We start from the raw sequence: 56,035 nt of genomic DNA on the forward strand, positions 1-56,035 counted from the left end.
AGGCACGCAAGCGGCCTTCATCTGCCAGAAATACGGCATCCCCCAAATCTCGACCGGCGACATGCTGCGCGCCGCCGTCAAGGCCGGCACGCCGCTCGGATTGCAGGCCAAGGCCGTCATGGATGCAGGCGCACTGGTGAGCGACGACCTGATCATCAACCTCGTGAAAGAGCGCATCGCCCAGCCCGACTGCGCCGACGGTTTTCTGTTCGACGGTTTCCCGCGCACCATTCCACAGGCCGATGCCATGAAGGCCGCGGGCGTCAAGCTCGACTACGTGCTCGAGATCGACGTGCCCTTCAGCGACATCATCGAACGCATGAGTGGCCGCCGTTCGCACCCGGCATCGGGCCGCACCTACCACGTCAAGTTCAACCCGCCCAAGATCGAAGGCAAGGACGACGTGACCGGCGAAGACCTGATCCAGCGCGAGGACGACAAGGAAGAAACCGTGGGCAAGCGGCTCGACGTGTACAGCCAGCAGACGCGTCCTCTGGTCGACTACTACTCCGCCTGGGCCAAGGCCGATCCGGCCGCTGCGCCGAAGTACCGCGCGATCAAGGGCGTCGGCACAGTCGACGAAATCACGCAACGTGCCCTGGCGGCATTGAGCAGCTGATCCCTGCCGCCCTTCGACAGGGCGGCTATCTAATCCCCCAGTAGTTCCAGCATCAGCGCGATGCGCGCCTTCACGGGTGTGAGCGCGCCTGCGTCACGCAGCCGGTCATCGGTCTTCGGCAGGATGCGGCCATTGGTACAGCGCGTCGCGCGCAGCACCGCAACGCCCGCGTCCTGCGCCTTGAACGCCGCAGCTTCCAACGCGTGATGCACGGTGCCATTGCCGGTGGTGGCTAGGACCAGACCGCGGACAGGTTCGTCCGCGCCCTCCCGAAGAAGCGCATCGATGATTGCGCCGCTCGCACCAGCGTGGCTCATGACGATCTCGACCCGCGGCCAAGGTCCTGATGCGCTCAGTGCCTTCGACGCTTGGGATGACGACGACGTCGGCCACTCCCTCACGCGCCGCACTGCGCCCTCTTCCACGTAGCCAATCGGCCCTGCATCGCCGGATGCGAAGGCATCGAGGCGGTACGTGTGCACCTTCTGCACTTCCACCCCGCTGTGGACCGTGCCGGCGCATACCGCCGTCACGCCCTGGGCGCCCGCCGTCGCCGCGACGGCGATGGCATCCCGCACGTTCTGCGGACCATCCGGCGAAAGCGCAGTGGCCGGGCGCATCGCGCAAGTCAGCACCACGGGCTTCGCCGGTGCCAGCACCGAATGAAGGAAGAAAGCCGTCTCCTCGAGCGTGTCGGTACCGTGGGTGATCACCACACCGGCCACGTCAGGTTGCGCCAGCCAATGCACGCACCGTTGCGCGAGCTTCTGCCAGATGTCGAAGGCCATGTCCTTGCTGTCGACCTGCGCCACCTGCTCCGCCAGCAGCGCGATGCCCTCGGGTGCCTCGATGCTGCCCAGCAGGTCCGCCACATCGACTTGCCCAGCGGTGTAGCCGATGTTGTCACCGCTGCTGGAGGCCCTTCCGGCGATGGTCCCGCCGGTGCCCAGAACCACCACGCGACGCACTTCGGGCAACGGCAAATTGGCCATGACTTGTCAACTTCCAAAAACTGGTTAAAAATACAGGTACTGGATATCTAGCCAGTGCCGCAAGGAACCACATATGCAGTTCGCCGTGAAGCTTACCGCCCGCCAGCAGCAGATTCTCGACTTGATCCAGAGCGCTATTGCGCGCACTGGTGCCCCGCCCACACGCGCCGAAATCGCCAATGAGCTGGGGTTCAAGTCGGCCAACGCCGCCGAAGAGCACCTGCAGGCGCTGGCCCGCAAGGGCGTGATCGAACTTGTCAGCGGCACCTCGCGCGGCATTCGACTCAAGGGCGACGCGCTGCGTTCGCTCAACGAAACGCGCCATCGCGAAGGCGGGCAGTTCTCGCTCTCGCTGCCCGGCATGGCGCAGCTGGCGCTGCCGCTCATCGGCCGTGTTGCGGCAGGCTCGCCCATCCTGGCGCAAGAGCATGTCGACCAGACCTACTACGTCGAGAACACGCTGTTCCAGCGCCAGCCCGATTACCTGCTCAAGGTGCGCGGCATGTCGATGCGCGACGCCGGCATCATGGATGGCGACCTGCTCGCCGTGCAGGCAACCAAGGAAGCGCGCAATGGCCAGATCGTGGTCGCGCGCCTGGGCGACGAAGTCACCGTCAAGCGCCTGAAGCGCAACAAGCAGGTGATCGAGCTGCATGCCGAGAACCCCGACTACCCGACCATCATCGTCCAGCCCGGCGAGCCTTTCGAAATCGAAGGCCTCGCGGTCGGCCTCATCCGCAACACCATGCTGATGTAGGCCTCACGGCCTGCTTGCAGCAGCACCCATCCGGCCGCAACAGGTGGCGGGCGTATGGCGCGAAGTCGCCATCACCCTGTCGCGGCCGATTCAAGAAATCCTGCCTGTGTTCAACCTCAGACTTTTTTGGAGTTCACATGGGAATCGCCCTCCTCGCCATCGCTGATTTCTGGATGCCGCTGCAATCGCTTGCAAGCCGCCTCATCCCCGCCCGCCGTGCCCCTCACCGGGACAGCAACGAAACCGCCGCCGGCCTGCGCTACGTGGCCGTGCGCCCCGCCTGCACCACGCGCACCGCTGGTACGCCTGCACCGACGGCAACCGCCACCGCGCCGGCACGCCCACTGCGTGTAGTTCGCGTGATCGACGGAAAAAGCCGGGACCGCAGCCGCATGGTGATCTCGGGCCGCATGGCCGATGTCTGTGCGGAGCTCGACCGACTGGCAGCGCTCGAAGCCGCTGAAACCGCGCCCAGCTCCACGCGCCTGCACTGAGGCATTTCCCCCGGCGAGCCGCTCCAGAAGCGCCCCGGGGTGGGTATCCAAACGTTCACCGGCGCGACAGCCCAATGCTGCGAGGCACAATGGCACGCCATGAACATTGTGATCCTCGACGATTACCAGGACGCCGTGCGCAAGCTGCGCTGCGCCGCCAAGCTGGACGCGTACGCGGCCAAGGTCTACACCAACACGGTCAAGGGCATCGGCCAACTGTCGGTTCGCCTGAAAGACGCCGACGTGATCGTGCTGATTCGCGAGCGCACCCAGATCTCGCGCCAGCTCATCGAAAAGCTGCCCAAGCTCAAGCTCATTTCGCAGACCGGGCGCGTCGGCGGCCACATCGACGTCAATGCCTGCACCGAGCGCGGCGTGGCAGTGGCCGAGGGCTCGGGCTCTCCGCAGGCACCGGCCGAACTCACCTGGGCGCTGATCATGGCGGCCATGCGCCGGCTGCCGCAGTACATCAGCAACTTGAAGCACGGGGCGTGGCAGCAATCGGGTCTCAAGTCGGCCTCGATGCCGCCCAATTTCGGGCTCGGCTCGGTGCTCAAGGGCAAGACGCTCTGCATCTGGGGCTATGGCCGCATCGGCCAGTTGGTCGCGCGCTACGGGCAGGCCTTCGGCATGCAGGTGGTGATCTGGGGGCGAGAGGCAAGCTGCGCCAAGGCGCGCTCCGACGGCTTCCAGGTCGCGCAGAACCGGCACGAATTCTTTGCCGCGGCGGACGTGCTCTCGGTGCACCTGCGGCTGAACGAGGAAACCAACGGCCTCGTCACCCTCGAAGACCTGTCGCGCATGAAGCCGACAGCGCTCTTCGTGAACACTTCCCGCGCCGAACTGGTCGAGGCCGATGCCCTGCTCGCCGCGCTCAATCGCGGACGCCCGGGCCTCGCGGCCATCGACGTGTTCGAGAGCGAGCCGCCGCTGCAGGGCCACGCGCTGCTGCGCTTGGAGAACTGCATCTGCACGCCGCACATCGGCTATGTGGAGCAGGACAGCTACGAGAGCTACTTCGGCCAGGCTTTCGACAACGTCGTGAGCTTCATCAAGGGCAATCCCACCAACATCGTGAATCCCGGCGCCTTGCAGGTCCGCCGGTGAGTTCATGAGCCGCCGGGCCGCCCCAAGGCGAATCTCGCAGCCGAAGGCGCAGGTCATTCGATGAGCCGGCCTGCGCCCCGGGGCGCGCTCTGGGCGCTGCTCGCCGGCAATTTCGTGATCGGCACCGGCGTGATGGTGGTGCCCGGCACGCTCAACGAGATCAGCACATCGCTTGCTGTCACCGCTGCGACAGCGGGCCAGCTGATCACCGCCGCCGCGATCGTGATGTGCCTCGGCGCACCGCTGCTGGCGGCCCTGGTCGCGGGCTGGGACCGCCGCCAACTCCTGGCCCTCACGCTCCTCTGGTACGCCGCCGGACACGCCCTCTCCTCGCTCATGCCGAGCTTCGCCGCGCTTTTGCCGGTTCGCATGCTCACGGTGATTGCGCCGGCGATCTTCACGCCCCAGGCCGCGGCCTGCGCCGGCATGCTCGTGCCGCCGGAACACCGCGGCCGCGCCGTCACCTTCGTCTTCCTCGGCTGGTCGATGGCCTCGGTGCTGGGCCTGCCCATCGGCGCGCTGATCGGCGGCCACCTCGGCTGGCGCATGGCCTTCATGGCCATTGCGATGCTCAGCATCGTCAGCGCCGCCTCGATCTGGCTCACGCTGCCCACCGGCATCCGGCCTGCCGCGCTCACAGCCGCCGCGTGGTCTCGCGTGCTGCGCAGCCCGGTGCTGATGGGCATCGTTTCAGTCACGGCGCTCCAGGGCTCGGGGCAGTTCGTGCTCTTCAGCTATTTCGGGCCGATCCTCAAGCAGAGCTTCGGTGCGGATGCCAACACGCTGAGCCTGATGTGGGCGCTGTTCGGTGCCTTCGGGCTGATCGGCAACATGGTGGTCAGCCGCTACATCGACCGCGTGGGCGCCGGCCGGATGGTGCTTCTGACGTCCTCGCTGATCGCCTTGAGCCTGCTGCTCTGGCCGTTCGCCAGCACGCTCGCCTGGCTCGCGGTGGTGATCGTGCCTTGGGGCATCGGCTGCTTCGCCACCAACTCGGCGCAGCAGGCGCGGCTCGTAGGGCTTGCGCCCGCGCTCGCGCCTGGCTCCGTCGCGCTCAACAGTTCGGGCATCTACATCGGCCAGGCTGTCGGCGCGGCGCTCGGCGGCTGGCTGCTGGCGAACGACGCCGCGCCGTGGATGAGCCGGGTCGGCCTGGCGCTGCTGCTGCTTGCCATTGGCCTCAGCGTAACCATCGACCGCAGCCGCCGCGCGGCCTGAAAAACACGAAGCCCGCGTAAGACCCGGGACGCATCGCCCGCGCGGGATTGCAAAATCGGAGTCTGCCGACGCTCGCCAGCCGCTTTCCGGCCAGCACCTGCGCGTCAGGCCCTCACACCACTCAACCAGCGAAAATCTCTATCAAATGACAGTGAACTACCAACGGATCGGGCTCATCGGCGCGGGCGCCATGGGTCGCGGCATCGCGCAGATCGCCGCGCAGGCCGGCAGCGAAGTGCTGCTGCTCGACAGCTTTGCAGGCGCCGCCGAACGCGGACGCGAAGCCCTCATAGCCCAATGGAACAAGCTGCAAGAAAAGGGCAAGCTCGACGCCGCAGCGCGCGATGCGCAGATCGCACGCGTAAAGGCCGTCGATTCGATCCAGGCGCTGGCTGGCTGCGACCTCGTGATCGAGGCCGTGATCGAAGACCTCGAAGTCAAGCGCAAGCTCTTCCGCGAAATCGAGGCCGTAGTGGCTCCGACGGCCACGCTGGTGACCAACACCTCTTCGCTCTCCGTGACGGCTATCGCGGCCGGGCTCGCGCATCCCGAGCGCTTCGCAGGCTTTCACTTCTTCAACCCCGTGCCCCTGATGAAGGTGGTCGAGGTGGTGGCGGGCTTCAAGACCGCGCCCGAGGTCTGCAAGCAACTGGCCGGCTACGCGGTGCAGATGGGCCACAGCGCGGTGCAGGCGCAGGACACGCCCGGCTTCATCGTCAACCACGCCGGCCGCGGCTACGGCACCGAGGCGCTGCGCATCGTCGGCGAAGGCGTGACCGACTTCGCGACCATCGATCGCATCCTGAAGGACCAGGCCGGTTTCCGCCTCGGCCCGTTCGAGCTGCTGGATCTGACGGCGCTCGACGTGTCGCACCCGGTGATGGAATCGATCTACCACCAGTACTTCGAGGAGCCGCGCTTCCGTCCGAGCGTGATCACCGCGCAACGCCTCGCCGCTGGCGCGCTGGGCCGCAAGACCGGCGAAGGTTTCTACCGCTACACCGACGGCGTGATGCAGCAGACGCCCGAGGCCCCGGCTCCGGTGATCGAAGGTACGCCTGCGGTCTGGGTCTCGCCCCGCGCCGCGCGCCGGGCCGAACTGCTGCGCCTGATCAACACGCTGGGCGCGCAGATCGACAGCGGCGCCACCGCCGCACCGCATTCGCTGATCCTCGTGGCCCCGCTGGGCTTCGACGTGACGACGGTCGCGGCCGTCGAGCGCCTGGACGCCACGCGCACCGTCGGCATCGACATGCTGATCGACGACGCCGCCACCAAGCGCCGCGTGCTCGCCACCAATCCGGCCACGCGCCGCGACATCCGCGATGCCGCGCACGCCCTCTTCGCGCGCGACGGCAAGGCAGTGAGCGTGATCCGCGACAGCGGCGGCTTCGTCACGCAGCGCGTGATCGGCACCATCGTCAACATCGCCACCGACATGTGCCAGCAGCGCGTGTGCACGCCGGGCGACCTCGAGACGGCAGTACAGCTGGGCCTGGGCTACCCGCGCGGCCCGCTCGCGATGGGCAACCTCTACGGCCCGACCAACATGCTCGAAGTGCTGTTCAACCTGCAGACCGTCTACGGCGACCCGCGCTATCGCCCGAGCCCGTGGCTGCGCCGCCGCGGCGCGCTGGGCCTGAGCCTCCTGCACGAAGAAGAATAAATAACAAACCACCAACCGACTGGAAACGCGACACAGCGATGACCGCCGAACTCAAGAGCACCAGCGAAGGCAGCACCATGGTGCTGACCATCGCCAACCCCACCCAGCGCAATGCGCTGGGTCCCGAGATCTACGCCGCGGGCATCGAGGCGCTCAACGGCGCCGAGAGCAGCAGCGAGATCCGCAGCGTGGTCATCGTGGGCGAAGGCGCATGGTTCTGCGCCGGCGGCTCGTTGCAGCGCCTGTTGGCCAACCGCGAACTCGACCGCTCGGTGCAGGCAGAGAGCATCGAAGGGCTGCACAACTGGATCGATTCGATCCGCACCTTTCCGAAGCCGATCATCGCGGCCGTCGAAGGCGCCGCGGCGGGTGCGGGCTTCTCGCTCGCCTTGGCTTGCGACTTCGTGGTGGCGGCGCGCGACGCGGTGTTCGCGGCCTCGTACAGCAACGTGGCGCTGTCGCCCGATGGCGGCCTGAGCTGGCACCTGGGGCAACAACTGCCTCGCCAGCTCGCCAGCGAATGGCTCATGAACGGCGAACGCATCGCCGCGCCTCGCCTGCATGCGGCCGGTCTCGTGAACGAGCTCACCGAAAGCGGACAGGCGCTCGCGGGCGCCCTGGCGCTCGCGAAGAAGCTCAACGCCCGCGCGCCCAACTCGCTCGCCAGCATCAAGGAACTGCTGAGCGAAGCACGCGGCGCCACGCTGGCCGCGCAGCTCTCGCAGGAGCGCGATCACTTCGTGCGCAACCTGCACCATGCGAACGCGGGCATCGGCATCGCCGCGTTCCTCGACAAGAAACCGCCGCAGTACGAGTAGCGCCTCGCGGCGTCGCTCCCGTGACACCCACCAGCTTTTCAGTCGCCGAGAGGACAACCAATGGACGACCCCATTCTTACCATCGAAGAACGTGAAGCGATCAACAGTGGTCGCTGGTTTTCTTCCCTATCTCCATCGCTACGGCACGACATCCTCCGATGCGCTTTCGTCAAACGCTACAAGGACGGCGACCTGATCGCCGCACGCGGCGACCCACCCGAACACTGGATTGCCTGCGCCAGGGGCGCGGTACGGGTCAGCTCGACGGCCGTCTCGGGCAAGCAGGTGACGCTGACGTATGTGGAGCCGGGCATCTGGTTCGGCGACGTGGCGATGTTCGACGGGGACCGGCGCACGCACGATGCCTATGCACATGGGGACAGCACCATCCTTTGCGTGGCGCGGGCCGACTTCCAGAAGATCCTGGCTGCGCACGTGGAGCTGTACGAGGCGCTCATGCGGCTGCAGGCACGCCGCATCCGCACGCTGTTCGGGCTGGTGGAAGACCTCAACACCCTGCCCTTGCGCGCACGCCTGGCCAAGCAACTGATTCACCTTGTCCGCAGCTACGGCGTGCCCAATCTGGACGACGGCAGCCAGATGCGCATCGGCCTGCAGCTGGCGCAGGAAGAGCTGGCGCAACTGCTGGGTGCATCGCGCCAGCGCGTCAACCAGGAACTCAAGACCATGGAACGCGAGGGCAGCATCCGGATCGAGCCGGGTGGCCTGGTGGTCCTCGACCGTGCGGCGCTGCGGCGCATTTCCGAAGCGGATATCTGACATGAGCCAGGACTTCTCCAACTTCGTCGGCACCCGCGCGGTGTCGCAGCAGCATGCCTTCGACGTCGAGGTGCTCGCCGCCTGGCTCGAGAAGAACCTCGAGGGTTTCAAGGGTCCGTTAACGGTGGAGATGTTCAAGGGCGGGCAGTCGAACCCGACCTACAAGCTCGTCACGCCGACGCAAAGCTACGTGATGCGCGCCAAGCCCGGCCCGGTCGCCAAGCTGCTGCCCTCCGCCCATGCGGTGGAGCGCGAGTTCAAGGTCATGAGCGGCCTGCAAGGCACCGACGTGCCCGTGCCGCGCATGCATTGCCTCTGCGAGGACGAGTCCGTCATCGGCCGCGCCTTCTACGTGATGGAGTTCATGCAGGGCCGGGTGCTCTGGGACCAGTCGCTGCCCGGCTTCAGCAATGCCGAACGCGCCGCGTACTACGACGAGATGAACCGCGTCATCGCGGCGCTGCACACGGTCGACTTCGCGGCCCGGGGCCTGGCCGACTACGGCAAGCCCGGCAATTACTTCGAGCGCCAGATCGGCCGCTGGAGCAAGCAGTACAAGGCCTCGACCGATGGCGCGGGCGAACTCTCGCAGCCGATCGAGGCCATGGAGCGGCTGATCGACTGGTTCCCCGCCCACATGCCGGCGAGCGCGCGCGACGAGAGCAAGGTTTCCATCGTGCACGGCGACTACCGCCTGGATAACGTGATGTTCCACCCCACCGAGGCGCGGATCATCGCGGTGCTCGACTGGGAGCTCTCCACGCTGGGCCATCCGCTGGCGGACTTCAGCTACCACTGCATGTCCTGGCACATGCCGCCCACCACCGGCCGCGGTATCGGCGGCGTGGACGTCGCGGCGCTGGGCATTCCCACCGAGAGCGAATACATCCGCCGTTATTGCGAGCGCACGCGCATCAGCACACCCGAGGCGCTGGCGCCCGACTGGAACTTCTATCAGGCCTACAACCTGTTCCGCATGGCCGCGATTCTTCAAGGCATTGCGAAGCGGGTCGAGGCCGGTACCGCATCGAGCGAGCAAGCCGTGGCATCGGCCCGCGGCGCGCGGCCGATGGCCGAGATGGCCTGGCAGTTCGCCCAAAAGGCGTAACCAGCCCTCCCCCAAAAACCCACCAGGAGACGACATGGATTTCGAATATTCGGCCAAGACCAAGGAACTGCAGAAGCGCGTCAAGGCGTTCATGGATGAAAACATCTACCCGGCAGAGGCCGAGTACAGCGCCGAACTGGCGGCGAATACAGCGGCCGGCAAGCGCTGGACCGCATTGAAGACGGTCGAGAAAGTCAAGGAAAAAGCCAAGGCCCAGGGCCTGTGGAATCTCTTCCTGCCGGTCGACAGCGCCTCGGCCTCCGGCTACGCAGGTGCAGGCCTCACGAACCAGGAATACGCGCCGCTGGCCGAAATCATGGGTGCGGTGCCATGGGCGAGCGAAGCCTTCAACTGCTCGGCGCCCGACACCGGCAATATGGAAACCATCGCCCGCTACGGCTCCGAAGAGATCAAGGCGCGCTGGCTCAAGCCGCTGCTCGAAGGCCAGATCCGCTCGGCCTTCGCGATGACCGAGCCCGATGTGGCTTCCAGCGACGCGACCAACATCTCGACCCGCATCACGCGCGAAGGCGACGAGTACGTGATCAACGGCCACAAGTGGTGGATTTCGGGTGCTGCCGATCCGCGCTGCGCCGTCTTCATCACGATGGGCAAGAGCGATCCGGACGCACCGCGCCACTCGCAGCAGAGCATGGTGATCGTGCCGGCCGATGCCAAGGGCATCCGCATCGTGCGCCCGCTCAACGTGATGGGCTACGACGACGCGCCGCACGGCCACGTCGAGATGTATTTCGAGAACGTGCGCGTGCCTGTCGACAACATCCTGCTCGGCGAAGGCCGCGGCTTCGAAATCGCCCAAGGTCGCCTTGGCCCGGGACGCATTCACCACTGCATGCGCCTGATCGGCCTGGCCGAGCGCGCGCTCGAGCTGATGTGCAAGCGCGCCTCCTCGCGCGTCGCCTTCGGCAAGACCGTCGCCTCGCAGACCGTGACGCAAGAGCGCATCGCCGAAGCGCGCTGCAAGATCGACATGGCCCGCCTGCTCACGCTCAAGGCCGCGTGGCTCATGGATGTGGCCGGCAACAAGGTCGCCAAGAACGAGATCGCGATGATCAAGGTGGTCGCGCCCAGCATGGCCTGCCAGGTGATCGACTGGGCCATGCAGGTCCACGGCGGCGGCGGCATGTGCGACGACTTCCCGCTCGCCTATGCCTATGCCGGTGCGCGTACGCTGCGCTTCGCGGACGGCCCGGACGAAGTGCACCGCAATGCGATCGCGAAGTGGGAATTGGGCAAGTACGCGCCCAGCAAGACCGATGCCGAGGCGCCCGTCACGCGCTTCTGATCTGTCTAGCGGCCTCTCCTTTCAGGGGAGGTTTGGCATGAGGGCCGACGGCGATCGATTCGCCCCGGCCCTTTTTCTTTTCAGAGCTTCTTCTGCAAAAAGATCGCGTGCCCGAAAGCCGGATCGAGCTGGTAGCCGATGAATCCCTCGCGCTCATACGAGCGCAGCGCCGGCGCATTGCCCGACAGCACTTCGAGGGTGAGCTTGCAGGCGCCGCGCTTGCGCGCCTCCTGCTCCACCAGCGCGAACATCTGCTGGGCGACACGCTGGCCGCGATGGCTGGACAGCACGACCACGTCGTGCACGTTGACCAGCGGCTTGCAGGCGAAAGTCGAGAAGCCCTCGATGCAATTGATCAGGCCCACGGGCGTGTCGCCATCGAAAGCCAGCACGCTAAAGGCCTGCGGACGCGCTGCCAGCGCCGCCGGCAAGCCTTCGCGCACCGCGGCATCGAGCGGTGTGCCGCCACCGGCAGGATCGCGGGCGTACGCATCGAGCAGGCCGACGAGGGCCGCGGCTTGCGCAGCGTCACCGTAATCCGCGACGAAGGTCCGGATGCTCATTGCGGTGGCTGCAGCGTCGCTGCCAGGCGTTCTGCACACGAGCGAGACTGCTTGGCATCACGCGCCTCGACCATCACGCGCACCAGCGGCTCGGTGCCGCTCGCGCGGATCAGCACGCGGCCGCCGTCGCCCAGTTCGGCTTCGATGCGCTCGGTCTCGCTGGCCAGCGCCTGGTTGTCCTTCCAGTTCTGTCCGGGCGCCAAGCGCACGTTGATCAGCGTCTGCGGGAAGAGCGTGACGCCTTCGAGCAACTGCGCCACCGTCTTGCCGCTGCGGACGCACGCCTGCAGCACTTGCAGAGCGCTCACGATGCCGTCGCCGGTGGTGTGGCGATCGAGCGCCAGCAGATGACCCGAGCCCTCGCCGCCCAGAAGCCAGCCGCGCTTGTCGAGCTCTTCGAGCACGTAGCGGTCGCCGACCTTGGCGCGCACGAATTCGATGTCCTGCCCGCGCAGCGCGACTTCCACCGCCTTGTTGGTCATGAGCGTGCCGACCACGCCCACCGGCTTCTCGCCGCGCGCGATGCGCTCGGCCACCATCAGGTAGAGCAGTTCGTCGCCGTTGAAGAGACGGCCGTTGGCATCGACCAGTTGCAGGCGGTCGGCGTCGCCGTCGAGCGCGATGCCGTAGTCGGCCTTCTGCGCCGTCACCGCGGCGACCAATGCCTCGGGATGGGTCGCGCCGAAGTCCTTGTTGATGTTGAGCCCGTCGGGCGCGCAGCCGATGCTGGTCACTTCCGCGCCCAGTTCGTGGAACACGTTGGGCGCCACCTGGTATGCGGCACCGTGCGCCGCATCGACCACGAGCTTCATGCCGCGCAGCGTGAGGTCGTTGGCGAAGGTGCTCTTGCAGAACTCGATGTAGCGGCCGGACGCATCGTCGAGGCGGCGGGCCTTGCCGAGGTTGACGGAATCCACCCAGACCGGCGCTTCTTCCAGCGCGGCCTCGACGGCCAGCTCCCATGCATCGTCGAGCTTGGTGCCCTGCGCGCTGAAGAACTTGATGCCGTTGTCGGGAAAGGCGTTGTGGCTGGCGCTGATCACCACACCGAGGCTCGCGCGCTGGGCGCGCGTGAGGTACGCCACGCCAGGCGTGGGCAGCGGGCCAAGCAGCACGACGTCGACGCCGGCCGAATTGAAGCCCGACTCAAGTGCCGATTCGAGCATGTAGCCCGAAATGCGGGTGTCCTTGCCGATCAGCACACGGGGGCGGGCTTCGGTTTTCTTGAGCACACGGCCCACGGCGTGCGCGAGGCGCAACACGAAGTCGGGTGTGATGGGTGCCTGGCCAACGGTGCCGCGGATGCCGTCGGTGCCGAAATATTTGCGGGTCATGCGAGTTCCTCTTTTGTTTGTCTTTGTTGTGCTGCTGCCTTCATGGCGCGCCACACCGCAAGGGCGGCCACCGTGTCGCGCACGTCGTGCACGCGCACGATGGCGGCGCCGCGGTCCACGGCCAGCACCGCGGCCGCGACGCTGGGCACGATGCGCTCGCCCGCCACCTCGATGCCAGTGACGGCGCCGATCGACGACTTGCGCGACCAGCCCAGGAGCAGCGGGTAGCCGGCACCGAGCAGCTCGCGCTGCCGGCCCAGCAGGGCGAAATTCTGCGTCACGGTTTTCCCGAAGCCAATGCCCGGATCGAGCGTGATGCGCGACGGATCGATCTGCAGCGCGTGGAGCTGCGCCAGCTGCGCGGCCCAGAACGACAGCACCTCGGGGATCACGTCGCCCTGCATCGGCACGGCCTGCATGGTCTGCGGATCGCGGTGCATGTGCATCAGGCAGATGCCGCAAGACGGATGCGCCGCAACGGCTTCGCGCGCGCCCGGGTGGCGCAGCGCCCAGATGTCGTTGACGATGTCCGCGCCCAGGTCGAGCACGGCGCGCATGACCTCGGGCTTGTAGGTGTCGATGGAGAGCGGCACGTTCAGCTTCACCGCCTCGCGCACTACCGGCAGCACGCGCGCCAGTTCGGCGTCGAGCGGAACGGCCGGGCTGCCCGGGCGGGTGGATTCCCCGCCGATGTCCAGGATGTCCGCGCCCTCCTTCAACAACTGCTCGCAGTGCCGCAGCGCGGTGTCGGTGGACGCGTGCGCGCCGCCATCGGAGAAGGAATCGGGCGTGACGTTGACGATGCCCATGACGCGCGGCTGCGCGAGGTCGATCCTGAAACGCGAGGTCTGCCAGACTGCGCCCCCCGGCTCACCATGGAAAACGGGGCCAGAGGCCCCGTTGTTGCTTGATTTCAAGCCCACCTCAAGCGGCGGTCGGCGCCGGGTCAGTGTTGACCGCCGGCGTGCCGCCACTGCCGCCGCTGCCCGAAGGAGGGGTCCGCGGCGTCCAGTCCTTGGGCGGACGCGGTGCACGGCCGGCCATGATGTCGTCGAGCTGCTCGGAATCGATGGTTTCCCATTCGAGCAACGCCTTCGCCATCGCGTGCATCTTGTCGCTGTTCGCTTCGATCAGGTTGCGCGCCAGGGCGTACTGCTCGTCGATGATGCGGCGCACTTCGCCGTCGACCTTTTCCATGGTCTGCTCGCTCATGTTCGTGGTCTTGGTGACCGAGCGGCCGAGGAACACTTCGCCTTCGTTCTCGGCGTAGACCATCGGGCCCAGCGCATCGGTCATGCCGTAACGCGTGACCATGTCACGGGCAATGGAGGTCGCGCGCTCGAAGTCGTTGCTGGCGCCGGTGGTCATCTGGTGCATGAACACCTCTTCGGCGATCCGGCCACCGAACAGCATGCTGATCTGGTTGAGCATGTATTCGCGGTCGTAGCTGTAGCGGTCTTGCGCCGGCAGGCTCATGGTCACGCCGAGGGCGCGGCCACGCGGAATGATCGTGACCTTGTGGACCGGGTCGCACTTGGGCAGCAGCTTGCCGATGAGGGCGTGGCCGGACTCGTGGTAGGCCGTGTTGCGGCGCTCTTCCTCGGGCATGACCATGCTCTTGCGCTCGGGGCCCATGAAGATCTTGTCCTTGGCCTTCTCGAAGTCCTGCATCTCGACAACACGCGCATTGCGGCGGGCGGCCATGAGAGCGGCTTCATTGCAGAGGTTGGCCAGGTCGGCGCCGGACATGCCGGGCGTGCCGCGGGCGATCACGCTCGGGTTCACGTCCTGGCCCAGCGGGACCTTGCGCATGTGCACGCCGAGGATCTGTTCGCGGCCGCGAATGTCGGGCAGCGTGACATAGACCTGGCGGTCGAAACGACCCGGGCGCAGCAGCGCGGCGTCCAGGATGTCCGGACGGTTGGTGGCAGCCACCACGATCACGCCGAGGTTGGTTTCGAAGCCGTCCATCTCGACCAGCATCTGGTTCAGGGTTTGCTCGCGTTCGTCGTTGCCACCGCCGAGGCCGGCACCGCGCTGACGACCCACCGCATCGATTTCGTCGATGAAGATGATGCAGGGGGCATTCTTCTTGGCGTTCTCGAACATGTCGCGGACACGGGCCGCGCCCACGCCGACGAACATTTCAACGAAGTCGGAGCCGGAGATCGAGAAGAAAGGGACCTTGGCTTCGCCGGCGATCGACTTGGCCAAGAGGGTCTTGCCAGTGCCGGGAGGGCCGACCAGCAGCAAACCGCGCGGAATGCGGCCGCCAAGTTTCTGGAAGCGCTGCGGATCTTTGAGGAAGTCGACGACTTCGCGGACTTCTTCCTTGGCCTCGTCGCAGCCTGCGACGTCGGCGAAGGTGACCGTGTTGTTGTTCTCGTCCATCATGCGGGCCTTGCTCTTGCCGAAGCTGAACGCCCCGCCCTTGCCGCCGCCCTGCATCTGTCGCATGAAGTAGATCCAGACGCCGATCAGGAGGAGCATCGGGCCCCAGCTCACCAGGAGCGTCATGAGGAGCGAGCCCTCTTCGCGCGGCTTGACGTCGAACTTGACGTTGTGGTCGATCAAGTCGCCCACGAGGCCGCGGTCGAGGACCGTGGCGGTCGTGCGGATCTTGCGATCGTCGTTGGTGACAGCGACGATCTCGCCGCCGCCGGCGCCTTCAGGGATGACGGCGCTCTTGATCTGGTTGCCGCGAACCTGGTCGAGAAATTCGGAGTAGCTCACTGCGCCAGAGCCGACGCCGCCGCGGGTGTCGAACTGCTTGAACACAGTGAACAACACCATGGCAATGACGAGCCATACGGCAACTTTGGAAAACCACTGATTGTTCAAACGAAGCTCCAGTCGAAAGCGCGTGACGAGGATGTGAAAAACGCGCTATGGGTACGCAATTGCGCCCCATTTTAGGCTTTTCAAGCTGCGAAAAACGGGCATTTCCCTAAAGCAGCCATAGCCTGACAAGGGTTTGCGCCCCCCTGACCACCTGTAGCGGCAAGGTATCAAGGCGTATCCAGGGCCTTCAAACCCATCCCGACCAGGAAAGTCTCGGCCGATTTATCGCGCGAAGCCTTGGGCTTGAACGGCTTGACGGTACGGAAACTGGCCTTGAACAGCTTGACCGATTCGTCATAGCCGCTTCCATGGAAAAGCTTGGCCACCAGAGCGCCCTCGGGCTTCAGATGGTGCTGGGCGAAGTCGACCGCAAGCTCGATCAGGTGCGCAATGCGGGCGCCATCGGCCGAATGGATGCCGGAAATGTTGGGCGCCATGTCCGAGACCACCAGGTCGGCCTTCCGTCCCGCCAACACCCCGAGAACCTGCTCCAGCAACTCCGCCTCGCGGAAGTCCCCTTGGAGAAAAGTGACCCCCTCGATGGGCTCCATGGCCAGCATGTCGAGCGCGATGATGGTGCCGTTCAGCGTGCCGACCGCGGCGCCCTCGGGAGACATGCGCCGTCGCAGGTACTGGCTCCAAGCCCCGGGCGTGGAGCCCAGGTCGACCACCAATTGGCCCGGTTTGACCAATCCCAGCGACTCGTCGATCTCCTTGAGCTTGTAGGCGGCGCGTGCGCGATACCCCTCTCGCGTGGCCAATTTCACGTACGGATCATTGATGTGATCGTGAAGCCAGGCTTTGTTGACTTTTTTGCTTTTTGCTTTGGTGCTCATTGGGAACCTCCGTGCTCCGCACTGCGGTATTCGCCTTGGGAACGGCCCGGCGGCTCTGGAGGTGCTTTCTACCCTCGATAATACGGGGATGCCCGCCATTCAACTTACCCCTGCCGAGCGCAAGGTGCACCGCGCCGAAGCTCACCACCTGGATCCGATCGTCATGGTCGGTGGAGACGGGCTTACCCCTGCCGTGAAAAAAGAGGCGGACTCCGCCCTGAAGGCCCATGGCCTGATCAAGGTCCGCGTCTTCTCCGACGACCGCCTCGCCCGCGACGCCATGCTGCAAGAACTCGCCAACGAGCTCAACGCCGCCCCCATTCAGCACATCGGCAAGCTGCTGGTGCTCTGGCGTCCGATACCCGAAAAAGAAAAAGTGGTCGATGAAGACCGCATGCCCGGCCCGCGCGACGTCAAGGTGCTGAAGTACAGCAAGCGCGGCGGCCAACGCCCCGAAATCAAGACGCTGCGCGTGCTCGGCAACCAGCGCCTCACCCCCGGCGGCACCATCAAGCGCGCCAAGGCCAAGCGGCCGCTGTCGGCCAAGAAGCGCAACCAGTCGGATTGAGCCGGGTGGGACGCCATATCCTCTGCATGAAGTGGGGCACGAAGTACGGCCCCGAATACGTCAACCGCCTCTACGCGATGGTGCGCCGCAACCTGAGCGGCGACTTCAAGTTCGTCTGCCTGACCGATGACGGCACCGGCATCCGCCCCGAGGTGACCTGCCTGCCGATCCCGCCGCTGAACCTGCAACTGGCCCCCGGCCAGCGCGACGGCGCCTGGAAGAAGCTCACGACCCTCGAACGCGATCTGCACGGCCTGCGCGGCACCGCCCTCTTCCTGGACGTCGACGTGGTCGTCGTGGGCAGCCTCGATGCCTTCTTCGAGCAGCCTGGTGAATTCCTGATCATTCACGACTACGCCCGCCCTTGGCGGGGCCGACGGATCACCGGGAATTCATCGGTCTACCGGTTCGAGCTGGGCGCCCATGCCGACGTGCTGGCGTATTTCCGGAACAACATGGACAAGGTCCAGGCCGAATACCGCAACGAACAGACCTACCTGTCAGCCATGCTGCACAAGCAAGGCAAGCTCTCCTATTGGCCCGACGCCTGGTGCCCGAGCTTCAAGTACCACGGCATCCCTACCTGGCCGACCAACTACTGGGACGCGCCCTTCGTCCCCGAAGGCGCACGCATCATGATTTTTCATGGCGAGTGCAATCCGCCTGATGCGCTGGCGGGCCGGCGCAATCGCGCCTTCCGGTACATCCGGCCCGCGAACTGGGTCGCTGAGTTCTGGAAAGAGTGAGTGTGTAGATGGCGGCGAAAGCCGCCATCGCCGCTTTATCGCCGGCTGGTCAGCGACCGGGCCGAGCGCCCATGCGCCAAAGCAGCACCAACGTGCACAGCCATTGCACGACATACATGCCGCTGCCGACGGTGTGCCAGAGCTTCAGGTTCTCCCGCGCCAGGATGCGCGGCGCCACGGCGTATTGCTGAAGCAGCGCCAGCAACAGCGCGCCGAGGACGAGACCGATGGAGGTCATCGTGGCCGCATCCATGCGCTCATCGGCCTTGCTCCGGAAATGAATCAGCAGGATCAGGCCGCAGCCGATGGCAACCCAGCTCTGCGCCTCGAACAGCTGGCCGGCAAAATTGCCCGCAACCGCCGGATTGCCGAGCTTGGCGAACAGCATCGGAACGACGAGGAAGCCGATCGTCGTGAGGCTGCCCCACCAGAAGGCGGCTAGCAGCAGGGCCAGGCGGTCTTTCATCGAAGGCTCTATCGGCTGGACGATCAGAGGTAGCGAACAGCCACGATCTCGTAGCGCTTCAGGCCACCCGGGGCCTGCACTTCGGCGGTGTCGCCCTCTTCCTTGCCGATCAGCGCGCGAGCGATCGGACTGGAGATGTTGATGAGGCCCAGCTTCAGATCGGCTTCGTCTTCGCCCACGATCTGGTACTTGACGGCTTCACCCGACTCTTCTTCCTCGAGCTCCACGGTCGAGCCGAACACCACCTTGCCGCCGGCGTCGAGCTCCGACGGATCGATGATCTGCGCGGCCGAAAGCTTGCCCTCGACCTCCTGGATGCGGCCTTCGATGAAGCCCTGGCGGTCCTTGGCGACCTCGTATTCGGCGTTCTCGCTCAGGTCGCCCTGCGCGCGGGCTTCGGAAATCGCGTTGATGACCCAGGGGCGCTCAACGGTCTTCAGTTGATGCAACTCGGCGCGCAGCTTTTCGGCACCGCGCTTGGTGATTGGAATGGTGGCCATGTTTGGTTCTCCATAAAGCGAAACCGCCGAACGATGCCGTTCGGCGGTCGATTGGGGGGACAGATCAGACGAGATTGCGTCCGGTCAGCCGGCTCAGGATGGCGAGCGGGCTCGAGTCGGGATTGTATTGCTTCGAAGCAGCCAGATGAAGGGTCTGCTCGAGCATGTACTGGCCCGCCATCACAGCGTGCGAGGTCTGGTCGGAAAAGCACACCCACACCGAACCCGGCGGGAACTCGGCCTTCTCCTGCGGTGAAGTTTCCTGGTACGCCATGTCCGACTTCATGCCGTCGTGCAGCTGAAGCATCAGGTGGTCGTATTCGCTGCGGAACGACTTGGTCACGTGCAGCGCCTGCAGCAGCTTGGCCTGCCAGCGCGCATAGGGCTTGGCTCGCGGCAGGAAACGCCTGGCGATGTCCTCGAAAGGCTCGCCCACGCGCCACACGCGCGGCGCGCCTTCGGGATTCACGTTGGTGAACACGCGCAGGATGCGCTCGCCGTAGTTGGGACGCGACGGAAACGCATCGACGTGCAGCCGACGGTCGTCCGCGCGCCACGACTGCACGCGCGTCTCGACCTGCGCCGGCCGGTAGCTCGTGGGTGCGAGGCGCAGTGCCGGCGTGTAGTGCGGCAGCAGGCCATGAATGAGCTGCTGCGCCTGCGCGCGAAACCGTCCCACCATCGCCGCCGCCGTGCGCTGCACGGCCTCGTCGCCGACGGCGCCCTTGAGCTTGCCGTTGGCGTCGAGGCTGATGTTGCGCACGTCGGGCGACAGCAGGCTGGGCGTGAGCAGGCTGCGCTCTTCGGGCAGCAACTCGAAACCCAGGCGCGGAAAGTACAGCACCTTGCCTGCTTCCAGCTCCGCGATCCACGCCTTGTTGGGCGTGGCCGCGTTCCAGTCGGTCAGGCCGAGTTCGACGAGCTGCGTTGCCATGTCGTCGCTCAGGCTGCGGCGAGTTGCGCGTGCATCTCCTGCACCGAGATCACGCCCAGCTCGTCCATGAAGCCCATGCCCTCGACCGCGGCTTCGGCGCCGAAGATCGTGGTGAAGGTCGTCACGCGGGCCAGCAGCGCCGAGGTGCGGATCTGCCGCGAATCGGTGATCGCGTTGCGGCGTTCTTCCACCGTGTTGATGACCAGCGCAATCTCGTTGTTCTTGATCATGTCCACGATGTGCGGGCGGCCTTCGGTCACCTTGTTCACCGTCGCGCATTCGATGCCCGCAGCGGCGATGGCGGCGGCCGTGCCCTTGGTCGCGATCAGTTCGAAGCCCAGCTTCGCCAGGCCGCGCGCCACTTCCACGGCACGTGCCTTGTCGTTGTTCTTCACCGAGATGAAGACCTTGCCCGACTTCGGCAGGTGCGTGCCCGCGCCCAGTTGCGACTTCACGAAGGCTTCGCCGAAGGTCTTGCCCACGCCCATCACTTCGCCGGTCGACTTCATCTCCGGGCCGAGGATCGTGTCCACGCCCGGGAACTTGACGAACGGGAACACGGCTTCCTTCACGCTGAAATACGGCGGTGTCACTTCCTTGGTCACGCCCTGCGACGCGAGCGACTGGCCGGCCATGCAGCGTGCGGCCACCTTTGCGAGCTGGATGCCGGTGGCCTTGCTCACGTAAGGCACGGTGCGCGACGCACGCGGGTTCACTTCGAGCACGTAGATGACGTCCTTGCCATCTTTCTGCTGAATCGCGAACTGCACGTTCATGAGGCCGACCACGTTCAGTGCGGCCGCCATGGCAGCGCTCTGGCGCTTGAGCTCGGCGATCGTTTCGGCGCTCAGGCTGTAGGGCGGCAGCGAGCAGGCGGAGTCGCCCGAGTGCACGCCGGCCTGTTCGATGTGCTCCATCACGCCGCCGATCAGCGTGCCGCCTTCGGCGTCGCGGATGCAGTCGACGTCGCATTCGACCGCGTCGTTCAGGAAGCGGTCGAGCAGCACGGGCGAGTCGTTGCTCACCTTGACGGCTTCACGCATGTAGCGCTCGAGGTCGCGCTGCTCGTGCACGATTTCCATCGCGCGGCCACCGAGCACATAGCTCGGACGCACCACCAGCGGATAACCGAGCGCCGCAGCCTTTTCGAGCGCTTCAGGTTCGGTGCGCGCGGTGGCGTTTGGCGGCTGGCGCAGGCCCAGCTCGTGCAGCAGCTTCTGAAAGCGCTCGCGGTCTTCGGCCGCGTCGATCATGTCGGGCGAGGTGCCGATGATCGGCACGCCGTTGGCTTCGAGGTCCAGCGCGAGCTTCAACGGCGTCTGGCCGCCGTACTGCACGATCACGCCGAGCGGCTTTTCCTTGTCGACGATTTCCAGCACGTCTTCGAGCGTGAGCGGCTCGAAGTACAGGCGGTCGGAGGTGTCGTAGTCGGTCGACACGGTCTCGGGATTGCAGTTGACCATGATGGTCTCGTAGCCGTCCTCGCGCATCGCGAGCGCGGCGTGCACGCAGCAGTAGTCGAACTCGATGCCCTGGCCGATGCGGTTGGGACCGCCGCCGAGCACCATGATCTTCTTCTTGTCCGTGGGGTCGGCTTCGCACTCGTCTTCATAGGTCGAATACATGTAGGCCGTGTTGGTCGCGAACTCGGCCGCGCAGGTGTCCACGCGCTTGTAGACCGGGCGCACACCGAGAGCCCGGCGCTTCTCGCGGATCGCCGTGTCGGTGGTCTTGAGTTGCTTGGCGAGGCGGCGATCGGAGAAGCCCTTCTTCTTGAGCGCGAGCAGCGTGTCCTTGTCGATGTCGTCCAGCGACTTGGTTTCCAGCTCGAGTTCGATCTTCACGATCTCCTCGATCTGCACCAGGAACCACGGGTCGATCTTGGTCAGCGCGAACACTTCATCCACGCTCAGGCCCATGGCGAAGGCATCGCCCACGTACCAGATGCGCTCGGGACCGGGCTCGCCCAGTTCCTTTTCGAGCACTTCGCGGTCCTGCGTCTTCTCGTTCAGGCCGTCGACGCCCACTTCGAGGCCGCGCAGGGCTTTCTGGAACGACTCCTGGAAGGTGCGGCCCATTGCCATGACCTCGCCCACCGACTTCATCTGCGTCGTCAGGCGCGAGTCGGCCTGCGGGAATTTCTCGAAGGCGAAACGCGGGATCTTGGTGACCACATAGTCGATCGAGGGTTCGAACGACGCGGGCGTCGCGCCGCCGGTGATCTCGTTGCGCAGCTCGTCGAGCGTGTAGCCCACGGCCAGCTTGGCCGCGACCTTGGCGATCGGGAAGCCCGTGGCCTTGGAGGCCAGCGCCGACGAACGCGAGACGCGCGGATTCATCTCGATGACGACCATGCGACCGTCCTTCGGATTGATGGAGAACTGCACGTTCGAGCCGCCGGTATCGACGCCGATCTCGCGCAGCACGGCCAGTGAAGCGTTGCGCAGGATCTGGTATTCCTTGTCCGAGAGCGTCTGCGCGGGCGCCACGGTGATCGAGTCGCCGGTGTGCACGCCCATCGGGTCGAGGTTTTCGATCGAGCAGACGATGATGCAGTTGTCGGCCTTGTCGCGCACGACTTCCATCTCGTACTCTTTCCAGCCGAGCAGCGATTCTTCGATCAGAAGCTCGTTGGTGGGCGAGGCTTCGATGCCGCGCTTGCAGATGGTCTCGAATTCGTCGGGGTTGTAGGCGATGCCGCCACCGGTGCCGCCGAGCGTGAAGCTGGGGCGGATCACGGTCGGGAAGCCCAGCGTCTTTTGCACGGCCCAGGCCTCGTCCATCGTGTGGGCGATGCCCGAGCGCGCCGAACCAAGACCGATCTTGGTCATCGCGTCCTTGAACTTCAGGCGGTCTTCGGCCTTGTCGATGGCTTCAGGCGTGGCGCCGATGAGCTCGACCGGCTTGTTGGTGGCTGCGCCCGTGTACTTGTCGAGCACGCCGTTGCGCCAGAGGTCCAGCGCGCAGTTCAGCGCGGTCTGACCGCCCATGGTCGGCAGGATCGCGTCGGGGCGTTCCTTGGCGATGATTTTCTCGACCGTCTGCCAGGTGATGGGCTCGATGTAGGTGACGTCGGCGGTGGCCGGGTCGGTCATGATCGTGGCGGGGTTGCTGTTGATCAGGATGACCTTGTAGCCTTCTTCGCGCAGCGCCTTGCAGGCCTGCACGCCGGAGTAGTCGAACTCGCAGGCCTGGCCGATGATGATCGGGCCGGCGCCGATGATGAGGATCGATTTGAGGTCTGTGCGCTTAGGCATTCTTGCTCTCCGTCTTTTCTGTCTTGTTCTTTTCCATGAGTGCCGTGAAGCGGTCGAACAAATAGCCGATGTCGTGCGGACCGGGCGAGGCTTCCGGGTGGCCCTGGAAGCAGAACGCCGGCTTGTCGGTGCGTGCCAGGCCCTGAAGCGTGTTGTCGAACAGGCTGATGTGGGTGGGACGCAGGTTGGCCGGCAGCGACTTCTCGTCGACTGCGAAGCCGTGGTTCTGGCTGGTGATGCTCACGCGGCCGTTGTCCAGGTCCTTCACCGGATGGTTCGCGCCGTGATGACCAAACTTCATCTTGAAGGTCTTGGCGCCCGAGGCGAGCGCCATGATCTGGTGGCCGAGGCAAATGCCGAAGGTGGGAATGCCGGTCTCGATCAGCTCCTTGACGGCGCTGATGGCGTAGTCGCAAGGCTCCGGGTCGCCGGGGCCGTTGGCCAGGAAGATGCCGTCGGGCTTGAGCTTGAGCACGTCGGCCGCGGGCGTCTGCGCCGGCACCACGGTGATGCGCGCGCCGCGCTGCGCGATCATGCGCAGGATGTTCTTCTTGACGCCGTAGTCGAAGGCGACAACGTGGAACTTGGGCGTGATCTGCACGCCGTAGCCCGGCTTGCCGTTCAGGTTCACGAGCTTCCACTCGGTCTCGGTCCATTCGTAGGTCTCTGTGACCGATACGACCTTGGCGAGGTCCAGGCCCGCCATGCTCGGCGCGGCCTTGGCGGCGGCGATGGCCTTGTCGATCAGCGCCTGCGTCACCGCTTCTCCTTCGGCCAGGCCCAGGATGCAGCCGTTCTGCGCGCCATGGGTGCGCAGGTGCCGCGTGAGCTTGCGGGTGTCGATGTTCGCGATGGCGACCGTCTTGCCGGCCACGAGGTATTCGCTCAGCGTGGCGGTCTGGCGGAAGTTGGAGGCGACGAGGGGCAGGTCCTTGATGATCAGGCCCGCGGCATGGATCTTGTCGGCTTCGATGTCTTCCCCGTTGACGCCGTAGTTGCCGATGTGCGGATACGTCAGGGTGACGATCTGCTGGCAGTAGCTCGGGTCGGTGAGGATTTCCTGGTAACCGGTCATGGCGGTGTTGAACACCACTTCACCGGTCGTGGAGCCGGCGGCTCCGATCGAATTGCCTTGAAAGACCGTGCCGTCTGCGAGCGCCAGGATGGCGGGCGGGAAATTTCCCTTGAGAGACAAAAGCACTGGGTTCTCCGGATGGTTACGGTCGCCCGGAGCCCCAGGCGCGTTGCCTGCGGACTGCTGCTTAAGGGGATTTTGGCGTTAAAGGCGGCCGGGCGACGCTATTGCGAGTAAGCCCCCGATTGTAGCCCGGACTGAGGGCTTATCCGGCCTGAAGGGCCGCTCCGCTTGCGTGCAGGCAGATCGCGGCGGCGGCGGCCACGTTCAGCGACTCCTCGCCGCCGGGCTGGGCGATGCGGATATGGTGCGTCGCGCGGGCTTCCAATGCGGCGGAAACGCCCTGCCCTTCGTGGCCCATCAGCCAGGCGCAGGGGTACGGCAGGCGGGCCTGGTGCAGCCAGTCGCCACGGTGCGAACTGGTGGCGACAAGCGGAATCTTCAATGCGTCAAGCGCATCCGCCTCGACGCCTTCGATCAGCCGCAGCCCGAAATGAGCGCCCATGCCGGCTCGCAACACCTTCGGCGCCCAAAGAGCGGCCGTGCCCTTGAGCGCGATCACCTGGGTGAAACCGAAAGCCGCCGCGCTGCGCAGGATGGAGCCGGCATTGCCCGCGTCCTGCAGGCGGTCGAGCACCACGCTCGGAGCATCGGGGATCAAGTCCGGCCGCACCGGCTGATCGAGCACGAAGCCCATCGGCGCCGGCGATTCCAGCCCGCTGACGCCGCGCAGCAGATCGTCGGCGACGACTACGGTTTTGATAGCACTTGCGCCCCATTCAGCTGGGGCGGTTGGCCAGAAAGATTCGGAAAACACCGCGATCGCCGGCTTGACGCCGCGTGCCAAGGCGGCCCGGCACAGGTGATCGCCTTCGAGCCAGATGCGTCCCAGCTTCCGATAGGCCCCGGGGTCCTGGGCGAGCTTGCGCAGGTCCTTGAGCAACGGGTTGTCGCGCGAGCTGATGTGGCTCGCGCCGGCGTCGGTGGTCATCGGCGGATCAAGGTGCGGCGCGCAGGTCGAGGTGAACGGTCTCGACCGTCGCGATCACCATCGGCATCGCCGCTTCCGTTTCGATGACCAGGGCGCCAGCCGCCGTCCGCGTCAACGCCGCGGCCACCGGACTGAACGACCTGCGGTGATGCACGCATGCACCGTGTTTCTGCAGCGCCTCGAGGTGCTCGGGCGTGCCGTAGCCCTTGTGGCCGGCAAAGCCGTAATGCGGGAATTCGGTATGCAGCTGCTCGCACAGCCGGTCGCGATGGACCTTCGCCAGGATGGAGGCGGCCGAAATCGCCTTGACCAGCGCATCGCCCTTGACCACGGCTTCGGCCAGCACGTCCAGCGTCGGCAGCCGGTTGCCGTCTACCAGCACCTTGGCGGGCTTCAGCCGCAGGCCTTCGACGGCGCGGCGCATGGCGATCATCGTGGCCTGCAGGATGTTGTGCGTGTCGATTTCCTCGACGCTCGCCTGGGCGATGGAACAGCACAGAGCCTTGGCCAGGATCTGGTCGTGCAGGCGTTCGCGCTGCAGAGCAGTGAGGGTCTTGGAATCCGCAAGGCCACGGATCGGCCGCGTGTCGTCGAGGATCACCGCCGCGGCCACCACAGGGCCCGCCAGCGGGCCGCGGCCGGCCTCGTCGACGCCCGCAAGCAGGCCCGGCGCGTCCCACACCAGGCGGGCCTGCTCAGCCTTCAAGAACTTTCTGGATCGCATCGGCGCAAAGTGTCGGCGTATCGCGCTGCAATTGCACGTGCAGCTCGGAAAATCTTTGTTGCAGGGCCTTTGTCTTTTCGGGTGCATCGAGCCAGGCCAGCGTGGCCTGGGCCAGCGCCTCGGGCGTGGCGGCTTCCTGCAGCAATTCGGGCACCACGAACTCGCGGCACAGGATATTGGGCAATCCCACCCACGGCTGCAGTTGCTTGCGCTGCATCAGGCGCCATGACAGTCCGTTCATGTTGTAGGCGATGACCATCGGCCGCTTGAAGAGCGCCGCCTCGAGCGTGGCGGTTCCGCTCGCGATCAACGTGACGTCGCAGGCGGCGAGCGCGGCGTGCGACTGGCCATCGAGCAGCTTCACCCGACCCGCCATGCCGCTGGCCTGGAGCAAGGCGTCGACCTCGGTGCGCAGGCTCGGGATGATGGGCGCAATGAACTGGAGTTCGGGCCGCGCCTTCTGCATCAGCGCAGCGGCGGCGAAGAAGCGGGCCGCTAGATAACGGATTTCGGAGCGACGGCTGCCCGGCAGCAAAGCGACGACCTGCGCATCGGGCGCCAGGCCCAGCGCGGCGCGGGCCCCGGCGCGGTCGGGCGTCATTGGAATCACATTGGCAATCGGGTGACCTACGTAGCTCGCGGCAACGCCCTGCTTTTCGAGCAACTCGGGCTCGAACGGGAAAATGCACAGCACGTGATCGGCCGCCGCCCGGATCTTCTCGATGCGCTTCGGCCGCCACGCCCAGATCGAGGGGCAGACAAAGTGAACGGTCTTGATGCCCTGGCTGCGCAAGCCCGCTTCGAGGTCGAGGTTGAAATCCGGAGCGTCGACGCCGATGAAGAGCTCGGGACGCTCCTGCAGCAGCCGAGCCTTCAGTTGGCGGCGAATGCCTGCGATTTCCGAGTAATGCCGTAGCACTTCGATGTAACCCCGCACCGCGAGCTTTTCCTGCGGCCACCAGCTCTGGAACCCGTGCGCGAGCATGCGAGGGCCACCGATGCCGGCGGTCTCAAGGTCGGGCCAGCGGGCCTGAAGGCCATCGAGAAGAAGCCCCGCGAGCAAGTCGCCGGACGCTTCGCCCGCGACCAGCGCGAAGCGTCGCTGTTCGGTTGACTGCATCGCCGTTACTTCAGCGCGCAATGCCGCGCGTGGAACTGGCGAGGAAGGATTCCATCAAGGCAACGTCGCCCGCCGCCTCGGGCATTTCGGCAGTCAGCGTGGCGATGCCTGCGCGCGCCTCTTCGAGCGTCTTGCCCTGCCGATATAGAAGCTTGTGCATCTGCTTGACCGCAGCGAGTCGTTGCGCCGAAAAATCGCGCCGGCGCAACCCTACGACATTGAAGCCGCGAACCGCCAGCGGATTGCCGTCGACCAGCATGAACGGGGGCACGTCCTGCGACACCGCACTCGCGAAGCCGACCATGGCATGCGCGCCGATCGAGACGAACTGGTGGATGCCGGTGAGGCCGCCGACCGTGACCCAGTCCGCCAAGTGCACGTGGCCCGCCAGCGTCGTCTGGTTGGCCAGCGTGGTGTGATTGTCGACATGGCAGTCGTGCGCGATGTGCGTGTACGCCATGATCCAGTTGTCGTTGCCCACGCTGGTCACACCCCCCGCCCCCGGCACGCCGAGGTTGAAGGTGCAGAACTCTCGAATGACGTTCCGGTCGCCAATGACGAGCTTGGTCGGCTCGCCGGCGTACTTCTTGTCCTGCGGGATCGCGCCGAGCGAGGAGAACTGGAAGATCCGGTTGTCACGTCCGATGGTCGTGCGCCCTTCGATCACGCAATGCGCGCCGATGGTGGTACCCGCCCCGATCTGCACGTGCGGGCCGATGACGGTATAAGGCCCGACCGACACCGAGGCGTCGAGTTGTGCCTGCGGGTCGACGAGCGCTGTCGAGTGAACCTGGGTCATGCCTTGCTGATGACGAAAGCCGAGGTCAGCTGATCTGGCGCATGGCGCACATCAGCGTGGCTTCGCAGGCGAGTTCGCTGCCCACCAGCGCGCGGCCCTTGAACTTGGAGATGCCGGCCTTCATGCGCTCGATCTCGACTTCGAGTGTGAGCTGGTCGCCCGGCTCCACGGGGCGCTTGAAACGCGCGCCGTCGATGGCGGCAAAGTAGTAGACGGTGTTGTCGTCCGGCACGATGTCGAGCGAATGGAACGACAAAAGCGCCGCGGCCTGGGCCATGGCTTCGAGCATCAGCACGCCCGGCATCACCGGGCGGTGCGGGAAGTGGCCATTGAAGAACGGCTCGTTCATTGTCACGTTCTTGAGCGCCGTGATGCGCTTGCCCTTTTCCATGTCCAGCACGCGGTCCACCAGCAAGAACGGGTAGCGGTGGGGAAGCAGCTTGAGGATTTGATGGATATCGAGCGTCGTCGTCATGATTTTCTGTTCCTGCATCGTCGTCATTTTTTCGGGGGAGCCTTCTCCAGCGCCTTCAGTCGTTCGCGCAGGCTGTGCAACTGCTTGAGCGTTGCCGCATTTTTTTCCCAGCTCGCATTGTCATCGATGGGAAACATGCCGGTGTACTGGCCGGCCTTGTGAATGGATCGTGTCACCACCGTCGCGGCGGACACATGCACGCCATCGGCCACCGTGAGGTGACCGAGCACGATGGCGCCACCGCCGAAAGTGCAGTTGGCACCGATGGTCGCGCTGCCGGCCACGCCGACGCAGCCCGCCATGGCGGTGTTCTTGCCGACGCGCACGTTGTGGCCGATCTGGATCAGGTTGTCGAGCTTCACGCCATCCTCGATGACGGTGTCGTCGAGCGCGCCGCGGTCGATGCAGGTGTTGGCGCCAATCTCCACGTCGTTGCCGATGCGCACCGCACCCAGTTGCTCGATCTTGACCCAGGCACCCTGGTGCAACGCGAGGCCGAAGCCATCGGCACCGATCACCACGCCCGGGTGCAGCAGGCAGCGATCACCGATCGTGCAGTCTTCGCTGACCGTCACGCGCGACTTCAGCACGCTGCCCGCGCCGATGCGCGCACCTCGCTCCACGACACAGAGCGCACCAATGCGTGCCGTGGCGTCGACATGGGCTTCCGGGTGGATCACGGCGGATCGATGAACAAGGTCAGCCTCCGGGCGCGCATGGTGCGACTTCCAGAGTTGCGTCAGGCGCGCAAAGTAGAGATACGGATCGGGCGTGACGATGAACGCCCCGCGCGCGGCGGCCGCCTCCTGCATGGCAGGCGACACGATCACGCAGGCGGCTTTCGACGCCGCGAGTTCCTGCTGGTATTTGGGATGGCTCAGGAAGCTGAGCGCATCGGGCTGTGCATTCTGGAGCGGCGAGAGCCGCTCGATGGACAGCGTGGCATCTCCATGAAGCTCGCCCCCGAGGGCGTCAACGATGGCTCCGAGCTGCAGAGACACGCCGGTTCGCGGCGTTACTTGCCGGCCGCGGGCGCTGTGGAGCCGACCGACGCGTTCAGCGCCTTGATCACCTTGTCGGTGATGTCGTGCTTCGGATTGATGTAGATCGCTTCCTGCAGGATGGCGTCGTACTTTTCAGCTTCAGCCACCTGCTTCACGACGCGGTTGGCACGCTCGTAGACCTGCTGGAGCTCTTCGTTCTTGCGCGCATTCAGGTCTTCCTGGAATTCGCGGCGCCGGCGCTGGAACTCGCGGTCTTGATCGATCAGTGCCTTCTGGCGCGTCGCCCGCTGGCTTTCGGAGATGGTCGGTGCTTCGCGCTCGAACTTCTCCGAGGCCGTCTTCAGTGCGTCGCCCTGCGCGGTCAAGTCCTTCTCGCGCTTGAGAAATTCAGCCTCGAGCTTCGCCTGCGCCGCCTTGGCTGGCTGCGCTTCGCGCAGCACGCGGTCCGGATTCACGAAGCCGATGCGAAAGGTCTCCTGCGCCTGTGCAGGCGCAGCGACGATCGCGAAAGCGGGAATCAACAACGCACCAACTGCGGCGCGAATCAAATGCTTCATTTAGAAAGACGTTCCGATCTGGAATTGCAAGCGCTGAATTCTATCCTTGGGGATCACCACGAAGCCGGTGGCTGGATCGAGCACTTCCTTTTGAGACTTGATGGGGAAAGCATAAGCAAGACGCAGGGGACCCAGCGGCGAGATCCAGCTGATGCCGAGACCGACGGAAGCGCGCAGCTTTTTCTGCGCCTTGTACTGCTCGTCGGTCAGGCCCGGGGCGCGCGACCCAAACACATTGCCCACGTCAAAGAAGCCATACAGTCGCAAGGTTCGGTCATTGCCCGCCCCTGGGAATGGCGTGCTGAGTTCAGCGTTGAAGACTGCTTTCTTGGTGCCGCCCAGTGGAGCGCCATCGGTCTGGCCAATCAGAGGCACGTCACGCGGACCCAGCGAATTCTGCTCAAAACCGCGGACCGAGCCGAGGCCACCCGCATAGAAGTTCTTGAAGATCGGATAGACCTTGCTGCCTAAGGCCTTCGCGTAGCCCACATCACCGTTGATGGCGAAGGTGTATTGCTTGTTGATCGCGAAGAACTGCTGGTATTGGTAGCTCGTCTTGATGTATTGCATGTCGCCGCCGGCGCCAAGCTCGAGGTTGGCACGCTGCATGACCCCGGTGGTCGGAACCAGCGCGCTGTCGCGGCTGTCGCGGCCCCAGCCAATGGTGAGCGGCAAGCCCCAGACGCTCTTCTGGTCGCATCCAGTCACGATCCAGCCCGCCGGCCACAGCCCCTCTCCTGCTGCATTCGTCCGACATTGGAAATATCTCAGATAAGACTTGGGCGTATAGAGCCCCGAGAGCGCTGTCGATGAGTTCGGGTCGAACGCATACCGTTCGAGCCCGATGCCGAAGAACACAGTGTCGAGCTCACTGAACGGCACACCGAAACGGATGGACGCCCCCTGGTTGACCAGCTTGTAGTCACCGTCGGTGGTCTGCGAGTACGGACGCGTCGTCGTGTGATAGACGCTGATCGTGCGTGAGATGCCGTCCTTCGTGAAGTACGGATCGGTGGTGGTCAGCGAGATCGTACGGTTGTACTTGCTGGTGTTGACCTGCACGCCCAGAAAATTACCCGATCCGAACACGTTTTCCTGCGAGATGCCGAAGGTCAGCGCAACCTTCTCGGCGCTCGAATAGCCAGCGCCCAGTTGCAGACTGCCGGTGGGCTTTTCGGCCACGTTGACGGTCAGGTCCACCTGGTCGGGCGAACCCGGCACCTCTTGGGTCTCGACGTTCACTTCGGTGAAGAAGCCCAGGCGGTCCACGCGGTCGCGCGAGACCTTGATTTTGTCGCCGTCGTACCAGGAGGCTTCGAACTGGCGGAACTCACGACGAATGACTTCGTCGCGGGTCTTGTTGTTGCCGCCGACGGACACGCGGCGCACGTACACACGGCGCGAAGGCTCTGCCTGCAGCGTGAGCGTGACGCGGTTGTTGACCCGGTCGATGTCCGGGACGGCCTGCACACGGGCGAAGGCGTAGCCGAAGGTGCCGAAATAGTCGCTGAAAGCCTTTGTGGTTTCGGTGACCAGTTCGCCGTTGTAGGGCTCGCCGGGCTTGATGGTGATCAGCGACTTGAACTCGTCGTCGCGGCCCAGGTAGTTGCCGTTGAGCTTCACGCCCGCCACCACGAACTTCTCGCCTTCGGTGATGTTGACCGTGACCGTCAGGTCCTTGCGGTCCGGCGAGATGGCGACCTGGGTCGAATCGATGCGGAACTCGAGGTAGCCGCGCGTGATGTAGTACGAGCGAAGCGTTTCGAGGTCGGCGTTGAGCTTGGCACGCGAATACTGGTTGGACTTGGTGTACCAGCTCATGAAGCCGCCGCTGTCCTGGTCGAACAGGCTCAACAGCGTCGATTCGCTGAAGGCCTTGCTGCCGACGATGTGGACTTCGCGGATGCGTGCGGAATCGCCTTCGGTGACGGTGAACGTCAGGTTGACGCGATTGCGCTCGATGGGCGTGACGGTGGTCACGACCTGCGCGTTGTAGAGGCTGCGGCTCACGTACTGGCGCTTGAGCTCCTGCTCCGCGCGATCGGCCAGCGCCTTGTCGTAGGGACGGCCATCGGTCAGGCCGATTTCGCGCAGTGCTTTCTGCAGCGCCGCCTTGTCGAATTCCTTGGTGCCTACGAAGTCGACGTCTGCAATGGTCGGGCGCTCTTCGACGATCACCACCAGCACATTGCCGTTGACGTCGATGCGCACGTCCTTGAACAACCCCAGGTCGAACAGCGCACGAATGGCGGCCGAACCGCGTTCGTCACTGTAGGTATCGCCCACGCGCAACGGCAACGACGCGAAGATCGTGCCGGCCTCGACGCGTTGCAGGCCTTCGACGCGAATGTCGCGCACCGTGAAAGGCTCGACGGCCCAGGCTGCCGTGGCTGCAAGCGCACTGGCAACTACCGCGACAACGCTACGCAGGCGAAAGCGATTGGAGTTTTTGTTCATCTGTGAATTGAGCCGGCACGGAAAGGGCCGGCAGAAAGTTAACCAAAGAGCCGCGTGACGTCGTTGAAGAGTGCGACCGACATCATGACCAGCAGCAAGGCGACACCGCCGCGCTGAAGCCGTTCCATCCAGGCGTCAGAGACGCTTTTGCCGGTCAGGCCCTCCCAAAGATAATACATCAGGTGTCCTCCATCGAGGACCGGGAGCGGCATGAGATTGAGCACGCCCAGGCTCACGCTGATGACCGCGAGGAAGATCAGGTACTGGGTCAGGCCGAGGCTCGCGGACTTGCCTGCATAGTCGGCAATGGTCAGCGGGCCGCTCAGGTTCTTCAGCGATGCCTGGCCGGTCACCATCTTCACCATCATGCGAACGGTCAGCGCGGACATCTCCCACGTGCGCACCACGCCGCGCCAGACACCGTCGACCGGGCCCTGGCGCACCGTCACCATGTCAGGCGGCGCACCAACGTAAGCGCCGATACGGCCGACCTTGACGGCGCCCTCCTCGCGCACCTCGGGCTTCACCTCGAGCGTGAGCGACTGGCCGCCGCGTTGGATTTCCCAGGCCTGGGTGCGCGGCTGGACGCCATCGACCGAAGCGCGGATCACCTCGCGCAGCTGCTGCCCGTCATAGATGGCGGTCTCGCCGATGGCGCGCACCAGATCGCCCTTGCGCAGGCCCGACTGCTCGCCAGCGCCGCCGGCCATGACATCGCCGATCTCCGGCCGGGTCAGGGGTGCGAGCAAGCCGATCTTGCGGAACATCTGCGGATCGGCATCCTTGGCCTCCATCCGGCTCAGTGGCAGCACCAGTTGGCGCGCAGGCTTGCCGTCTTCGCCAGCCACTTCGAGCGTGAGATCGCGAGCGTCGAGCGCGCCCTGCGTCATGCGCCAGCGCAGGTCCTCGAAGGACTGGACCGGCGTCAGATCGCCGTCGAAACCGGCGCGCGTGATGTGCTCCCCGCCACGCAGGCCCGCGGCCTCGGCCAGCGAGGCGGCCACCGGTCGCGCCAGCTTGGCAACCGGCTCTTCCACGCCGATCCAGTTGACGGCCGTGTAAAGCGCGATCGCCAGCAACAGGTTGGCGATGGGTCCGGCCGCCACGATGGCCGCGCGCGAACGCAGGGGCTGGGTGTTGAAGGCCCGATGCCGCTCCTCGGGCGCCACAGGGCCCTCGCGTTCGTCGAGCATCTTGACGTAGCCGCCCAGCGGGAAGGCGGCGATGACGAATTCGGTCTGCTGCCCCGGATGCTGGCGCTTGGGCTGCCAGCGGAACAGTGTCTTGCCGAACCCGATCGAGAAGCGCTCCACCTTGACACCGCAGGCAACGGCGACGCGGTAATGGCCGTATTCGTGCACCGCGATCAGGACGCCGAGTGCAACCACGAAGGCTATGACAGTGAGCATCGGATCCTCAACGATTGGGGGAAGTCAGGCTGCGAAGCGCAGCGCTGCGGCATTGGCCGCCGCACGGGCGCTGGCATCGAGCGCCAGCAGATCGGCCAGCGACGCCGGCTTGGAGGGGGCAACGGCTTCCAAAGTTTCCATGTTGACCGCATGAATGCGATCAAAACGCAGGCGCCGGTCCAGAAAGGCCTCGACGGCGACCTCGTTGGCCGCGTTGAGCACCGCCGTCGTCCCGGGCGCCGCGCGCAATGCGTGCCACGCAAGACCCAGGCCGGGGAAGAGTGCCGCGTCGGGCGCATCGAAAGTCAGCGAAGCCATCTGACGGAAATCGAGCCGTGCAGCCCCGCTCTCGATGCGCTCAGGCCAAGCCAGGCCGACCGCGATCGGCACCCGCATGTCGGGCGTGCCGAGCTGGGCGATGACCGAGGCATCGGTGAACTGCACCATCGAATGCACCACGCTCTGCGGATGGATGACAACCTCGATCTGCTCGGGCAACACGCCGAACAGGTGGCGCGCCTCGATCACCTCGAGCGCCTTATTCATCATCGTGGCCGAATCGACCGAGATCTTGCGGCCCATGACCCAATTAGGATGCGCGCAGGCCTGCTCGGGCGTGACGGTGCCCAGGGTCTCAGGCGCGCGGGTGCGGAACGGGCCGCCCGACGCGGTCAGGATGATTTTGTCGATGCGCCGCGCCCAAGTGGACGGATCCTCGGGCAGCGACTGGAAGATGGCCGAATGCTCGCTGTCGATCGGCAGCAGCGTCGCGCCACCCTCGCGCACCGTGCGCATGAACAGCTCGCCGCCGACGACCAGGGCCTCCTTGTTGGCCAGCAGCAGGCGCTTGCCGGCGCGCGCGGCGGCCAGGCACGGGCCGAGCCCGGCGGCGCCAACGATGGCGGCCATGACGGCGTCTACCTCTTCGTGCGCAGCTATTTTTTCAATAGCATCATCGCCCATCAATACACGGGTGTGCAGGCTGTTTTGCTTGAGCTTTTCTGCCAGCAATGCCGCATGCGGCGCGCTCGCCATGACCGCGAACCGGGGCGAGAACTGCGCGCACTGCGCCAGCATCTCGTCGACCTTGGTGGCTGCGGACAGCGCGAAGACCTCGAAGCGCTCAGGATGCCGCGCAATGACGTCGAGCGTGCTCACGCCGACCGACCCGGTCGACCCCAGCACTGTGACGCGTTGTTTGGGAGTGTTCACAGGAAGGCCAGCATCATGGCAATGGGAAGTGCCGGCAAGAGGGCATCCACGCGGTCGAGCACGCCACCGTGGCCGGGGAGCAGGCGGCTGCTGTCCTTGGCACCGGCGCTGCGCTTGATCAGCGATTCGACCAGATCGCCCACGACGCTCATCGCGGCAAGGAACACCGCGCCGATCAGGAGCAGCCACCAGCCGCGCTCGTTCAGGCGGGTGTAGAGGCTCGGCACCGTGGCGCCGAGGGCCTTGTCGGCGAAGACCCAGGCAACAGCCAGCACGAGGACGCCGATCATTCCGCCCCACACGCCTTCCCAGCTCTTGCCGGGACTGATCGCCGGGGCCAGCTTGCCGCGGGTGAACTTCAGGCCGAAGGCGCGGCCCGCGAAATAGGCGAACACGTCCGCCACCCAGACCAGCACCAGGATCGACAGCAGGAAGTTGATGCCGACCATTCGGGCCTGCACGGCGGCAAGCCACGCGACCCACAGCGCCAGCAAGCCGCCGACCAGGCGCAGCCCGCGCGGAATGCGGGGCCAGCCCGGCACCGCCACACGCAACAGCGCCGCGCCGCCGAGCACCCAGGCCGCGCTGGCCAGCATCCACATCAGGACCAGCGGTTGTTGGAGCAGACCGAGCCACCACGAGAGCCCGCAGAGCGCGACCATCTCGGCGCCGAGGAACAGCGACATGCCCTGGCCGTAGCCGTTCAGGCGCCCCCACTCCCACGCGGCCGCGCCGATCAGCACCAGCATCACACAGGCAAATGGAATGTAGTTTCGATAGAACAGCGCCGGCAGCAGGATCGCGAGCAGCACGATCGCCGTGAGGATGCGTTGTTTGAGCATGCGGGAGGTTGTGAGGCCTTCTCAGGCCGCAGCCGTCGAGACCTGTGCCGAGGTTTGGCCGAAGCGGCGCTCGCGACTCTGGAACGCGGCGATGGCCTCGTCCAGCGCGGCCTCGTCGAATTCGGGCCAGAGCTTGTCGCTGAAGAAGAGCTCGGCGTATGCACTTTGCCAGAGCAGGAAATTCGACAACCGCTGCTCGCCGCCGGTGCGGATGAACAGGTCGGGGTCAGGCACATGGGCCAGCGCCATGGCGCGGTCCATGTTCATCTCGGTCATCGGAAGGCCCTGCTCGGCAAGCTTGGCCGCGGCCTGGGCGATGTCCCAGCGCCCACCGTAGTTGAAGCAGATGTTGAGCACGAGCCGCGTGTTGTGCGCGGTCGCCTCTTCGGCACTGACCAACCCGGCCACCAACTTGGCGGAGAGGCCGCCGCGTTCTCCGACGAAATGCAGCCGAACGCCGTCGCGGCTCAGGCGCGGCACCTCGCGCGCCAGTGCGCCCACCATCAGTGACATCAGGCCGGAGACCTCGTCGGGGGGACGATTCCAGTTCTCCGAGGAGAACGCGAACACGGTGAGAACACCCACACCGCGGTCGGCGCAAGCCTTGACGCAGCGACGCAGCGATTCGACGCCCTGCTTGTGCCCCGCCACGCGGGGAAGGAATCGCTTTGTCGCCCACCGACCGTTGCCATCCATGACGACGGCAACGTGGTGGGGAATGGGCGGCGGCGAAGAGGCCATGGCGGGTCTCAAACGGCCATGATCTCCGCTTCTTTCGCTGCGACCAGGCGATCGATTTCAGCGATATGGCGGTCGGTGACCTTCTGGATCTCGGCTTCGGCGCGCTTCTGGTCGTCCTCGGACGCCAGCTTGTCCTTGACCAGCTTCTTGACCGACTCGTTCGCATCGCGGCGCAGGTTGCGCGTGGCGATCTTGGCGGTTTCGCCTTCGTTGCGAACCAGCTTGGTCATTTCCTTGCGGCGCTCTTCGCTCATGGCGGGCAGCGGCACGCGGATGAGGTCGCCCATCGATGCGGGGTTCAGACCCAGGTCGCTTTCGCGGATGGCTTTCTCGATCTTGGCGCCCATGCCCTTCTCCCAGGGCTGGACGCTGATCGTGCGCGAGTCGAGCACCGACACGTTGGCCACCTGGCTCAGCGGCACTTGCGAGCCGTAATACTCGACATGGATCGAGTCGAGCAGCGCCGAGTTGGCGCGACCCGTGCGGATCTTGGTGAGGTTGTTCTGGAATGCGGCGAGCGATTGATTCATCTTCGCGTCGGTCGCACTGCGGATGTCTGCAATGGTCATCTCAAATACTCCTAGGCATGCACCAGCGTGCCCTCGTCCTCGCCCATCACGACGCGCTTGAGCGCGCCGCTCTTGAGGATCGAGAACACCTTGATCGGCAGCTTCTGGTCGCGGCACAGCGCGAAGGCCGTGGCGTCCATGATGCCGAGATTCTTTGCGATCGCCTCGTCGAAACTGAGCGAGACGTAACGCGTTGCGTGGGGGTCGAGCTTGGGGTCGGCGGAATACACACCGTCCACCTTCGTGGCCTTGAGCACCAGCTCGGCACCGATCTCGGCACCGCGCAGCGCAGCCGCCGTGTCGGTGGTGAAGAACGGGTTGCCGGTACCGGCCGCGAACACGACGACCTTGCCCTCTTCGAGGTACTGCAGGGCCTTGGGGCGCACATAAGGCTCGACCACCTGCTCGATCGCGATGGCGGACATCACGCGGGCCACGAGGCCCTGCTTGTCCATCGCATCGGCCAGCGCCAGTGAGTTCATGACGGTGGCCAGCATGCCCATGTAGTCGGCGGTGGCGCGGTCCATGCCGACCGAACCGCCCGCTACGCCGCGGAAGATGTTGCCGCCGCCGATCACGACCGCCACCTGGACGCCCATGTTCACGACCTCGGCCACGTCCTGCACCATGCGCACGATGGTCGCGCGGTTGATGCCGAAGGCGTCATCGCCCATCAGTGCCTCTCCCGACAGCTTCAACAAGATTCGCTTGTGGGCTGGGCGGGCATCAGACATGGGCAATTTCCTTTGAGTTGGCGGTGACGAGTGTAAAACGTAGCGATGAAAAAACGACGGCACGCGAGCACGCGCCGTCGTTGGAAGCCTTATGGCTTAAGCAGCGGCCTTGGCTGCTGCAACTTGCGCGGCCACTTCGGCAGCGAAGTCGTCGACCTTCTTTTCGATGCCTTCGCCGACCACGTACAGGGTGAAGCCCTTGATCGAGGTGTTGGCGGCCTTGAGCATCTGCTCGACGGTCTGCTTGTCGTTCTTCACGAACGGCTGGTTGTGCAGCGAGACTTCCTTCAGGTACTTCTGCACGCCGCCTTCGATGCGCTTGGCAACGATGTCGGCCGGCTGCGGCTTCTTGCCCTCGGCTTCGGCCGTCTTGCGGTCTTCTTCAGCCTTGCCAGCGGCAACTGCGCGCTCTTTTTCAATCAGGTCGGCAGGCACGTCCGATGCCTGAATGGCGACCGGCTTCATGGCGGCGATGTGCATCGCGACGTCCTTGGCCGACGTGTCGTCGCCCTCGAACTCGACCATCACGCCGATGCGCGTGCCGTGCAGGTACGAAGCCAGCTTGCCGTTGCCGGCAAAGTGCTTGAAGCGGCGGAAGCTCATGTTCTCGCCGATCTTGCCGATCAGGCCCTTGCGCACGTCTTCGAGCGTGGGGCCGAAGCCGTCCTGCTCGTAGGGCAGCGCGCCCAGCGCGGCGATATCGGCGGGGTTGTTCTTGGCGACCAGCATCGCGGCAGCGTTGGCCAGGGCCAGGAAGCTGTCGTTCTTGGTGACAAAGTCGGTTTCGCAGTTGATCTCGATCATGCCGCCGGCAGCGCCGTCGACGAAAGCCGTGACCACGCCTTCAGCCGTGATGCGGCCCGACGCCTTGCCGGCCTTGTTGCCGAGCTTGATGCGCAGCAGCTCTTCGGCCTTTTCCATGTTGCCTTCGGCCTCGGTCAGAGCCTTCTTGCATTCCATCATCGGCGCGTCGGTCTTTGCGCGCAGTTCGCCGACCATGCTTGCGGTGATTGCAGCCATTTGTGTATCTCCGTAAATCCAAAAATCAGGTTAAAAAAAAGGGGCACCAAAGCCCCTTCTTCAGGCTCGCGAGAGCACCAATCAGGCCGAAGCGCTTTCTTCGACTTCGACGAATTCGTCGCTGCTGCCTTCGGCGATGGCCTTGACCACGTCACCGCCGGCGCTGTTGCGGCCTTCGATGATCGCGTCGGCGATGCCGCGTGCGTACAGCGTGACGGCCTTGGACGAGTCGTCGTTGCCGGGGATCACGTAGTCGATGCCTTCGGGCGAGTGGTTGGAGTCCACCACGCCGATCAGCGGAATGCCGAGCTTCTTGGCTTCGGCCACGGCGATCTTGTGGAAGCCCACGTCGATCACGAAGATGGCGTCAGGCAATGCAGCCATGTCCTGGATGCCGCCGATGTCCTTTTCGAGCTTCGCGATTTCGCGCGAGAAGGTCAGTTGCTCCTTCTTGCTCAGGCTGTCGAGGCCGGCTTCTTGCTGGGCCTTCATGTCCTTCAGACGCTTGATCGAGGTCTTGACCGTCTTGAAGTTGGTCAGCATGCCGCCGAGCCAGCGGGTATCAACGAAAGGCACGCCGGCGCGGCGGGCTTCTGCAGCAACGATTTCACGGGCCTGGCGCTTCGTGCCGACCATCAGGATCGTGCCGCGGTTGGCCGTGAGTTGCTTGGCGTACTTCATCGCGTCCTGGAACATCGGGAGCGACTTTTCCAGGTTGATGATGTGAATCTTGTTGCGATGGCCGAAGATGAACGGAGCCATCTTGGGGTTCCAGAAGCGGGTTTGGTGACCGAAATGGACACCGGCTTCCAGCATTTCGCGCATGGTGGTAGACATTAGAAATTACTCCAAAGGTTGGGTCTAAAATCCAGCCCGTTTTGCGCTCCTTTCGAATGGAGTCACAACACCTTGATTGGGCCGGTTTGCGGATGTGTTTGGCTGGATGCAACGGGAGCCGTCGCTCGACCAGCGAAACCCAAAGAGTATAGCACGGCCGCCGCCCCTCTTTCCCCCTTGAAACCGAGCCGCCCGCGGCACCTGCAGCCCACCCATGAACGACCTTCACGCCGCCCGTCTCACCCTTCAGGCAGGTGGCTCCGATGCACGCACCGAAATAGAGCGCGCCATCGAAATCTCTCAGTCCCCGGCCTGCGCCCACGTTTTCACCCGCACGATGTTCGACGAGGCCCGCCAGGGCGCCGCCGAAGCGAATCCTGAAAGCAGGCTCGCCGGACTCGCCTTCACGTCCAAAGACTTGTTCGACATCGACGGCCAACCGACGCCTGCAGGGTCCGTCGTCCTGTCCCATGCACCGGCGGCCAAGGCTGACGCCATTGCAGTGGCACGACTCCGCGCTGCGGGTGGCGTACTCACCGGCCGTACCAACATGAGCGAGTTCGCTTTCTCTGGCGTTGGCGTCAATCCGCACCACGGCACGCCGGTCAACGTCAGCGACAAAGCCACCCCGCGCATCCCGGGCGGCTCCTCTTCCGGCGCGGCGATTTCGGTGGCCAGCGGCGCCGCCTTCATCGGCCTGGGCTCCGACACCGGCGGCTCGATCCGCATCCCGGCCGCGCTGAACGGCATCGTCGGCTTCAAGAACACGGCCCGCCTCGTGCCGGCCGATGGCGCGTTGCCCCTGTCGACCACGCTCGACACCGTCTGCGCCATGACGCGCTCGGTGCGCGATGCCATCACTGTGCACGAGATCCTCTCGGCCCGCCGCGTGACGGCCGGCACAGCGCCACTTGCCGCCTACAGGCTGGCCGTCGTGAAGAACGTTTTCTTCGACGGCATCGAGCCGGCCGTGGCCGCCGCGTTCGAACGGGCGCTGAAAGCGCTTCGCAGCGCAGGCGCACGCATCGACGAAATCGAGTTACCCGAGTTGGCCGACCTGCAATCCATCAACGCCACGGGCGGCTTCTCGGCAGCCGAATCCCACGCCTGGCACCGCTTGCTGCTGGAGCGCAGCGGCGCAGGCTACGACCCGCGCGTGGCCCAGCGCATCGTGCGCGGCGCCACGATGAAGGCGCATGAATACATCGACCTCATCAACGCCCGCCGCGCCTGGATCGCCCGCGTTGAGGCGACCCTTGCGTCCTTCGACGCCGTGCTCTCGCCGACCGTGCCCACCACCGCACCGTCGATCGCCAGCGTGGCGCCGGGAGTCGAGCGCGACGACGAATTCTTCCGCGTCAACGCGCTGCTGCTGCGCAACCCGTCGATCGTCAACATGCTCGACGGCTGCGCCATCTCGTTGCCCTGCCACGCCGCCGGCGAATTGCCGGTCGGCCTGATGCTGTGGCACGCCGCACTGCATGATGACGCCGTGCTCGCCATCGCCCTGCAGGCGGAGCGAGCGCTGCAGAACCAATAGCCAATAGCTGTCCACGCCGCCTCACGGGCGTCAGCCGTCTCTTTTACCTCTGATCAATCAATGAAAATCGCGATAGTTGGCGCCGGCATCATCGGCGTCACCACCGCCTGGGAACTGGTCTCCGACGGCCATGAAGTGACCGTGTTCGAGCGCCGCGGCGCCGCGGCCGAAGAAGCCAGTTTCGCCAATGCCGGCGTGGTTGCGCCAGGCTACGTCACGCCGTGGGCTGCGCCGGGCATGCGAATGAAGGTGCTGCGCTCGCTGCTCTCCTCGCACGGCGCCATCAAGCTGCGCTGGCCGCTGGGCGCGCGCGACCTCGGCTGGATGTCGCGCTGGCAAAAAGCCTGCAAGCTCGAGACCTACCTCGCCAACCGCGCCCGCATGCAGCGCCTCGCCTTCTACAGCCGCACCCGGCTGCACGAAGTGAGCGAAGCGCGCGAGCTCAGCTATGAACGCAGCGACGGCTACCTCGTGCTGCTGCGCTCCAAGCGTGAGAAAAAGCTGATTCAGCCGGGCCTCGAAGTGCTGCGCACGGCCGGCAGCGTGTTCCGCGAAGTCGATGCCGACGAAGCCCGCCGGATCGAACCCGCACTCAACGCCGACACGCCGTTGGCAGGCGCTATCCACCTGCCGGAAGACGAAGTCGCCAATTGCCGCCAGTTCGCGTTGCTGCTCAAGTGGGAGGCCGAGGCGCTCGGCGCGCAGTTTCATTTCAACTGCGACATCGCGCCGCTCAGCCGCGCGGCACCCACCTCGCTGTCGCTTGCCAGCGGCTCGGAGGCGTTGCGTTTCGATGCCGTCATCGTGTGCGCAGGCCTCGCCTCGGCGACGCTCTTGCGCCCGCTGGGCCTGCGAATTCCGCTCGCGCCGGTTTACGGCCACTCGGTCAGCGCGCCGGTGCGCGAGCCGCTCAATGCACCGCGCAGCGCGGTGATGGACGAGCGCTACAAGGTCGCCATCTCTCGCCTGGGCCAGCGTGTGCGCGTGGCCGGCAGCGCCGAGATCGGCGGCTCGCTCGACACGATGAATCCGGCCGCGATCCAGACGCTTTACAAGGTGCTGCACGACTGGTTTCCGGGCGCCGCGACGCTGCAATCGGGCGTGCAACAGTGGAAAGGCGCGCGGCCGATGCTCCCCGACGGTCCGCCGGTGTTGGGCGCCAGCGGCATCCCCGGCGTGTGGCTCAACCTCGGGCACGGCTCGAGCGGCTGGGCGTTGTCGTGCGGCAGCGCGCGCGTGCTGGGCGACCTGATCGGCGGACGCGACCCGGGCGTCGATCTCGAAGGCCTGGGCGTCGAACGGCTCAGTCTTTAGGGTCCCACCGCCGAAGCATTTCCGGGCTCGGCGGCTGCTCGACCGGCAGGTCGGGGGCTGCTGGCGGCCTGAGCTTCTCGGCGGTCCACGCCAGCAGCGCAGGCGCCACGAGCGCAAAGAAAACAAGGCACAGCAGATCGGCGCCCATCATCAGCCAACGCTGCATGGTGGAAAGTCCCTCGACCGGCAGGTCGAACCAGCGGATTACACCGACGCCATAAGCGACACCCCCGACCCAGGCCACATCGCGCAGCGGCACCCAACGCCTCACTTCGGCGAGCAAGAAGGTGCCCCACACGAGGCTCAGCAAGCCGAGCGACCACGCCACGCCAGCGATCCATGCCAGCGTCGCGGCTACGAAAAAGACGATCCCCGCAAGCAGCAGGACCAGCAGCCGGCCAAGGCTCTTGAGCTTCATCCGTCGATCATAGGACGGCAAAATGCCTCGATGCACCGCATCACCCCCGCCACCGTCGCCGACCTGTTCGACATCGCGGCAACGCGCCGCATCGAACAGGCTGCAGCTGCCGCCCTCGCCCCCCACACGCTGATGCAGCGCGCAGGACTTGCCGTGGCGCGGCTCGCGATGTCGATCGCGCCGCATGCGCGCACGATCTGGATCGCCTGCGGTCCGGGCAACAACGGCGGCGATGGCTTCGAGGCCGCGGCGCAATTGCAGCACCGCGGCTTCATGCCAATCGTCACTTTCGTGGGCGACGAAAACCGCCTGCCGCCCGATGCAAAGGCATCGCTGCAGCGTGCCCGCGACGCCAGCGTCATCTTTGCGCAGAAGCCGCCCGCCGAATACGAGCTGGCGATCGATGCGCTGCTCGGCATCGGATCAACCCGCCCGCCCGAAGGCGTCATGGCCGAGTGGCTGCGGGAGATGGATGCAAAGAGCCAGCCGGTGCTCAGCGTTGATGTGCCGTCCGGGCTGAACGCGGACACGGGCGCGCTGTCGGGCAGCACCGGAGCCCATGCGAATACAGCCCGCTTCTGCGTGACCTTCCTGACTCTCAAGCCCGGCCTCTTCACCGCGCATGGCCGCGATGCAGCAGGCACCGTGTGGTTCGACGACCTCGGCTGCGGCGCCACCGCCGAGCCGCCGACCGCCCGCCTGGTAGGCGTCCCCAAAGCGCAGGCCCGCACCCACGCGTCGCACAAGGGCAGCTATGGCGATGTCGCAGTGATCGGAGGAGCGTCGGGCATGGCGGGCGCCGCGTTGCTGGCCGGATCGGCCGCGCTGCATGCAGGGGCCGGCCGCGTGTTCGTCGGGCTGCTCGATCCGAGCGCTGCGCCGGTGGACACAGCACAACCCGAGTTGATGCTTCGCGACGCCAGCGCGCTCGACCTCTCGGGCATGACCGCAGTCTGCGGCTGCGGCGGTGGCACGGACGTTCGCTCGGTGCTGCCGCGCGTGCTGGCGACGGCGGCTGCACTGGTGGTCGATGCCGACGCGCTCAACGCCATCGCAACCGACAGCGCGTTGCAGGCGCAGCTGGCATCACGCGCGCGGCGCGGAAGGCCGACCGTGATCACGCCCCATCCACTGGAAGCAGCGCGTCTGCTGGGTTGCACTGCCGGCGACGTTCAGGCGGATCGGCTGGCGGCGGCGCGCCAACTCGCGTCGCGCTTCGGCGTCGTCGCTGTGCTCAAGGGCTCGGGCACGGTGATCGCCGACGACAGCGGCGCGCCGGCGGTGCTCAATCTCACAGGCAATGCGCGGCTTGCGACTGCCGGAACCGGCGATGTGCTGGCCGGCATGATCGGCGCCGCGCTGGCAGCGCAGCAACCGGCATTCGAGGCGGCATGCGAAGCCGTCTGGCGGCATGGCCACATCGCCGACACGTGGCCAACGAATGCGGCTCCGCTCACGGCTGGCACGCTGGCCCGCCAGGCGCCCTTCTGACAGCTTTTTAGCCGCGCCCGACGAAGGGCATCTTCGTCGCCATGATCGTGTGGAACAGCACGTTGGCTTCCAGCGGCAGGTTCGCCATGTAGAGCACCGACTGGCCCACGATCTTCACGTCGATCAGCGGCTCGATCGCGAGTTCGCCATTCGCTTGTGGCACACCCGTGGCCATACGGGAAGCCAGCTCTGTCATCGCATTGCCAACGTCGACCTGGCCCACGGCGATGTCGTACTTGCGGCCATCGAGTGACGCGGTCTTGGTCAGCCCCTCGACTGCATGCTTGGTCGCCGTGTATGCAATCGAATTCGGACGCGGCGCGGTGGCCGAGATGGAACCGTTGTTGATGATGCGGCCGCCCATCGGCACCTGCGCCTTCATCGTGCGGAACGCCTGCTGGATGCAGAAGAACATGCCGGTGAGATTGATGTCGACCACGCCCTGCCACTGTGCGGGCGTCCAATCCTCGAACGGGCCCGGCGGGTTGCCCACGCCGGCGTTGTTGAACAGCAGGTCGACGCGGCCGTAGCGCTCCACCGTGGCGGCGAAGAGCGACTGCACCGATTCGGCATTCGACACATCGGTCGGCACCGCGAAGGCGCGCGCACCGGCGCCCGACTCCTCGGCCACCTGCTCCAGCGGTTCGAGGCGACGGCCCGCAAGGACCACGCTCCATCCATCGCCCAGCAGCGCCAGTGCGGCGGCCCGGCCAATGCCGGAACCCGCGCCCGTGACGATCGCGATGCGGCCCTTGTTGTTGCTTTCAACGCTCATGCTCAATGTCTCCTTCTAGGCTTGTCTGTCGTACAGATTTTTTTGAGGGTCATCCGCGGCGCGGCTTGCGCCCCTTCATCTTGTTGGCGGCCTTCTTGACCGCCGACTTGAAGGCCTGCATCGCCGACTGCGGCCCGGCGGCAACGGCAGCGGTGCTGCGCTCCACCCGCTGGTCGCTGGTGGCCGCCTCCGCCTTGTGGCGCGAACCGCGCTTGGCCGACGCCTTGACCGGCACGCCGGATGCGGCACCCTTGTCCTTCATGGCCCGCGTCGTCAGGTCTTCGCCTTCGCGCACAAGGCGAAAGTCGATCTTGCGGCCGTCCAGATCGACGCGGCTCACCTGTACCCGAACCCGCGTGCCGATGGCGTAGCGGATACCGGTGCGCTCGCCGCGCAATTCCTGGCGCATCTCGTCGAACTTGAAGTATTCGCCGCCGAGCTCGGTGATGTGCACCAGGCCCTCGACGTACATCGCGTCGAGCGTGACGAAGATGCCGAAGGTCGTGGCCGCACTGACCACGCCGCCGTATTCCTCGCCCAGATGCTCGCGCATGTACTTGCACTTGAGCCAGGCCTCGACGTCACGGCTGGCCTCGTCGGCGCGACGCTCGTTGGCGCTGCAATGCAGGCCTGCGGCTTCCCATGCCAGTACTTCCTTGGTCGGCGCGATGGTCGCCTTTTGCGGCTTGTTCGTTGGCGCCTTCACGCGCGAAGCGAGGCGCTTGGCCAGCTTGGCGTGCGCCTCGCCGGGGGTCGGCAGCATCGGCAACTGGTAGCGCGTCTTCGTGAGGATCGCCTTGATCACGCGGTGCACCAGCAAGTCGGGATAGCGACGGATCGGGCTGGTGAAATGCGTGTACGCCTCGTAAGCCAGCCCGAAGTGGCCGCTGTTGAACGGCGTGTAGATCGCCTGCTGCATCGAACGAAGCAGCATGGTGTGGATCTGCTGCGCGTCGGGGCGCTCCTTGGTGGCTTCGGCAATCGCCTGAAACTCGCCGGGCTTCGGATCGTCGGTGATGCTGAGGCCCACGCCCATGGCCTTCAGGTAGCCGCGCAGGATTTCCTTTTTCTCCGGCGTCGGACCTTCGTGCACGCGGAACAGGCCCGGGTGCTTGCCTTCGGCGATGAAGTCCGCGCTGCAGACGTTGGCCGCGAGCATCGCTTCTTCGATGAGCCGATGCGCTTCGTTGCGCGTGCGCGGCACGATCTTCTCGATGCGGCCGGCGTCGTCGCAGATGATCTGCGTCTCGGTGGTTTCGAAGTCGACCGCACCGCGCTTGCCGCGCTGCTTGAGCAGGGCCTTGTAGACGTCGGCGAGGTTCAGCAGGTCCTTGACGCGATCCTTGCGTTTCGCAGCCTCGGGGCCGCGCGTGTTGCCGAGGATCGCAGCCACCTCGGTGTACGTGAAGCGCGCGTGGCTGAACATGACGGCCGGATAGAACTGGTACGCGTAGATCTCGCCATCGGCAGCCACGAGCATGTCGCACACCATGCAGAGGCGTTCGACCTCGGGGTTCAGCGAGCACAGGCCATTCGACAGCTTCTCGGGCAGCATCGGAATGACGCGGCGCGGAAAGTAGACGCTGGTGGCACGGTCGTAGGCATCGATGTCGATCGCCGAGCCGGTCCGCACATAGGCGCTGACGTCGGCGATCGCGACGAGCAATCGCCAGCCCTTGCCGCGGCCCACCTTGGCGGGCTCGCAGTACACGGCATCATCGAAGTCGCGGGCGTCCTCGCCATCAATGGTGACGAGCGGGATGTCGGTGAGATCGACGCGCCCCTTCTTGTCGGCGGGGCGAACCTTCTCGGGCAAGGCCTTGGCTTCGGCCAGGCATTCCGCGGAAAACTCATGCGGCACGCCGTACTTGCGCACGGCGATCTCGATCTCCATGCCGGGGTCGTCGATCTCGCCCAGCACTTCTTTCACACGGCCGACGGGTTGGCCGAAAAGCGCGGGCGGCTCGGTGAGCTGCACCACAACCACTTGGCCCACCTTGGCGGGGCCGGTCGCACCCTTGGGAATCAGGACGTCCTGCCCATAGCGCTTGTCTTCAGGGGCTACGAGCCAGATGCCGCCCTCGTGCAACAGGCGGCCGATGATCGGTTGCTCGGGACGCTCGACGATCTCGACCACGCGTCCTTCGGGACGACCGCGGCGGTCCTGGCGCACGACGCGCGCCTTGACGCGATCCTTGTGCAAAACCGCGCGCATCTCGTTCGGGGGCAGGTAGATGTCTGCCTCGCCGTCATCGCGTTGCACGAAGCCGTGACCGTCGCGATGTCCTTGAACAGTGCCTTCGAATTCGTCCAGCAAGCCGCTGGAATTGACATTATTTTTGATATGATCTCCTTCTTTCCTGAAATTCAAAACGTACTTGCTTTTGCAGGTATGTGGGCCCAGATGGCGGAATTGGTAGACGCACTAGTTTCAGGTACTAGCGAGTAACATCGTGGAGGTTCGAGTCCTCTTCTGGGCACCAAGTTTAAACAGACCCTCATCGGGTCTTTCGATTCAAGCCACCGGTCTCCGGTGGCTTTTTTCTTGCCTGCTCGAGTTGGAGCCGGCATTGAGCAGCCCACGAATTCCTTCGTCGCGGCGAAATCGCAGCATTCGATTTGGTATACTCGTGGGCTTTCCTGAAATGCCCAGATGGCGGAATTGGTAGACGCACTAGTTTCAGGTACTAGCGAGTAACATCGTGGAGGTTCGAGTCCTCTTCTGGGCACCAGAGTCAAGCAGACCCCTACCAGGTCTTTCGAATGAAGCCACCGGCATCCGGTGGCTTTTTTCTTGCCTGTTCGAATCATCAAATCGGCAGCGCAATCAGGTCATGCCCTTCGGCGCCAACGATGCGCGCGCGGGTGAACTCACCAACCTTCAGCGTCTTGCTGATCTTCTCGGGCGGCAGCAGCCGCACAGTGCCGTCGATCTCCGGTGCGTCGGCGTAGGTGCGCCCAACACCGCCCTTGCGACCCATGCCCGGCGCGGAATCGACCAGCACCTGCATCGTTGCGCCGATGCGGCGTTGCAGCTTGGCGATCGACACGGCTTCGGCCACTTCCATGAAGCGGGCGCGCCGCGCTTCACGCTCGGCCTCCGGCAGCATGCCGGGAATGTCGTTGGCGGTTGCACCTTCAACCGGGCTGTAAGCAAAGCAACCGGCGCGATCGATTTCGGCCTCGCGGATGAAGTCCAGCAGATGCTCGAACTCCTGCTCCGTCTCGCCAGGGAAGCCGGCGATGAAGGTGCTGCGGATCACGAGCTCCGGGCACACCTCGCGCCAGCGCGCGAGCCGCTCCAGGTTCTTCTCGCCGCTCGCAGGACGCTTCATGCGCTTGAGCACGTCGGGATGGCTGTGCTGCAGCGGCACGTCGAGGTAAGGCAGCACCTGGCCGCTCGCCATCAACGGGATGATCTCGTCGACGCTCGGGTACGGGTACACATAGTGCAGACGAACCCAAGCACCATAAGGCTCGGCGATTTCGCCAAGCGTGCGCACCAGTTCGAGCATGCGGGTCTTGACCGGCTTGCCATCCCAGAAACCGGTGCGGTACTTCACGTCGACGCCGTAGGCGGACGTGTCCTGGCTGATCACCAGCAGTTCTTTCACGCCACCCTCGAACAGGGCCTTGGCCTCGCCGAGCACATCACCCACCGGCCGCGACACGAGGTCGCCGCGCATCGACGGGATGATGCAGAAAGTGCAGCGGTGATTGCAGCCTTCGCTGATCTTCAGATACGCGTAATGGCGCGGCGTCAGCTTGAGGCCGGCGATGCCGAAGTTGTTCGGCACCAGGTCGATGAAGGGATCGTGCGGCTTGGGCAGGTTGGCATGCACCGCATCCATCACCTCTTGCGTGGCATGCGGACCGGTCACGGCCAGCACGCTCGGGTGCATCTGGCGCACCAGGTTGCCGCCTTGGTCGCCGGTCTTGGCGCCCAGGCAGCCGGTGACGATCACGCGGCCGTTCTCGGCCAGCGCTTCACCGATGGTGTCCAGGCTCTCCTTCACGGCGTCGTCGATGAAGCCGCAGGTGTTGACGATCACCAGATCGGCACCTTCGAAAGTCTTGGAGGTTTGGTAACCCTCAGCGCTCAGACGGGTCAGGATCAACTCGGAATCGGTCAGTGCCTTGGGGCAGCCAAGGCTCACAAAGCCGACCTTGGGGGCGGTCGATGTGGTCGTTCGTTCGGGGGAGGCAACTTCGCTCATATGCCTCTATTGTCCCAGCTATCGGTGACAACCGGGCAATCATTGGGCAAGCCCCGCGTCGGTGCGACCCGAAGGCGCTCAGGGACGCTTGATGCCAAAGGCCCCCAGCACCTGTTCGGTGTTTTTCTGCATCTGCTCCTGCATCTGCAGGAAGACATTCTTGGATTGCTCGACGTAGTTGCCCATGAGGCCCTGGAGCATCGGCGACTGCATGGTCATGAATTTCGACCACATCTCGGGCGTCAGGCCCTCGGCCTTGTCGGCGAGCTGGGCCTGCACTTCGGTCATCGCCTGGATGTTTTTCTCGAGGTATGGCCCCATGTAGCCCTGCATCGCCTGACCATAGAAACGGATGATGTTGGCCAGCACCTGCTCGGTGAACATCGGCGCCCCACCCGCTTCTTCTTCCAGAATGATCTGCAGCAGGATGCTGCGCGTGAGATCGTCGCCGGTCTTGGCATCGCGCACCACAAACTGAGCGTTCTGGATGACCAGCTGCTTCACCTCGGTCAGCGTGATGTACGTGGATGTCTCGGTGTCGTAGAGCCTTCGGTTGGGGTATTTCTTGATCACACGCTGTACCGGTTTGACCCCGGACTTCTTGCTCTGCACTGCGGACTCCTTCACATGGACGCCCATGTCATCGGATGATTCTAGGGAGCGGTTTTGCTGCATCGCGACAAGGTTTACCCTGACCGCGCGCCGCACTTCAGCCCCGCGATGTCGCGTACTCGGCGCCGCATGCGTGGCAGGCGGCTGTTTCGGGGCGTTCTTCGGTCGCCTCGCGAAAGCGAAGCGGATTCTTGTGACCATAGACCACCCAGCATCGCGGGCAGTGCTCTTGCCCCGCGGTCGGCAGATACGCGCGGGCGCGTTGTTCGGCACGCTCCTCAGTCACCGCCACGCCTTGCCGAAGGGCTCGCGCCACTTCGCGCGCGGCCATGGTGTCGGTACGGCCGCTCGCTTGGTCGTTAATGCCGTAGACCGCACGCGCAAACTCGATGGGCGCCTGCCGCAACAGTGCGGCAATGCGTGCGCCAACATGAGCCCGATCAACCAGCGTTGATCGCGTATTCATCGGATCGCTTGTCAAGAAATTGGAGAGGGGATTGCGGAGCGACCAAGGTAGCACAACAACATGGCCATGGTCTTTTTCTGCATCACCACAAGGGACGATTGAAACACCGGGGAACCCGGTGAAAGCTCTGTTCAACAGACCGGTGGTTGGCCGGAAGCTGAACAGAAATTGGTAGGCGCGATTGGACTCGAACCAACGACCCCCACCATGTCAAGGTGGTGCTCTAACCAGCTGAGCTACGCGCCTAAGGATGTGTCCGAGAAGCAGCTATTGTAGCAGGAGAAAACACGCTTTTTAGCGGCGACGTGCAGATCGCACACCAACAACTGCAGTGACGATGCCAAGCACCTGCGTCAGCCGCGCTGCATCGGCGATTTCCACGGTGAACGTCATCCACGCCGTGCCCTTCACCGATTGCGTCTGCACACCGATCACGTTCATCTTTTCTCGAGCGAACACATCGGAGATATCGCGCAGCAAGCCTTGACGGTCGGCTGCCTCGACAGCGACATCGACCGCATAGACCGGCGCATCGCCGCCCTTCTTCGTCGCACCCCATTCGACATCGATCACACGTTCGCCATCGCGCGTGGCCATCATGCGGAAGTTGCTGCAATCGCTGCGGTGCACGCTGACGCCGTGGCCGCGCGTCACGAAGCCGCCGATGGCATCGGGCGGCGCGGGCTTGCAGCACTTGGCGAGCTGCGTCATCAGTGACGACACGCCCACCACCAGCACGCCGCCCTTGCCGGACTTCTCGCTGCCGCGCGCCTTCTTGATCTGCACGCCGTCGTCGGGGTTCGGTGCCGGCTCCGGCGGACGCAGCAGCGTCTCGATGTTGCGCAGGGAGAACTCGTCCTTGCCCACCACTTCGAACAGATGGTCCGCCGACTTGAAACCGAGCTGCGAAGCCAGGTCCTCGAGCCGCATGGCCGTCTTCCCTTCACGCTGCAGCAGCTTCTCTACCGCTTCGCGTCCGCGTGCGACGGTCTCGTGCGTGATCTGCGCGTTGAACCATGCGCGCACCTTGGCGCGCGCGCGATGACTCGCCAGATAGCCCAGTTCGGCGTTGAGCCAATCGCGCGACGGGCCGCCTTCCTTGGCTGCAATGATCTCGACTGTCTGCCCATTCGACAGCGGCGTGTTGAGCGGCACCATCGCGCCATCGACGCGAGCACCGCGGCAGCGATGGCCCAGCGTGGTGTGCACCGTATAGGCAAAGTCCACCGGCGTCGCGCCTTGCGGCAACTCGACGATGGCCGCATCGGGCGTCAGCACATAGATGCGGTCGTCGAAAAGGCCCTGCCCTTGCAAGCCGCCGGAAAGATCGCGCTCCCACGCCAGCAGTTGCCGCAGCACCGCGATCTTCGCGTCGTACTCGCCGCTCGCCCAGACGCCCGCGTAGCCCTTATGCCCCGCTTCCTTGTAGGCCCAGTGCGCCGCCACGCCATGCTCGGCATGGTCGTGCATCTCTTCTGTGCGGATCTGAATCTCGATCGGCTTGCCCGGCTTGCCGTCGACCAGCTCGCGCACCACGGTGTGCAGCGACTGGTAGCCGTTCGGCTTGGGCCGCGCAATGTAGTCGTCGAACTCCTCGTCGATCGGCTGGAAATGCGTGTGCACCCAGGCCAGCGCCGCATAGCAGTCCTTCACGTCCGCCACCACCACGCGCAGCGCGAGGATGTCGAACACCTGCGCGAAGTCGAGCGACTTGCCGCGCATCTTCTTGACGATGCTGTAGATGTTCTTGGGCCGCCCCTGCACCGTGGCGTGCACGCCCTCGGCCTGCAGTTCGCGTTCGAGTTCCGAGCGCAATTGCTCGATGTGGCCTTCACGCTCGATGCGCTTCTCGTCGAGCAGGCGCGCAATGAGCTTGTAGGTTTCAGGCTCGATGAAGCGGAACGAAAGATCCTCGATCTCCCACTTCACCTGCCAGATGCCCAGCCGGTTGGCCAGCGGCGCGAACACCTGCAGCGACTCGCGCGCCACGCTCTCGGGCGCCGGCTGCTTGCTGGCCGCCGCATGGCGCAAAGTCTGGAGGCGCGACGCAAGCCGCAGCATCACGACGCGCAGATCGCGCGAGAACGCCAGCAGCATCTTGCGCACGTTCTCGGTCTGCGCACCGGCGCCTTCGATGTGATGTCCCTGCGACGCCGATCGGGCCTGCTCCTGCACGCGCACCAGCTTGGTGGTCTCGACCGCGAGCGCCGCGAAGTTATCGCCGAACACCTTGGCGATCACCTCCTGCGGCCGATTCAGGTGCTGGCACGAATAGACGAGATAACTCGCCGCCTGCATGGCCTCGGAGCCGCCCATCTTCGCGACGATGGCGGCCACCGCATCGGCATGCGCCAGGGTGTTCTCGCCGGTGTCGAGTTTTTCATCAGCGATCAGCGGTTCGGCAAATGCGCGGGCGCGCGCGAGCATGTTCTCGATCACCGGCGTGCGGTCGGCCGTCGCCGCGGACAACGGATAGTCGACCACGGCGGTATCGGACAAGGGCGCCGTCTGCAGGCTCGATGACTCGCGCTTCACGCTTTCACCCCATCAATCGAACAGGAAGGAAGTGACGACGGCGACTTGCGCGGGATCGATGAAGGTCGGCGCATGGCCCACACCTTCGAACTCGACCAGCGCCGCCTTCGGGCCGCGCTGCGTCATGGCTTGTGCCGTCTCGCGCGAGAGCAAGTCCGATACGGCACCGCGCGTCACCAGCGTGCGCGCGGTGATGGCGTCGTACAGGCTCCACATGATCGCGCCGCCCTGGGCAGCCGCTTCTGGCGTGATGGCGCGCAGCGCCACGGCGATGGCCGGGTCGTAATGCAGCAGCCACTGGCCATCGCCTGCGTCGTTGCCGGCTTCGATCTTGGCGGCACCATCGGCCGCGCGCTGCGAAGCGGGCACCACCATGTGCTGCGAGAGCGCGAGCCATTGCTCGGGCGTGTGCGGACCGAAGCTGGTCGAGATTGCCCACATCGCATCGGCCGCTTCTTTCACGCTGCTGTAGCGACCGCCCTGCCCCACATAGGCTGCGATGCGCTGAAGCGCGACAGGCTCGATCGTTGGACCGACATCGTTCGCGATGAAGCGGCGCACCGGCCGCGCCAACGGCAGATCCTTGTGGCCCGCCAGTACGAAGCCGATCAGCCCGCCCATGCTGGTGCCGAAATAGTCGAGCGTGTCGAGCGCCTGTTCGCGTTGCAACTGCGCAATCAGCGCCACCATGTCGGCCGCATAGACCGGCACTTGATAAAAGGCGGGATCGCGCAGCCAGTCGCTGCGCCCGCGCCCCACGACATCGGGGCAGATCACCCGCACATCACCGCCCGCACGCGCAACGATGGCCTGTGCCAGCACGTCGAAGTCCCGACCTTGCCGGGTGAGCCCGTGAACGCAAACCACGACATGCGCGCTGCGCTCGTCGCCCCATTGCCAATAGGCCATGCGATGGCCGCCTTGGGCGTCGTCGCATGCCACGTAATGAAGCGTCGGTTCGGTCATGAAAACGGGAAGGTCGTGGTGCGGATAATGGTCTCGTTGCATCCTAATTCATCCGGAGATTGATCTTCATGCTCAAAGGCAAAACCGCGCTTGTCACGGGGTCCACCAGCGGCATTGGCTTCGCCATTGCCAAGGCTCTCGCCCAGCAAGGCGCACACATCGTGCTCAACGGCTTCGGCGATGCCGAAACGCCCAAGTCCCAGATCGAAGCGCTCGGCGTTCGCGCCGAATACCACGGCGCCGACATGAGCAAACCCGGCGAGATCGAGGACATGATGAAGTTCGCCGCGTCGAAGTTCGGCCGTGTCGACATCCTCGTGAACAACGCCGGCATCCAGCATGTCGCCAAGGTCGAGGATTTCCCGGTCGAACGTTGGGACGCGATCATCGCGATCAACCTCACCAGCGCGTTTCATACGACGCGCCTCGCGATCCCTGCGATGCGCGAAGCCAATTGGGGCCGCATCGTCAACGTCGCATCGGCCCATGGCCTCGTCGCCTCGGCGCAGAAATCGGCCTATGTGGCGGCAAAGCACGGCATCGTCGGCTTCACCAAATCGGTCGCGCTCGAAACCGCGACCACCGGCATCACCAGCAACGCGATCTGCCCCGGCTGGGTGCTGACGCAGCTCGTGCAAAAGCAAATCGACGACCGCGCGGCCCGCGAAAGCATCTCGGCCACGCAGGCGCAAAACGATCTGCTGGGGGAGAAGCAGCCCTCGCTGCAGTTCACGACGGTCGAACAACTCGGCGGACTCGCGGTCTTCCTGTGCTCGCCCGCCGCCGACCAGGTGCGTGGCGTGGCCTGGCAAATGGACGGCGGCTGGACAGCGCAATAAAGCGCCGTCCAGCGGGGCCTGCGCTCTTTACTTGAGCTGCACCGACCCCGACACGTTCACGATCACGCTGGTTTTGCCGGCTTCGACCGGCACGGCCGAATCGGCCGAGAACGACTTGGCCTGCATCGCCATCACCCGTGGACGCGGTCCACCGTCGTTCGCGTTCACCGACACCTCGCGCAGCGTATAGCCGCCGAAGCCAAAGCCCTTGGCCAGCTCGTTGGCCTTCTGCTTGAAGTTCTCGATCGCGATGTTCTGGGCTTCGGTCTCGGTCTTGGCGCGCTGCTCGCGGCTCAGGCCGAAACCAACGTTGCCCACGCTGAGCGTGGTGATGCGGCCGGCCGTCTGCGTGATGCGCGGAAAGTCACGGCCTTCGAGCACCAGTTCGGTCGATCCCTGCCAGCCGTTGATCTTGCCGTCCTTGGTGTAGCGCGGCGAGAGGCTGAAGTTGCCGGTGCGCACGTCGAGCTGACCAGTTTGGGCATTCTTCTTGGCTTCGGTCAGCGCGGCATCGAGCGCGGCCTTGAGCTGGGTCTGCACCGTGGCCGCATCGGTCGCGTCGCGGGTGGTCACGAGCGTCATGCTCAACAGGTCCTGCTGGACCTCGACCGTGCCGGAAGCGGTGAGCTGCAGCACGTTCTGCGGTGCCGGGGTGACCACGTTCTGGGCCAGCGCGGAACCGGCGGCGGCCAGGGCGGCGCAAACCGCGAACAATTTGATTTTTTTCAAGACAAGGGACTCCCTAGATGGATGGCGAGGAACGCCCGCGCCCAGGCGCTCAGTGGCGCTGGCTGCGCGGCACGTTCAGCGCACGGGCGGCGGGCATCGGAGCCGGCGAGATCCGCTCGGCTGGCTGCGATTCTGCCGAATTCGCCATGGCGCCCACGCCCGGCGGCATCCACTGCCCCCGGATCTGCTGCCGCAACTCGAACAGCTCCCCGGCGGTCAGGCGTCGGCCGGCGGCGGCTTCCTCACGTCGGATTTCCTCTCGCTGCGCCGCCCGGTGGGCGGCCACGGCATCCCGCACTTCGCTGCGGCGCACCTCGCCGACCCTAAAAAAGTCACCGGAAACCGCCCATGTGGAACCACAGGCGCAGACAAGGAGCAATGGCAGTGCGGAAAAAGGAAGTCTCATCGAGTGTTGGTCATCAAGGCAGGGGAACTTTGCCACCGCTGCGCTAACGTCGGATGACCAGAGGGCGAGCTTCCGCAAGTTTTGTAACTTAGTGTCAAACCATAAGTAAATCCGGCTCGATGGGGTGCTAACGCCTTCAGAATCGGCGCTGTTACAAATTCAACGTTGTAGAAATGACTCAAGTTCCCGCT

54 protein-coding genes and 3 tRNA genes (2 of these 57 only partly in view) are annotated in these 56,035 nt (G+C 65.1%); 19 read left to right on the top strand and 38 right to left on the bottom strand.

Features of this window, described 5'->3' with window-relative positions; genetic code table 11:
- Positions 1-619 carry the 3' portion of an adenylate kinase gene (adk, locus tag QFZ83_RS14170; protein WP_306876662.1) on the top strand. 38 nt of this gene lie to the left of the window's left edge, so the window shows 619 of its 657 coding nt (coding positions 39-657); its start codon lies off the left edge, out of view; it ends in the stop codon at positions 617-619.
- A gap of 29 nt (positions 620-648) precedes the next feature.
- Here adk and QFZ83_RS14175 read toward each other — a convergent pair whose 3' ends face one another.
- Positions 649-1,611 carry an asparaginase gene (locus tag QFZ83_RS14175; protein ID WP_307507434.1) on the bottom strand — a complete coding sequence of 321 codons (963 nt, stop codon included), beginning with the start codon at positions 1,609-1,611 and terminating at the stop codon, positions 649-651.
- Positions 1,612-1,684: 73 nt separating this feature from the next.
- Here QFZ83_RS14175 and lexA point away from each other — a divergent pair, with 73 nt between their 5' ends.
- From lexA to QFZ83_RS14220, 9 genes are all read left to right on the top strand, one after another.
- Positions 1,685-2,368, top strand: a complete 684-nt coding sequence (gene lexA, locus QFZ83_RS14180; RefSeq protein ID WP_013541704.1) for a transcriptional repressor LexA — start codon at positions 1,685-1,687, stop codon at positions 2,366-2,368.
- A 137-nt stretch (positions 2,369-2,505) separates the two neighbouring features.
- Complete coding sequence (locus tag QFZ83_RS14185) at positions 2,506-2,862, top strand: hypothetical protein (RefSeq protein WP_307507436.1); 357 nt, start codon at positions 2,506-2,508, stop codon at positions 2,860-2,862.
- Positions 2,863-2,961: 99 nt separating this feature from the next.
- Positions 2,962-3,969, top strand: coding sequence for a D-2-hydroxyacid dehydrogenase family protein (locus tag QFZ83_RS14190; RefSeq protein WP_013541706.1), 1,008 nt, complete (start codon positions 2,962-2,964; stop codon positions 3,967-3,969).
- Between the two features lie 60 nt (positions 3,970-4,029).
- Positions 4,030-5,187: an MFS transporter gene (locus tag QFZ83_RS14195; RefSeq protein ID WP_307507439.1), complete on the top strand. Its 1,158-nt coding sequence runs from the start codon at positions 4,030-4,032 to the stop codon at positions 5,185-5,187.
- Between the two features lie 145 nt (positions 5,188-5,332).
- Positions 5,333-6,853: a 3-hydroxyacyl-CoA dehydrogenase gene (locus QFZ83_RS14200; protein ID WP_307507441.1), complete on the top strand. Its 1,521-nt coding sequence runs from the start codon at positions 5,333-5,335 to the stop codon at positions 6,851-6,853.
- Between the two features lie 38 nt (positions 6,854-6,891).
- A complete protein-coding gene (locus QFZ83_RS14205) occupies positions 6,892-7,671 on the top strand; it encodes an oxepin-CoA hydrolase, alternative type (protein WP_307507444.1) in 780 nt (259 codons plus the stop codon).
- 60 nt (positions 7,672-7,731) lie between these two features.
- Entirely contained in the window at positions 7,732-8,451 is a 720-nt protein-coding gene (locus tag QFZ83_RS14210; RefSeq protein WP_013541710.1) for a Crp/Fnr family transcriptional regulator, read from the top strand.
- A gap of 1 nt (position 8,452) precedes the next feature.
- Positions 8,453-9,559, top strand: a complete 1,107-nt coding sequence (locus QFZ83_RS14215; RefSeq protein ID WP_307507447.1) for a phosphotransferase — start codon at positions 8,453-8,455, stop codon at positions 9,557-9,559.
- A gap of 34 nt (positions 9,560-9,593) precedes the next feature.
- Complete coding sequence (locus QFZ83_RS14220; RefSeq protein ID WP_306876672.1) at positions 9,594-10,865, top strand: acyl-CoA dehydrogenase family protein; 1,272 nt, start codon at positions 9,594-9,596, stop codon at positions 10,863-10,865.
- An 80-nt stretch (positions 10,866-10,945) separates the two neighbouring features.
- Here QFZ83_RS14220 and QFZ83_RS14225 read toward each other — a convergent pair whose 3' ends face one another.
- The 5 genes from QFZ83_RS14225 to QFZ83_RS14245 form a co-directional block, all read right to left on the bottom strand.
- Positions 10,946-11,428 carry a GNAT family N-acetyltransferase gene (locus tag QFZ83_RS14225; RefSeq protein ID WP_307507449.1) on the bottom strand — a complete coding sequence of 161 codons (483 nt, stop codon included), beginning with the start codon at positions 11,426-11,428 and terminating at the stop codon, positions 10,946-10,948.
- Positions 11,425-12,762: a phosphoglucosamine mutase gene (gene glmM / locus QFZ83_RS14230; protein WP_307507453.1), complete on the bottom strand. Its 1,338-nt coding sequence runs from the start codon at positions 12,760-12,762 to the stop codon at positions 11,425-11,427. Before glmM ends, QFZ83_RS14225 begins: the two co-directional genes overlap by 4 nt.
- Positions 12,759-13,571, bottom strand: coding sequence for a dihydropteroate synthase (gene folP, locus QFZ83_RS14235; RefSeq protein WP_307507455.1), 813 nt, complete (start codon positions 13,569-13,571; stop codon positions 12,759-12,761). Before folP ends, glmM begins: the two co-directional genes overlap by 4 nt.
- A 115-nt stretch (positions 13,572-13,686) precedes the next feature.
- On the bottom strand, positions 13,687-15,603 hold the full coding sequence (gene ftsH / locus QFZ83_RS14240) for an ATP-dependent zinc metalloprotease FtsH (RefSeq protein WP_093433067.1): 1,917 nt from the start codon (positions 15,601-15,603) through the stop codon (positions 13,687-13,689).
- 167 nt (positions 15,604-15,770) lie between these two features.
- A complete protein-coding gene (locus QFZ83_RS14245) occupies positions 15,771-16,439 on the bottom strand; it encodes an RlmE family RNA methyltransferase (RefSeq protein ID WP_307507459.1) in 669 nt (222 codons plus the stop codon).
- A gap of 88 nt (positions 16,440-16,527) precedes the next feature.
- Between QFZ83_RS14245 and QFZ83_RS14250 the strand changes: the two genes are divergently transcribed.
- A complete protein-coding gene (locus QFZ83_RS14250) occupies positions 16,528-17,007 on the top strand; it encodes a YhbY family RNA-binding protein (RefSeq protein ID WP_013541718.1) in 480 nt (159 codons plus the stop codon).
- Positions 17,008-17,033: 26 nt separating this feature from the next.
- Positions 17,034-17,753, top strand: coding sequence for a glycosyltransferase (locus QFZ83_RS14255; RefSeq protein ID WP_306876677.1), 720 nt, complete (start codon positions 17,034-17,036; stop codon positions 17,751-17,753).
- A 49-nt stretch (positions 17,754-17,802) separates the two neighbouring features.
- Here QFZ83_RS14255 and QFZ83_RS14260 read toward each other — a convergent pair whose 3' ends face one another.
- The 21 genes from QFZ83_RS14260 to rpsB all read right to left on the bottom strand — a co-directional run bounded on the left by QFZ83_RS14260 (position 17,803) and on the right by rpsB (position 39,536).
- Positions 17,803-18,219 carry a DUF4149 domain-containing protein gene (locus tag QFZ83_RS14260; protein ID WP_306876678.1) on the bottom strand — a complete coding sequence of 139 codons (417 nt, stop codon included), beginning with the start codon at positions 18,217-18,219 and terminating at the stop codon, positions 17,803-17,805.
- A gap of 23 nt (positions 18,220-18,242) precedes the next feature.
- Positions 18,243-18,719: a transcription elongation factor GreA gene (greA, locus tag QFZ83_RS14265; protein WP_013541721.1), complete on the bottom strand. Its 477-nt coding sequence runs from the start codon at positions 18,717-18,719 to the stop codon at positions 18,243-18,245.
- A gap of 64 nt (positions 18,720-18,783) precedes the next feature.
- The gene (locus QFZ83_RS14270) at positions 18,784-19,653 is read right to left on the bottom strand and encodes a Kdo hydroxylase family protein (protein WP_306876679.1); all 870 of its coding nucleotides are present in this window, start codon (positions 19,651-19,653) and stop codon (positions 18,784-18,786) included.
- Positions 19,654-19,661: 8 nt separating this feature from the next.
- Complete coding sequence (carB, locus tag QFZ83_RS14275) at positions 19,662-22,910, bottom strand: carbamoyl-phosphate synthase large subunit (protein ID WP_306876680.1); 3,249 nt, start codon at positions 22,908-22,910, stop codon at positions 19,662-19,664.
- The gene (gene carA / locus QFZ83_RS14280; RefSeq protein ID WP_306876681.1) at positions 22,903-24,111 is read right to left on the bottom strand and encodes a glutamine-hydrolyzing carbamoyl-phosphate synthase small subunit; all 1,209 of its coding nucleotides are present in this window, start codon (positions 24,109-24,111) and stop codon (positions 22,903-22,905) included. The genes carB and carA overlap by 8 nt, the downstream gene beginning before the upstream one ends.
- A gap of 139 nt (positions 24,112-24,250) precedes the next feature.
- Positions 24,251-25,036, bottom strand: coding sequence for an RNA methyltransferase (locus QFZ83_RS14285; RefSeq protein WP_306876682.1), 786 nt, complete (start codon positions 25,034-25,036; stop codon positions 24,251-24,253).
- Between the two features lie 7 nt (positions 25,037-25,043).
- Positions 25,044-25,760, bottom strand: a complete 717-nt coding sequence (gene rnhB, locus QFZ83_RS14290; protein WP_306876683.1) for a ribonuclease HII — start codon at positions 25,758-25,760, stop codon at positions 25,044-25,046.
- Positions 25,732-26,880 carry a lipid-A-disaccharide synthase gene (gene lpxB / locus QFZ83_RS14295; RefSeq protein WP_306876684.1) on the bottom strand — a complete coding sequence of 383 codons (1,149 nt, stop codon included), beginning with the start codon at positions 26,878-26,880 and terminating at the stop codon, positions 25,732-25,734. Before lpxB ends, rnhB begins: the two co-directional genes overlap by 29 nt.
- A gap of 10 nt (positions 26,881-26,890) precedes the next feature.
- Positions 26,891-27,679 carry an acyl-ACP--UDP-N-acetylglucosamine O-acyltransferase gene (lpxA, locus tag QFZ83_RS14300; protein WP_306876685.1) on the bottom strand — a complete coding sequence of 263 codons (789 nt, stop codon included), beginning with the start codon at positions 27,677-27,679 and terminating at the stop codon, positions 26,891-26,893.
- Positions 27,680-27,704: 25 nt separating this feature from the next.
- A complete protein-coding gene (gene fabZ, locus QFZ83_RS14305) occupies positions 27,705-28,154 on the bottom strand; it encodes a 3-hydroxyacyl-ACP dehydratase FabZ (RefSeq protein WP_013541729.1) in 450 nt (149 codons plus the stop codon).
- A gap of 23 nt (positions 28,155-28,177) precedes the next feature.
- Positions 28,178-29,155 (bottom strand): UDP-3-O-(3-hydroxymyristoyl)glucosamine N-acyltransferase, encoded by a 978-nt coding sequence (gene lpxD / locus QFZ83_RS14310; protein WP_306876687.1) that lies wholly within the window; start codon positions 29,153-29,155, stop codon positions 28,178-28,180.
- Positions 29,156-29,169: 14 nt separating this feature from the next.
- Positions 29,170-29,715 carry an OmpH family outer membrane protein gene (locus QFZ83_RS14315; protein WP_306876688.1) on the bottom strand — a complete coding sequence of 182 codons (546 nt, stop codon included), beginning with the start codon at positions 29,713-29,715 and terminating at the stop codon, positions 29,170-29,172.
- Positions 29,716-32,172 (bottom strand): outer membrane protein assembly factor BamA, encoded by a 2,457-nt coding sequence (gene bamA / locus QFZ83_RS14320; protein ID WP_306876689.1) that lies wholly within the window; start codon positions 32,170-32,172, stop codon positions 29,716-29,718.
- Between the two features lie 38 nt (positions 32,173-32,210).
- The gene (gene rseP, locus QFZ83_RS14325) at positions 32,211-33,581 is read right to left on the bottom strand and encodes an RIP metalloprotease RseP (RefSeq protein WP_306876690.1); all 1,371 of its coding nucleotides are present in this window, start codon (positions 33,579-33,581) and stop codon (positions 32,211-32,213) included.
- Positions 33,582-33,605: 24 nt separating this feature from the next.
- Complete coding sequence (gene ispC / locus QFZ83_RS14330) at positions 33,606-34,793, bottom strand: 1-deoxy-D-xylulose-5-phosphate reductoisomerase (protein ID WP_307507464.1); 1,188 nt, start codon at positions 34,791-34,793, stop codon at positions 33,606-33,608.
- A complete protein-coding gene (locus tag QFZ83_RS14335) occupies positions 34,790-35,635 on the bottom strand; it encodes a phosphatidate cytidylyltransferase (protein WP_306876692.1) in 846 nt (281 codons plus the stop codon). The genes ispC and QFZ83_RS14335 overlap by 4 nt, the downstream gene beginning before the upstream one ends.
- 21 nt (positions 35,636-35,656) lie before the next feature.
- Entirely contained in the window at positions 35,657-36,376 is a 720-nt protein-coding gene (gene uppS, locus QFZ83_RS14340) for a polyprenyl diphosphate synthase (protein WP_306876693.1), read from the bottom strand.
- Between the two features lie 8 nt (positions 36,377-36,384).
- Positions 36,385-36,945 carry a ribosome recycling factor gene (frr, locus tag QFZ83_RS14345; protein ID WP_007836991.1) on the bottom strand — a complete coding sequence of 187 codons (561 nt, stop codon included), beginning with the start codon at positions 36,943-36,945 and terminating at the stop codon, positions 36,385-36,387.
- 11 nt (positions 36,946-36,956) lie between these two features.
- Entirely contained in the window at positions 36,957-37,679 is a 723-nt protein-coding gene (pyrH, locus tag QFZ83_RS14350; protein ID WP_013541738.1) for a UMP kinase, read from the bottom strand.
- Positions 37,680-37,775: 96 nt separating this feature from the next.
- Entirely contained in the window at positions 37,776-38,699 is a 924-nt protein-coding gene (tsf, locus tag QFZ83_RS14355; protein ID WP_280806974.1) for a translation elongation factor Ts, read from the bottom strand.
- A gap of 81 nt (positions 38,700-38,780) precedes the next feature.
- Positions 38,781-39,536 (bottom strand): 30S ribosomal protein S2, encoded by a 756-nt coding sequence (rpsB, locus tag QFZ83_RS14360; protein ID WP_013541740.1) that lies wholly within the window; start codon positions 39,534-39,536, stop codon positions 38,781-38,783.
- Between the two features lie 214 nt (positions 39,537-39,750).
- Between rpsB and QFZ83_RS14365 the strand changes: the two genes are divergently transcribed.
- Both QFZ83_RS14365 and QFZ83_RS14370 read left to right on the top strand, forming a co-directional pair.
- The gene (locus QFZ83_RS14365) at positions 39,751-41,076 is read left to right on the top strand and encodes an amidase (protein WP_307507470.1); all 1,326 of its coding nucleotides are present in this window, start codon (positions 39,751-39,753) and stop codon (positions 41,074-41,076) included.
- 60 nt (positions 41,077-41,136) lie between these two features.
- Positions 41,137-42,390 (top strand): D-amino acid dehydrogenase, encoded by a 1,254-nt coding sequence (locus tag QFZ83_RS14370; protein ID WP_306876695.1) that lies wholly within the window; start codon positions 41,137-41,139, stop codon positions 42,388-42,390.
- Here QFZ83_RS14370 and QFZ83_RS14375 read toward each other — a convergent pair.
- Positions 42,380-42,808, bottom strand: a complete 429-nt coding sequence (locus QFZ83_RS14375; RefSeq protein WP_307507473.1) for a hypothetical protein — start codon at positions 42,806-42,808, stop codon at positions 42,380-42,382. The genes QFZ83_RS14370 and QFZ83_RS14375 overlap by 11 nt on opposite strands.
- A 30-nt stretch (positions 42,809-42,838) precedes the next feature.
- On the opposite strand from QFZ83_RS14375, the gene QFZ83_RS14380 reads away from it, so the two are divergent.
- A complete protein-coding gene (locus tag QFZ83_RS14380) occupies positions 42,839-44,299 on the top strand; it encodes an NAD(P)H-hydrate dehydratase (RefSeq protein ID WP_307507476.1) in 1,461 nt (486 codons plus the stop codon).
- A gap of 7 nt (positions 44,300-44,306) precedes the next feature.
- Here QFZ83_RS14380 and QFZ83_RS14385 read toward each other — a convergent pair whose 3' ends face one another.
- Together QFZ83_RS14385 and rnr are read right to left on the bottom strand one after the other, a co-directional pair.
- A complete protein-coding gene (locus QFZ83_RS14385; RefSeq protein ID WP_306876699.1) occupies positions 44,307-45,074 on the bottom strand; it encodes an SDR family oxidoreductase in 768 nt (255 codons plus the stop codon).
- Between the two features lie 49 nt (positions 45,075-45,123).
- Positions 45,124-47,391 carry a ribonuclease R gene (gene rnr, locus QFZ83_RS14390; RefSeq protein ID WP_373425340.1) on the bottom strand — a complete coding sequence of 756 codons (2,268 nt, stop codon included), beginning with the start codon at positions 47,389-47,391 and terminating at the stop codon, positions 45,124-45,126.
- An 81-nt stretch (positions 47,392-47,472) separates the two neighbouring features.
- On the opposite strand from rnr, the gene QFZ83_RS14395 reads away from it, so the two are divergent.
- A tRNA-Leu gene (locus QFZ83_RS14395) sits at positions 47,473-47,557 on the top strand.
- A gap of 164 nt (positions 47,558-47,721) precedes the next feature.
- A tRNA-Leu gene (locus QFZ83_RS14400) sits at positions 47,722-47,806 on the top strand.
- A 78-nt stretch (positions 47,807-47,884) separates the two neighbouring features.
- Here QFZ83_RS14400 and rimO read toward each other — a convergent pair.
- The 6 genes from rimO to QFZ83_RS14430 all read right to left on the bottom strand — a co-directional run bounded on the left by rimO (position 47,885) and on the right by QFZ83_RS14430 (position 53,912).
- The gene (gene rimO / locus QFZ83_RS14405; RefSeq protein WP_198787565.1) at positions 47,885-49,291 is read right to left on the bottom strand and encodes a 30S ribosomal protein S12 methylthiotransferase RimO; all 1,407 of its coding nucleotides are present in this window, start codon (positions 49,289-49,291) and stop codon (positions 47,885-47,887) included.
- A 78-nt stretch (positions 49,292-49,369) separates the two neighbouring features.
- Positions 49,370-49,930 (bottom strand): polyhydroxyalkanoate synthesis repressor PhaR, encoded by a 561-nt coding sequence (phaR, locus tag QFZ83_RS14410; protein WP_013541748.1) that lies wholly within the window; start codon positions 49,928-49,930, stop codon positions 49,370-49,372.
- Between the two features lie 70 nt (positions 49,931-50,000).
- Positions 50,001-50,369: a hypothetical protein gene (locus QFZ83_RS14415; protein WP_307507479.1), complete on the bottom strand. Its 369-nt coding sequence runs from the start codon at positions 50,367-50,369 to the stop codon at positions 50,001-50,003.
- Positions 50,370-50,538: 169 nt separating this feature from the next.
- Positions 50,539-50,615 (bottom strand) — tRNA-Val (locus tag QFZ83_RS14420).
- 48 nt (positions 50,616-50,663) lie between these two features.
- Positions 50,664-52,853 carry a bifunctional (p)ppGpp synthetase/guanosine-3',5'-bis(diphosphate) 3'-pyrophosphohydrolase gene (locus tag QFZ83_RS14425; RefSeq protein WP_306878048.1) on the bottom strand — a complete coding sequence of 730 codons (2,190 nt, stop codon included), beginning with the start codon at positions 52,851-52,853 and terminating at the stop codon, positions 50,664-50,666.
- A gap of 63 nt (positions 52,854-52,916) precedes the next feature.
- Positions 52,917-53,912 (bottom strand): alpha/beta fold hydrolase, encoded by a 996-nt coding sequence (locus tag QFZ83_RS14430; protein ID WP_306876701.1) that lies wholly within the window; start codon positions 53,910-53,912, stop codon positions 52,917-52,919.
- 26 nt (positions 53,913-53,938) lie between these two features.
- Between QFZ83_RS14430 and QFZ83_RS14435 the strand changes: the two genes are divergently transcribed.
- Positions 53,939-54,709, top strand: a complete 771-nt coding sequence (locus tag QFZ83_RS14435) for a 3-hydroxybutyrate dehydrogenase (protein ID WP_307507482.1) — start codon at positions 53,939-53,941, stop codon at positions 54,707-54,709.
- 27 nt (positions 54,710-54,736) lie between these two features.
- Here QFZ83_RS14435 and QFZ83_RS14440 read toward each other — a convergent pair whose 3' ends face one another.
- Together QFZ83_RS14440 and QFZ83_RS14445 are read right to left on the bottom strand one after the other, a co-directional pair.
- Positions 54,737-55,438: an SIMPL domain-containing protein gene (locus QFZ83_RS14440; RefSeq protein WP_306876704.1), complete on the bottom strand. Its 702-nt coding sequence runs from the start codon at positions 55,436-55,438 to the stop codon at positions 54,737-54,739.
- A gap of 49 nt (positions 55,439-55,487) precedes the next feature.
- Entirely contained in the window at positions 55,488-55,844 is a 357-nt protein-coding gene (locus tag QFZ83_RS14445) for a hypothetical protein (protein ID WP_041943717.1), read from the bottom strand.
- Positions 55,845-56,017: 173 nt separating this feature from the next.
- On the opposite strand from QFZ83_RS14445, the gene ompR reads away from it, so the two are divergent.
- A protein-coding gene (gene ompR, locus QFZ83_RS14450) for a two-component system response regulator OmpR (RefSeq protein ID WP_007837017.1) crosses the window boundary here: on the top strand, positions 56,018-56,035 show its 5' portion. 714 nt of this gene lie beyond the right edge of the window; the window shows 18 of its 732 coding nt (coding positions 1-18); its start codon is at positions 56,018-56,020; its stop codon lies off the right edge, out of view.

It is taken from the genome of Variovorax sp. W1I1 (assembly GCF_030815625.1).
Taxonomy (GTDB): Bacteria; Pseudomonadota; Gammaproteobacteria; order Burkholderiales; family Burkholderiaceae_C; genus Variovorax; species Variovorax paradoxus_C.

What these genes read in the sequence shown, in the direction of transcription:
- QFZ83_RS14185 (WP_307507436.1), top strand. Translation starts at nt 2,506, where the DNA reads ATGGGAATCGCCCTCCTCGCCATCGCTGATTTCTGGATGCCGCTGCAA.
- lexA (WP_013541704.1), top strand. Translation starts at nt 1,685, where the DNA reads ATGCAGTTCGCCGTGAAGCTTACCGCCCGCCAGCAGCAGATTCTCGAC.
- QFZ83_RS14175 (WP_307507434.1), bottom strand. Translation starts at nt 1,611, where the DNA reads ATGGCCAATTTGCCGTTGCCCGAAGTGCGTCGCGTGGTGGTTCTGGGC.
- QFZ83_RS14380 (WP_307507476.1), top strand. Translation starts at nt 42,839, where the DNA reads ATGCACCGCATCACCCCCGCCACCGTCGCCGACCTGTTCGACATCGCG.
- QFZ83_RS14385 (WP_306876699.1), bottom strand. Translation starts at nt 45,074, where the DNA reads ATGAGCGTTGAAAGCAACAACAAGGGCCGCATCGCGATCGTCACGGGC.
- lpxB (WP_306876684.1), bottom strand. Translation starts at nt 26,880, where the DNA reads ATGCAGTCAACCGAACAGCGACGCTTCGCGCTGGTCGCGGGCGAAGCG.
- rimO (WP_198787565.1), bottom strand. Translation starts at nt 49,291, where the DNA reads ATGAGCGAAGTTGCCTCCCCCGAACGAACGACCACATCGACCGCCCCC.
- QFZ83_RS14375 (WP_307507473.1), bottom strand. Translation starts at nt 42,808, where the DNA reads ATGAAGCTCAAGAGCCTTGGCCGGCTGCTGGTCCTGCTGCTTGCGGGG.
- QFZ83_RS14215 (WP_307507447.1), top strand. Translation starts at nt 8,453, where the DNA reads ATGAGCCAGGACTTCTCCAACTTCGTCGGCACCCGCGCGGTGTCGCAG.
- QFZ83_RS14220 (WP_306876672.1), top strand. Translation starts at nt 9,594, where the DNA reads ATGGATTTCGAATATTCGGCCAAGACCAAGGAACTGCAGAAGCGCGTC.
- QFZ83_RS14255 (WP_306876677.1), top strand. Translation starts at nt 17,034, where the DNA reads ATGAAGTGGGGCACGAAGTACGGCCCCGAATACGTCAACCGCCTCTAC.
- rnhB (WP_306876683.1), bottom strand. Translation starts at nt 25,760, where the DNA reads ATGCGATCCAGAAAGTTCTTGAAGGCTGAGCAGGCCCGCCTGGTGTGG.
- QFZ83_RS14435 (WP_307507482.1), top strand. Translation starts at nt 53,939, where the DNA reads ATGCTCAAAGGCAAAACCGCGCTTGTCACGGGGTCCACCAGCGGCATT.
- QFZ83_RS14335 (WP_306876692.1), bottom strand. Translation starts at nt 35,635, where the DNA reads ATGCTCAAACAACGCATCCTCACGGCGATCGTGCTGCTCGCGATCCTG.
- rpsB (WP_013541740.1), bottom strand. Translation starts at nt 39,536, where the DNA reads ATGTCTACCACCATGCGCGAAATGCTGGAAGCCGGTGTCCATTTCGGT.
- QFZ83_RS14415 (WP_307507479.1), bottom strand. Translation starts at nt 50,369, where the DNA reads ATGAATACGCGATCAACGCTGGTTGATCGGGCTCATGTTGGCGCACGC.
- lpxA (WP_306876685.1), bottom strand. Translation starts at nt 27,679, where the DNA reads ATGACCCAGGTTCACTCGACAGCGCTCGTCGACCCGCAGGCACAACTC.
- glmM (WP_307507453.1), bottom strand. Translation starts at nt 12,762, where the DNA reads ATGACCCGCAAATATTTCGGCACCGACGGCATCCGCGGCACCGTTGGC.
- QFZ83_RS14260 (WP_306876678.1), bottom strand. Translation starts at nt 18,219, where the DNA reads ATGAAAGACCGCCTGGCCCTGCTGCTAGCCGCCTTCTGGTGGGGCAGC.
- QFZ83_RS14225 (WP_307507449.1), bottom strand. Translation starts at nt 11,428, where the DNA reads ATGAGCATCCGGACCTTCGTCGCGGATTACGGTGACGCTGCGCAAGCC.
- QFZ83_RS14210 (WP_013541710.1), top strand. Translation starts at nt 7,732, where the DNA reads ATGGACGACCCCATTCTTACCATCGAAGAACGTGAAGCGATCAACAGT.
- greA (WP_013541721.1), bottom strand. Translation starts at nt 18,719, where the DNA reads ATGGCCACCATTCCAATCACCAAGCGCGGTGCCGAAAAGCTGCGCGCC.
- QFZ83_RS14315 (WP_306876688.1), bottom strand. Translation starts at nt 29,715, where the DNA reads ATGAAGCATTTGATTCGCGCCGCAGTTGGTGCGTTGTTGATTCCCGCT.
- carB (WP_306876680.1), bottom strand. Translation starts at nt 22,910, where the DNA reads ATGCCTAAGCGCACAGACCTCAAATCGATCCTCATCATCGGCGCCGGC.
- phaR (WP_013541748.1), bottom strand. Translation starts at nt 49,930, where the DNA reads ATGGGCGTCCATGTGAAGGAGTCCGCAGTGCAGAGCAAGAAGTCCGGG.
- uppS (WP_306876693.1), bottom strand. Translation starts at nt 36,376, where the DNA reads ATGGCCTCTTCGCCGCCGCCCATTCCCCACCACGTTGCCGTCGTCATG.
- QFZ83_RS14195 (WP_307507439.1), top strand. Translation starts at nt 4,030, where the DNA reads ATGAGCCGGCCTGCGCCCCGGGGCGCGCTCTGGGCGCTGCTCGCCGGC.
- QFZ83_RS14370 (WP_306876695.1), top strand. Translation starts at nt 41,137, where the DNA reads ATGAAAATCGCGATAGTTGGCGCCGGCATCATCGGCGTCACCACCGCC.
- QFZ83_RS14285 (WP_306876682.1), bottom strand. Translation starts at nt 25,036, where the DNA reads ATGACCACCGACGCCGGCGCGAGCCACATCAGCTCGCGCGACAACCCG.
- QFZ83_RS14190 (WP_013541706.1), top strand. Translation starts at nt 2,962, where the DNA reads ATGAACATTGTGATCCTCGACGATTACCAGGACGCCGTGCGCAAGCTG.
- QFZ83_RS14250 (WP_013541718.1), top strand. Translation starts at nt 16,528, where the DNA reads ATGCCCGCCATTCAACTTACCCCTGCCGAGCGCAAGGTGCACCGCGCC.
- QFZ83_RS14245 (WP_307507459.1), bottom strand. Translation starts at nt 16,439, where the DNA reads ATGAGCACCAAAGCAAAAAGCAAAAAAGTCAACAAAGCCTGGCTTCAC.
- bamA (WP_306876689.1), bottom strand. Translation starts at nt 32,172, where the DNA reads ATGAACAAAAACTCCAATCGCTTTCGCCTGCGTAGCGTTGTCGCGGTA.
- QFZ83_RS14205 (WP_307507444.1), top strand. Translation starts at nt 6,892, where the DNA reads ATGACCGCCGAACTCAAGAGCACCAGCGAAGGCAGCACCATGGTGCTG.
- pyrH (WP_013541738.1), bottom strand. Translation starts at nt 37,679, where the DNA reads ATGTCTGATGCCCGCCCAGCCCACAAGCGAATCTTGTTGAAGCTGTCG.
- rseP (WP_306876690.1), bottom strand. Translation starts at nt 33,581, where the DNA reads ATGCTCACTGTCATAGCCTTCGTGGTTGCACTCGGCGTCCTGATCGCG.
- QFZ83_RS14430 (WP_306876701.1), bottom strand. Translation starts at nt 53,912, where the DNA reads ATGCAACGAGACCATTATCCGCACCACGACCTTCCCGTTTTCATGACC.
- fabZ (WP_013541729.1), bottom strand. Translation starts at nt 28,154, where the DNA reads ATGACGACGACGCTCGATATCCATCAAATCCTCAAGCTGCTTCCCCAC.
- QFZ83_RS14445 (WP_041943717.1), bottom strand. Translation starts at nt 55,844, where the DNA reads ATGAGACTTCCTTTTTCCGCACTGCCATTGCTCCTTGTCTGCGCCTGT.
- QFZ83_RS14270 (WP_306876679.1), bottom strand. Translation starts at nt 19,653, where the DNA reads ATGGCAACGCAGCTCGTCGAACTCGGCCTGACCGACTGGAACGCGGCC.
- folP (WP_307507455.1), bottom strand. Translation starts at nt 13,571, where the DNA reads ATGGGCATCGTCAACGTCACGCCCGATTCCTTCTCCGATGGCGGCGCG.
- tsf (WP_280806974.1), bottom strand. Translation starts at nt 38,699, where the DNA reads ATGGCTGCAATCACCGCAAGCATGGTCGGCGAACTGCGCGCAAAGACC.
- frr (WP_007836991.1), bottom strand. Translation starts at nt 36,945, where the DNA reads ATGACCATTGCAGACATCCGCAGTGCGACCGACGCGAAGATGAATCAA.
- QFZ83_RS14365 (WP_307507470.1), top strand. Translation starts at nt 39,751, where the DNA reads ATGAACGACCTTCACGCCGCCCGTCTCACCCTTCAGGCAGGTGGCTCC.
- QFZ83_RS14200 (WP_307507441.1), top strand. Translation starts at nt 5,333, where the DNA reads ATGACAGTGAACTACCAACGGATCGGGCTCATCGGCGCGGGCGCCATG.